Below are 57,033 nucleotides of genomic sequence, written 5' to 3' on the forward strand. Positions count from 1 at the left end.
ACCCGGCCCTACCAGCCCCAGACCAACGGCAAGGTCGAACGCCTCAACCGCACCCTGCTGGACGAGTGGGCCTACGCCCGCCCCTACCGGTCAGAACAGGAACGACGCGACGCGTTCCCCCAGTGGCTGCACTCCTACAATCACCACCGCGGACACACCGCGCTCGCAGGCAAACCACCCGCCAGCCGCGTCCCCAACCTCACTGGGCAATACAGCTAGAGCTGTGACTTGTCCCGCTTGGTGAGGCCGTACTTGGCCGCGATCGTGTTCCACATGGTCGCGGCCGACTCCTTCGCCCGCGTCGCCTCCGCGCTCGACTTGTTGCCGTCGTTGGCGTCGTCCGTGCTCCGGGCCCGCCCGTCCTTGCAGCCCTTCTTGTCCCCGGCGATGTCGTCCGCCCAGGCCGCGTAGCTGTTGTCGGCGTCCGCCGAAGCCTTCCAGGCCTTCGTGAGCGCCGCGGACAGCCTCTCGTTGTTCGGAAGCTGGTCCATCTTCACGTCCTGGAGCCGGGTGACGAGCTCCTCGCGCTGCCGGGCCGCGTCGCGCAGGTCACCCGCAGCCGTGCCGAGGTTGCGGCAGGCCTTGATGTCGTCGACGGCCTTGATCACGGTGGACCGGCTGTCGTTGCTGTCCGCGAGGAGCTTGTCCAGCTGGACGGCCTGGGACCGGGCCGGGTCCACCGGCGCCTCGACCGCCGCCGCGGCCGAGCTGCCCGCGGTCGGGGTGGGGGCGGCAGCCGCCGCGGCCGGGTCGTTGTTCTGCGCCTTGTCGTCGCTGAGCAGCGCGCCGACGCCGAGCCCGACCACGCCCAGGCCGACCACCACGGCCGCGATGACCGCCGGCGGAACGCGCCGCGCCGGCTCGGGCGGGGGCGGGGCGGCGAACTGCTGCTGCGGATGGGCGCCCGGGTGGAACTGCTGCTGCGGATGCTGTCCGCGGGGCGGATACGGGCGCGGCTGCCGCAGCACCGGCTCCTGGATCGGCGGGAGCTGCTGGGTGTGCCCGTCGCTTCCGGCGAGCCCGTCGCCGTCGCGGAACAGCCCGTCCATGCCGTCGGTGACCGGCGGGATGTACTGGGTCGCCGCCTCGTCGTGCGGGGGAGCCACCGGACCGGCCGGGACCGGCGGTATGTACTGCGTCGCCGCCTCGTCGTGGCCGGGGACGGCGGGGCCCGCCGGGACCGGCGGGATGTACTGCGTCGCCGCCTCGTCGTACCCGGGGGCGGCGGGGCCCGCCGGGACGGGCGGAACGTACTGGGTGGCCGCCTCGTGGTACGCGGGGGCTGCCTGCGGGCCCGGGGCGCCCGGGACCGGCGGGGCGTACGGCGTCCCTGGTGCACCGGGCGTCGGGCCGGCCGGGACCGGCGGGATGTACTGGGTCGCGGCCTCCGGCAGCGGCGGGTAGCCGTAGCCGTGCGGCTGGCCGGGGCCCTCCCAGCCGGGCCCGAGCACATGCCCGGGCTCCCCCGGCCCGGGCGGGGGCGGCACCTGGCCGGGGGCCTGCGGCGCCTGCGCGTACGCCGGATCGGGGCCCCACGGCGCACCGGGCTGCGGGACCGCCTGCGGGGCGTTCCCCTGTCCGTTCTCCGTCACCGGGACTCCTTCGCCGACTACTCCGACCACTGCGAACCTACGGAACGCCGACTCACGCTACCCGGACCCCACCCTCCCCGTCAGGCCCACCTGCCCGCACGATCCATCACACACCCGGGCCCGTCTTCCGCTAAGCGCCACTCCGCCCTGCCGTGGAACGGACCCCGGCCTCGCGGAACATCGGGCTCGGCGTACGGGTCTCCCACACCACATCGAGACGGGACCAGCTCGCCCAGGAACAGCTCGACGCGCCGGCCGAACCCGGCGTCGCGTGGGCATGGCGGGATCGCTTCTGCGGTCGGCGTCGATCGCCGCCGACCGCCGGCCGGCCTTCCCAGGGGGCCCCACCGGCCCCGGGCCTGAACCGCCCGGCCCGGCGTCGTACGAGCCACGTCGGCCGATCGGAAGGCCGGACCCGAGCAATGGGCGCTCAGGCCAGCGCGAGCGGCGCGGCGCCGGCCGGGGCGCCGGGCTTCTTTGCAGGGCCGGGGCGGTGGAGGCACACGCCGGACACAGGGGGCAGCCTCCGGGCCCGTCCGAGCGCGACGAGACATGCGCTGCGGAACGTTATGCGCCCTCGTTGTCACCGCGCAGGGAATGGATCATCCTCTGCAGGACCCGGAACGTGTCCGCCTGCTCGGTCTCGGTCAGGCCCGCCAGCATTCTGGCCTCGACGGACCGGACGGCTGCGCTCGCCTTCTCGAGGCTTCGCCGGCCGCGAGGCGTGAGCCGCGCGGGAAGCACCTTCCCGACGGGTGCCTCCGCAGGCCTGGTCACGTAGCCGTCTCGTTCCAGGGCCTGGAGCAGCACGTTCATCGTCTGCCGTGTCACGAACGCGCCCCGAGCAAGCTCGGAGTTCGACAAGCCCGGTCGTTGCGCCAGCAGCTCGAGGCAGGAGTAGTGCGTCACGCTCATCCCGAGCGGCCGTAGCACTTCTTCCATGGCCACGCGGAGGGCACTCGACGCTTCTTTGAGCAGGTAGCCCAGTGACGTCTCCAGGTCGACGCCGACACCTTCTTGACTCATGTCAGTATTCTGACATAGCCTGCCGCGTGTCAGAAACCTGACATGAGAAAAAGGAGCGCCATCATGCCCGCCACCGGCCCCGACTTCATCTCGCTCCAAGTGCGCGACCTCGACGCTTCACAGGCGTTCTACGAGCAGTACCTGGGCCTCGTCCGCTCGCCGGCCGGACCTCCGCACGCCGTCGTCTTCGAGACGAAGCCGATCGCGTTCGCACTCCGCAACGTCATTCCCGGCACCGACCTCGCATCCGTCACTCAGCCCGGCATCGGTGCCGCGATCTGGCTCCACGCCACCGACGTCCAGGCCATCCACGACGCGCTCGTCGCCGACGGTCACACCATCGCCTCCGCACCGATCGACGGCCCCTTCGGTCGGACCTTCACCTTCGCCGACCCCGACGGCTACCAGATCACGCTCCACGACCGCGCCTGATCGACCCGAACGCCAGCGACGATCACCAGCGGTTGCGCCTGGGCTCGTGCGTTTGACGGTGTCGGCCGGACAGGCCGCTGTTGATCCGGCGTGGAGACCGGTGAGCCCGTGACCGGCGACTACTCGGACGAACCCCGACTTCCCGTCCTGACTGCACCGAGGCACGGGAGGCGGTCGACCATCTGCGCCCCCTGGAGACGCTCGACGTCACACCGCGCGGCCGGGCGGCCGGGCGGCCGGCCAGCGCGCCGCGGATATGGCGCAGCGGATCCCCACGGGCTAGGCGACCGCCTCCAGCCGCGCCGCGAACTCGCGGACCGCCGCTTCCTCCCGGTACGGCTGGACCCTCGCCCGGAAGTCGTCCAGGTACTCCGCGCCCCGGCTGGAGCGGAGCCCCGACAGCAGTTCCGCCGCCTGCGCCGCGGTGTGGCAGGCCTGCTCCACCTCCCTCTGCTGCACCTGCGCCGCCGCCAGCAGCAGCAGCCCGATCGCCCGGCGCCGCTCCTTCCCGGCCGGCAGCCCGGACAGCGCCTCCCGTGCCTGCCGGCCCGCCTGCTCCGCCTGCCCGAGGTCCCGGTGGCAGTGGGCGAGTTCATCCGCCAGGTACGCCTGGTCAAAATGCCGGATCCATACCGGATCGTCCCCGGCTTCCGGTTCCGCCCGTTCCAGCGCCGTCACCGCCCGCGAGGACAGCACCGCCGCCGCCCTGGCATCGCCCAGCAGTGCGTGCCCGCGCGCCTCGGCCGCGTAGAACATGGACTCCACCCGCGGGGTCACCTGCCCGCGCGTCCCCTCCTGCGCGGCCCGCGCCAGCTGGGCGATCTCCCGCGGATTGCCGAGCTCCGCGGCGAGGTGGCTCATGGACGCCGCCAGCACGTACCCGCCGTACGCCCGGTCCCCGGCCGCCTGCGCCAGCCGCAGCGCCTGGATGTAGTACCGCTGCGCCAGCCCCGGCTGCCCGGTGTCCACCGCCATGTACCCGGCCAGCTCCGTCAGCCGGGCCACCGCCGCGAACAGGGCCCGCCCCACCGGCTCCCGGTACGAGCCCCCGATCAGCCCGGACACCACGGAGTTGAGGTAGTGGACGACGACGGGCCGCACGTGCCCGCTGCCGAAGCGGTGGTCGAGCTCCTTGAGGGCTTCGGTGGTCGCCCGTACCGCGTCCACGTCCGCCATGCCCACGCGCGAGCCGCCGTTGCGGGCCACCTGCGCGTCCGCCCCGGTGATCAGCCAGTCCCGACTCGGCTCGACCAGTGCCGACGCGGCCACGCTCGACCCGGACAGGAAGTCCCGGCGCCCGACGTCGCTCCGCCACAGCTCGCTGACCTGCTCGATGGCGCCGCCGACGGTCGGGGAGAACTGCAGGCCGATCCCGGAGGCGAGGTTCTTGCCGTTGGCCATGCCGATCTCGTCGATGGTGACGGTCCGGCCGAGTTTGCGACCGAGCGCCTCGGCAATGATCCCGGGAGCCCGACCTCGCGGCTGCTGGCCGCGCAGCCAGCGCGCCACGGACGTCTTGTCGTAGCGGAGGTCGAGGCCGTGCTCCGCCCCGCACATGTTGACGCGCCGGGCGAGCCCGGCGTTCGAGCACCCGGCTTCCTGAATCAGTGCCTGCAGCCGTTCGTTCGGCTGGCGGGCGACGAGAGGCCTGGCTGCCATGAAAACCCCCAGAGGCCGCGGGTGATCGTTGGAATGATCACTTCCCGCCTGATGTGCGGAGAATCATCCGCTCTGCGTCGTGTCGCTACCCAACTCCGGCGCCACGGCCTCCCACGCGCCCCCACCCGTGCACCAGTGCGCCCCGTATGCAGGATCGATGCAGCGTCCACCGGCCGGTTCACCCCCGTAACCCCACCTGACGCCGGGAGTTGTGATGGTCGTGGAAGAGACCATCGGAGTCACGGAGACCGCATCCATCCCCAAGCAGCGCTCCGAGCTGCTGCTGGACCATGCCGTGCGGTACACGGAAGAACGGCACTGGGACGTCTTCGCCGGCACCTGGCTGGAGCACGCGGAGGGACGGGAGTTGTGCTCCTGCGGCGAGGCGGACTGCCCGGCTCCCGGCGCGCACCCCGCGGTGAAGGAGTGGGCGACGCTCGCCACTGGCAGCGCCGTACGGGTCCGGCAGGTGTGGGGGAAGCGGCCCGAGGCGTCGATCCTCCTGCCGACGGGACGCACCTTCGACGCGCTGGACGTCCCCGACTCCGCCGGATTCCTGGCACTCGCCCGGCTGGAGCGCATGGAACGCACCCTCGGACCGGTCACTTTGACGCCCGACCACCGCATGCTGTTCTTCGTGCTGCCGGGCGCCTCGGCCAAGGTGCCGGACATGGTGCGCAGGTACGGCTGGTCGCCGGCCGCGATCGACCTGCGGGTGCGCGGCGAGGGCGAGTACGTGGCCGCCCCGCCGACCCGCTTCGGCGGCCGCGGCTCGGTCCAGTGGGCACGCCGCCCCACGCCCGCGAACCGCTGGCTGCCGGACGCCGAGGAACTGATCGACGCCCTGGCGTACGCCTGCGGACGCGAGGCGGCAGCGGAACGGGTCGCCCGCCGCACACCCTGACGAACACGCCCCGGACCAGGTGCATTTCGCGGCCGAAAGTCATGACATACGTAACTGCCCCGCCTCTTGGGGCCGCCCTATGGTGAAGGCGTAGGACCACGGGGACGAGAACGAGAGGCAGACCCATGCCGAACCAGGGTGATGCGACGGGCGGAACGTCCGGGACGGGTGGCGCGCGACCGGCGCCGTCCACCGGGCCGGCGGCAGTACGGGTGGAAGGCCTGTGGAAGCGCTTCGGAGACCAGGTCGCCGTCGCGGGCATCGACCTGGAGCTGCCGGCGGGGAAGTTCATCGGCCTGGTGGGCCCGAACGGCGCGGGCAAGACGACGACGCTGTCCATGGTGACCGGGTTGCTGCGCCCGGACATGGGACGGGTCGTCGTGGCCGGCCACGACGTGTGGACGGACCCGGTCGAGGTGAAGTCCCGGATCGGCGTGCTGCCCGAGGGCCTGCGGATGTTCGAGCGCCTCTCGGGCCGTGAACTGCTCGGCTACATGGGACGCCTGCGCGGTCTGCCGGGCGAGGAGACCGACAAGCGGGCGACGCAGCTGCTGGAGGTGCTCGACCTCGCGGGCTCGCAGCACAAGCTGGTCGTGGACTACTCGACGGGCATGCGCAAGAAGATCGGGCTGGCCGCGGCCCTGCTGCACAATCCGGAAGTGCTGTTCCTGGACGAGCCGTTCGAGGGCGTGGACCCGGTGTCGGCGCAGACCATCCGCGGGGTGCTGGAGCGGTACACCGCCTCCGGCGCGACCGTCATCTTCTCCTCCCACGTGATGGAGCTGGTCGAGTCGCTGTGTGACTGGGTCGCCGTCATGGCCGGCGGCCGGATCCGCGCCGCGGGTCCGCTGGCCGCCGTACGGGGCGACGCGCCCTCGCTGCAGGCCGCATTCCTGGAGCTGGTCGGCGCCGGCGGCCGCCCCGCGGGCGACTCGCTGGACTGGCTGGGCGGGCAGGCCGCCCGATGAGCACCACCGCATCCGCCTCCGCGTCCGCTGCCGCGCCCTCGCCGGCACCCGCTTCCGCGGCGGCCGGCCGCGCCGCCGCGGTGGACCCGACCGCCGTGTTCGTCCGGCTGAAGCTCGCCCTGATACGCAACGGCCTCAAGGGGTCGTCGAAGCGCAAGGCCGCCTACGTCACGTCGCTGGTGTTCTCGCTGGTGGTGGCCTTCTTCGTGACGTTCGGCCTGGCCATGCTGCACGGGCACGCCCGCGCCGACACGGTCGTCGTCCTGCTGGCCGCCATCCTGGCGCTCGGTTGGACGTTCATGCCGCTGCTCTTCCCCACGGGGGACGAGACGCTCGACCCGAGCCGGCTGGTCATGCTGCCGCTGCGGCCGCGCGCGCTGGTGCGGGCCCTGCTGGCCTCCTCCCTCATCGGCATCGGGCCGCTGTTCACTCTGTGCATCGCGATCGGATCGGTGGTGGCCGTCGCACGGGGGGCGGCGGGCATCGCCGCCGGTGTGGTGGCCGTACCGCTGCTGCTGCTCGGCTGCGTCGCGCTGGCCCGCACCGTCGCCACGGCCAACGTCGGCCTGCTGAGCAGCCGCAAGGGGCGCGACCTCGCGGTCCTCAGCGGCCTGGTCATCGCCGTGGGCGCGCAGTTCGCCAACTTCGCGAGCGCACGTCTGATGGAGAGCGGCGGCCTGGCCCGGCTGGAGCCGGCCGCGGCAGTGGTGCAGTGGCTGCCGCCCGCCACCGCCGTCGGCATGGTGGATTCCGCGAGCAGGGGCGCGTACGCGGCGGCCGCGGGCCAGCTGGCACTGACCCTCCTCACCGTGCTGCTGCTGATGTGGCTGTGGGAGCGCAGCCTGACCCGGCTGATGGTCACCCCGGACGGCTCGACGATCGCCGCGGCCGGTTCGAAGGAGAAGCGCGAGTCGGCGGGCGGCGGCATCTGGTCGTGGCTGCCGGAGGGGCGGACGGGCGCCTCCCTCCAGCGCACCCTGCGCTACGCGGTGCGGGACCCCAAGACCAAGATGTCCTGGGTGTCGGCGCTGGCGGTCGGCCTGATCCTCCCGGTGTTCAACGCGCTGCAGGGCACGGGTTCGGTGTACCTGGCCTGCTTCGGGGCGGGCATGCTCGGCGTGCAGATGTACAACCAGTTCGGGCAGGACACCTCGGCGTTCTGGATGGTCGCGCAGACCATCGGGGGCACCCGCGACGCTTTCCTGGAGCTGCGCGCCCGCGCCTACGCCCTGGCCCTGGTCACCGTGCCGTACACGGTGCTGGTCACGGCGGTCACGGCCGCGCTGCTGGGCGACTGGCAGGGCTTCCCGGCCGGCCTGGGCATGGCGCTGGCCCTGCTGGGCTCGATGCTCTGCACCGGCGCGCTGGCCTCGGCCCGCTACCCGTACTCCATCCCGACGGACGGCGCCTTCAAGAACGTCGCGCCGGGCCAGGGCGGCCTCGCGTGGACGGGCATCTTCGCCGGCCTGCTGGCGTCGGCGGTGATCTGCTCGCCGGTGATCGCGCTGACGATCTGGTTCAAGGTGGACGAGGGGATGCAGTCCCTGTCCTGGATCCTGTTGCCGCTGGGCGTGGCCTGGGGCGCGGTGGCGGCCTGGGCGGGCGTCCGGCTGGCGGCCCCGGTCGTGGCACGGAAGCTGCCGGAGATCCTCGACGCGGTCAGCAAGGGCTGAGCGCCGGAGGTGCGGGGAGGGGGTGATCGGCCGGGAGGCCGGTCACCCCCTCCTCTTCGTACGGGTGCCCCTGCCGTACGGGTTCCCTGTGTGCGGATCCGTGTGCGCGGGTCGCATTCTGCGCCGGGCCGGGTCAGTGGCGCACCTGCGGGCGGAGGCCGTCGAGGAAGGGTTCCAGGACGGACCGCCAGGCGGTCGGCTGGTCGTAGTGGAGGTAGTGGCCGGCGTCGGGGATCTCGGCGTACCGGCCTTCGGGCAGGACCCGGACCATCTCCTGGGCCTCCGCGCGGCCGAGCTCGCCGTCGAGGCCCCGGACGACGAGGGTCGGGCAGTGGACCTGGGCGAGCTCCTCCCAGTGCGCGTCGTGGACCCAGGTTTCGCGGGCCGTCAGCATGTCGCTGCGGGAGAACAGGGGGCGCCAGCCGTCGGGCGTGCGGTGCATGACCTCGGCGAAGAAGGCACCGCGGCCGGGATCGGGCCGCTGCACGCGGGGGTCGTCCTCGCCGAACCAGCGGCGGGCGGCGTCCTGCGTGGGGAAGGGCAGGGGCCAGAGGCGGAACCACTCCGCCCAATCGTGCTGGGAGGCCTCGCCGAGGGCGGAGGCGCGCATGTCGCAGATGACCAGGGCCTCGACGAGGTCCGGGCGGCGAGCGGCCAGCTGCCAGCCGGTGAGGGCGCCCATGGAGTGGCCGACGAGGGTGACGGGGGCGAGGCCGAGCTGCTCGACGGCCGCTTCGGCATCGGCTACGAAGGCCTCACGGCCCAGGGAGCTCTGGACGTCCGGGCCGGTGGACGGACGGTCGCTCTCGCCGTGGCCGCGCTGGTCGAGGGCCACGACGCGACGGCCGCGGGCGAGCCAGCGGGCGGTGCCGGCCCAGTGGAGGGCACGGCCCATCAGGCCGTGGAGTAAGAGCACCCGGGGCGCCGGGAGGTCCGGCGGTGGGGCGGGGTCCGGCTCCCCGAACTCCCAGGCGGCCAGGCGCACGCCGTCGGCCGCTGTCACATCGATGCGCCGTACCACCGAGGAGGCACCCCCTTCGCTTCGCCGCCACACTATCGAACCCGCATTCGAAAATCGGCTTCTCGCGGTCAACACCGCTCTTTCGAGTGACCTTGCTCAAGGATTGGCGGCCCCTGCCGAGGGAGATCCTTTGAACAGGGAGGCGGGCCGCTCGGGGAAGACGGTCCGAAGGGGATGACCTTGAGAGCTCGGGGCTCCGGGTCAGCACAGGGGAGGACGGTCCCGGCGCCGCAAGGCGCCGGGACCACTCGCTCCTCCGCCTCCGGTCAGGCCTTCGCGACGAACACGTGCGAGGCGATCTCCGCCTCCAACTCGGCGGCCTCGCCGCCGCTGCCGACCAGCACACCGCCGGGCGACTCGGTCACGCTCACCACCGAACCGGGCTGCACCCCCGCCCGCCGCAGCGTGTACATCAGCTGGGCGTCCGTCTGGATGGGCTCGCCGATCCGGCGCACGACCACCGTCTTGCCCTCGGTGCCCGGCGCCAGGTCCGACAGGGCGACCATGCCGTCCTCGATGAACGGGTCGGCCTCGGCCTTCTCGCCCAGCTCCTCCAGGCCCGGGATCGGGTTCCCGTACGGCGACTCGGTCGGGTGGCGCAGCAGCTCCAGCACGCGCCGCTCCACCGCCTCGCTCATCACGTGCTCCCAGCGGCAGGCCTCCGCGTGCACCTGCTCCCATTCCAGGCCGATGACGTCGACCAGCAGGCACTCCGCGAGCCGGTGCTTGCGCATCACACGCGTGGCCAGCCGGCGGCCCTCATCCGTCAACTCGAGGTGCCGGTCGCTCGCCACGGCCACCAGACCGTCGCGCTCCATCCGCGCCACCGTCTGGCTCACCGTCGGCCCGCTCTGGTCGAGCCGTTCGGCGATCCGGGCGCGCATGGGGACCACGCCTTCCTCTTCCAGCTCGAGGATGGTGCGGAGATACATCTCCGTGGTGTCGATCAGTCCGGACATTCGTGCCCCTCGGATATCGTGCGCTGGCCCTGTCCCCAATTCTGACGCATCGCAGGGACAACCGTCCCGCGCCTTCGCGAAGCCCCGGGCCCACAACGGGGCCGCAGGGCCCCGATCGACGCCCGTATTGACACACCCTTGGTCCGGACCGCACGGTGAGCGGCGGACCCGGACGACCCCCGTCCCACCGCCTCTCTGGAAGGGCCTCGGCAATGAGCGAGAGCAAGCTGGCCGGTCAGTTCTTCGATGCCGCGATCGGCCTGCTCCAGCGGGTGCGGGACGAGGAGGGCGAGCGCATCGCCGAGGCCGGAACGGCCGTCGCGGACGCCGTCGCCGCCGGTAACCGGCTCTTCGCCTTCGGCGCCGGCCACTCCTCGCTCGCCGCCCAGGACGTGGTCTACCGGGCCGGCGGCCTCGCCCTGATGAACTTCCTCGCCGTCCCCGGCACCGCCGGCGTCGACGTCATGCCCGCCACCCTCGGCAGCGCCCTGGAACGGGTCGACGGGCTCGCCGGGGCCGTCCTGGACAGCAGCCCCGCCACCGCCGGCGACGTCCTGGTCGTCATCTCCCTCTCCGGCCGGAACGCCCTGCCGGTGGAAATGGCCGTGAACGCCCGCGCGCTCGGCCTCACCGTCATCGGGGTGACCTCGGTGGCGTACGCGCGGGAGACCCGGTCGCGGCACGTCTCCGGCACCTTCCTCAAGGACCACTGCGACATCGTCCTCGACAGCAAGATCGCGGTCGGTGACGCCGAGCTGAGCCACGACGGCATCGCCGCCCCCTTCGCCCCCGCCTCCACGGTCGTGACCAGCGCGATCATGCAGGCCGTGATGGCGGCGGCGGCAGGGGAGCTCGCCGCTCGCGGCATCGAGCCGCCGCTGCTGCGGTCGGGCAACGTCGACGGCGGCCACGAGTGGAACGGTCGCGTCATGCAGGAGTACCGCGACCGGATCTTCTTCCGCCACTGAGCAGCACCCCGGTCTACGGTTTGCCCTGCGCGGACCGGGCCAGGTCGAGGTCGGCCGCGACCCGGGCCGCGACCTCCTCCGCGTACTCCGCGTCCGCCCGCTCGAACACGGCCCGCGAGGACGCCCGCACGAACGTCAGCACGCCCAGGGTCCGTCCCCGGCTCCGCAACACCGCACACAGCACGTGCGCCGCGTTCTCGGGCCACTGCCGGTCCCGCGCCCACGCCTCGGCCGCCTCCCCGCGCGGGGCGGTCGCACGCACCGAGCCGATCCGGTCCAGCGCCTGCAGCGCCGGATGCCCCGGCTCGTAGCGCACCGGGATCCCACCCTGCCCCGACAGCGGCGGCGGCGACACGGCGTGCCGGACGAGCCGCGGCGCACGGTCCGGGTCCACCGACGGCTCCAGCACGTCGAGCAGCGCGTGGTCGGCGAAGCCGGCGAGCGCGAAGTCCAGCCGGACGGCGGCCGCCTCCCCCGGGTCCTCGCACTCGGCGGCCGAGCGCCCGGCCCGGTACAGCTGGCCGGTGCGGAACCGCAGCTGCGCCGTGTCCAGGGCGGTCCGGCGGGCCTCGGTGATGTCCTGGAAGAGCCAGCCGACCCCCAGCGGTACCGGCTCCTCGGCGAGCGGGGAGCCCAGCCTCAGGAACCCGCACCGCCAGCAGCGCCGCCGCACCCCCTCCGGGGTGCGCACGGACACCCACAGCTCCAGGGGCGCCTGCGCGGAGCCCTCGGCCAGCACGTGTTGGAGGGCGCCCTCCAGCTCCTCGGCGCCCTGGGTCAGCAGGTCGCCCAGCGGACGGCCGAGGAGGGCCGTGCGGGCGGAGCCGAAGGCGCGGGCGGCGTGCGCGTTGACCACGGCGGGGCGCAGGTCCACGTCGACGAGGACCACGCCCCAGGAGGCGTCCTCCATCAGGGCTTCGCTCAGCGCGATGGACCGCTCCAGGTCGATCTGGGCGTGCACCTCGCTGAAGGCGCAGTACACCCCGGCCGGCCTGCCGTCCGCGCCCGGCACCCCGGCGGACTGGGTGCGCACCAGGACGCGGCCGCCGTCCTTGGTGAGCAGGGCGAACTCGTGCACCTGCCGGCCCGGCACCTCCTGGGCGCCCATGAGCCGGTCCTCCACGTCCTGGGCGTCCGCGGCCCGGGCGGCCCACCCGGCGAACCCCTTGCGGCCCACCGCCTCGGCGGCGGTCCAGCCCAGGATCCGCTCGGCTTCGCGGTTCCAGTGGGTGATCACTCCGTCGGAGTCGAACGCGCACAGGGCCGCGTCCATCCCGTCCAGCAGCGCTGCGAGCAGATCGTCGGTGGGCTGTCCACGTCCGGAAGCACTCACCTGGCACCCCCTGCAGGTGTTCGCGTGTGCGGCACGTCAGATCATTGAACTGGAACGTGACGCAGCCCACACCGCATTCCCCGAATCGTCCCCAAATAAATAACTTGAGACCGCCGCGGAAGGGTCCTAGTGTCTGCGGTACACGAGAAGGGAGGTGGTTCCGGAAATGTACGACTACCGGACGCGTGAGGTGACTGCGGGCTAGGGCCCGTCGTCGCAACGCACCCAGTGCGGTGCCCGGCGGAAGACGCCCGGCGCCAATCCCAAGCAGTCACCCGACCCGCGGGCTCGCCGGCACGTCCGGCCGGCTTCTCTTACCTGCAGGAGAGAACCCGAGCCCGCGGGTCGTCTGCTGTCCGCGCACGGACGGGAACGACGAACGGGGAGAGCCGGGGCGGGCCCGCGGGCCCACCCGCCGCCACGGCTACGGGCACAGGCGCTCGATGCGCCACTTCTCCCCGTCACGGACGTAGTGCAGCCGGTCGTGGAGCCGGTTCTCGTGCCCCTGCCAGAACTCCACCTCGTGCGGGACCACGCGGATGCCGCCCCACTCCGGCGGCACCGGGACCTGCTCGCCCTCCGGATGCCGCGCCGCGAGCTCCGCGTACCGCCGGTCGAGCTCGGCGCGCGAGGCGATCACCCGGGACTGCTCGCTGGCCCAGGCGCCCAGCTGGGAGCCGTGCGGGCGGGAGCGGAAGTACGCGGCCGTCTCGTCGCGGCCGGTCCGCTCGGCGGTACCGGTGACGATGACCTGGCGGGCGATCGGATGCCAGGGGAACAGCAGGGCGACCTGCGGGTTGGCGTCGAGCTCGCGGCCCTTGCGCGAGCCGTAGTTGGTGTAGAAGACGAAGCCCCGCTCGTCGAAGGCCTTCAGCAGTACCGTGCGGGAGCTGGGCCGGCCGTCGGGCGTCGCGGTGGAGACGACCATCGCGTTGGGCTCGAACAGGTGCGAGTCCGCGGCCTGCCCGAACCACACGGCGAACTGCCGCATGGGGTCCTCGTCGAGACCGTCCTCAAGGACGATCTCCGAGCGGTACTGCTTGCGCATGGTGGAGGGATCAAGATCCATGTCGGTCACGCGTGCCATCCTGCCGCAGGAGTGCTCCTGCGAGTGTGCCGTATGTCACGCTTCCGCCTGGCATCCCGAGCCGCCAAAATCTTGGGGCCGGTCAGGAGCCCCCGCACGGGTGGCCTCCGGCCGTACCGGGCATCAACGGGGATGACCGCGCCGGACCGCCGCGAGTCACGCCGGGAACCGCGCGTGTTCGCACTATCTGAGGGAGCCGCCTGATGTCCGACTTCGTACCCGGGCTCGAAGGAGTCGTCGCGTTCGAGACGGAGATCGCCGAACCGGACAAGGAAGGCGGAGCGCTCCGCTACCGCGGCGTCGACATCGAGGACCTGGTCGGCCACGTCTCCTTCGGCAACGTGTGGGGCCTGCTGGTCGACGGGGCGTTCAACCCCGGCCTGCCCGCCGCCGAGCCCTTCCCGATCCCCGTCCACTCCGGTGACATCCGGGTGGACGTGCAGTCCGCCCTCGCCATGCTCGCCCCCGTGTGGGGCCTGAAACCGCTGCTCGACATCGACGAGCAGACCGCCCGCGACGACCTGGCCCGCGCGGCCGTGATGGCGCTGTCGTACGTCGCCCAGTCCGCACGCGGGCAGGGCCTGCCGATGGTCCCGCAGCGGGAGATCGACAAGGCCGAGTCCGTCGTCGAGCGGTTCATGATCCGCTGGCGGGGCGAGCCGGACCCCAAGCACGTCAAGGCCGTCGACGCGTATTGGACCTCGGCCGCCGAGCACGGCATGAACGCCTCCACGTTCACCGCCCGCGTGATCGCCTCCACCGGCGCCGATGTCGCCGCCGCCCTCTCGGGCGCGGTGGGCGCCATGTCCGGGCCGCTGCACGGCGGGGCGCCGTCCCGCGTCCTCGGCATGATCGAGGAGATCGAGCGCACCGGCGACGCCGTGGCGTACGTGAAGAAGGCCTTGGACAAGGGCGAGCGGCTGATGGGCTTCGGACACCGGGTCTACCGGGCCGAGGACCCGCGCGCCCGCGTGCTGCGCCGCACCGCCAAGGAGCTGGACGCCCCGCGCTACGAGGTGGCCGCCGCGCTGGAGAAGGCCGCGCTGGAGGAGCTGCACGCCCGCCGCCCCGACCGGGTGCTGGCCACGAACGTGGAGTTCTGGGCCGCGATCATGCTGGACTTCGCGGAGGTCCCGGCCCACATGTTCACCTCCATGTTCACCTGCGCCCGCACCGCCGGCTGGTCCGCGCACATCCTGGAGCAGAAGCGCACGGGTCGCCTCGTGCGCCCGTCGGCCCGCTACATCGGGCCGGGCAAGCGCGACCCGCGGGAGATCGAGGGGTACGCGGACATCGCCACGACGGCCTGACGGCCTGACGGCCGCAGGGACCGCCCGCCGACCGCCGGGGGCGCCGCATCCGGGACGGGATGCGGCGCCCCCGGCGCGTCCACGACGGCCGCTGCGACCCGGGGTCACCCCAGGGTGGCGTCGAGGATGCGGGTCCACTGGGCGACCACGCGGGCCCGGCGGGCCGCGTCGTCGGTCAGGACGTTCGCCAGGCCCAGACCGCGGGCCATGTCGAGGAAGCCCTGCACGGTCTCCCGCACTCCCGGCACCGACTCGTCCGCACCCAGTAGCTGGACGGCCATCCGGTGCGTCTCGCGGCCCAGGCGGGCTTCCAGCTCGGCGACGCGGGGGCGCAGCTGCTCCTCGTGGGAGGCGGCGACCCAGAGCTGGAGGGCGGCCCGGAACATCGGCCCGGTGTACAGGTCGACCAAGGCCTCGACGACGGCGGCGCGGCCGCTGCCGAACGCGCCGCCGGAGCCGGGGCCGGTGCTGTCGCGGAGGAGTGCGGGCAGGGCCGCCGAGCGCTCCTCGGCCATGAACTCCACGGCCGCGGTGAACAGGTCCTCACGGGTGCGGAAGTGGTGCTGGGCGGCGCCCCGGGAGACTCCGGCGCGTTCGGCGACGACGGCGACGGTGGAGCCGGCCCAGCCGTGCTCGGCGAGGCAGGTGATGGCCGCGTCCAGCAGGTGGCGGCGGGTGACGCGGCTGCGGGCCTGCTTGGGGAGGTTCCCCGGCCGGTCCTCGGCCGCCGTGCCGTCCGTGTCCGGGGCCGCCGCCCCGGCCGCAGCCCCGACCGCAGCCGCAGCCGTGGCCTTGGCCGCGGCCGCCTCCGTGGCCGTCGCCGGGGCTGTCACAGCGCCCCCAGGGCCCATGCGGGAGGCCGGCGCTCGAAGCGGGCGGCAATGCCCTCGCGGGCCTCGGCGGAGCCGAAGTGGTGGGCCGAGAGCCGGGTCAGCGTCTCGCCGTCCCGCTCCAGGGCGGCCCGTACGGGGGCGGTGACCAGCCGCTTGGTGGCCGCGAGGGCCTCCGGGCCGGCCTTGCGCAGCCCGGCCAGGACGGGGGCCAGGGCCTGGTCCACGTCCTCGCCGTGCACGGTGAGCAGGCCGATCCGGGCGGCTTCGGCGGCGTCGAAGACCTCCGCGGTCAGCAGGTAGCGGGCCGCGGCGCGCGGATCCAGTCGGGGCAGCAGCGGGGCCGAGATCACGGCGGGGACGACGCCGAGGTGGGTCTCGGTGAAGGCGTACGAGGACTGCGGACCGCCGGCGGCGATGTCGCAGACGCCGAGCAGGCCCAGCCCACCCGCCCGGACGTGGCCCGTGACGCGGGCCACGACCGGCCGGGGCGATCCGGCGATCTCGCGCAGCAGTGCGAGGAAGTCGGCCGGGTCGAAGGGGTTCTTCAGGTCGGCCCCGGCGCAGAAGGTGCCGCCGGTGTGGGTGAGCAGCACGGCCCGGACCGCGGGGTCGGCGCCCGCCGCGGCGAGGGCCGCACGTAGCTCGCCGACGAGGGCCGCGGAGAGTGCGTTGCGGTTGGCCGGGGAGTCGAGTGTGAGGGTGGTGATGCCGTGCGCGTGCGCGGCTTTGACGAGGGGCTCCATGCCGCTCCTTCTCAGCGGTCCGGGCCGGTTCCGGGGCGGGGGCGGCGGCCGCACCCGGGCGGCCGCCGTACCGGCCCGGCCGGCTGGTGCGGCTAGTACGACCTGGGCAGGCCCAGTGTCTGGTGCGAGACGAAGTTGAGGATCATCTCGCGGCTGACGGGGGCGATGCGGGACACCCGGGAGGCGGTGACGAGGGAGGCCAGTCCGTACTCGCGGGTGAGGCCGTTGCCGCCCAGGGTGTGAACCGCCTGGTCCACCGCCTTCACGCAGGCCTCGGCAGCAGCGTACTTGGCCATGTTGGCGGCCTCTCCGGCGGCCGCGTCGTCGCCCAGGTCGTAGAGGCGGGCCGCCTTCTGCATCATCAGGCGGGCCAGTTCCAGCTCGATGTGGGCCGCCGCGAGCGGGTGGGCGATGGCCTGGTGGGCGCCGATCGGCTCCTTCCAGACCTGCCGGGTCCGGGCGTAGTCGACGGCTCGGGCCAGGGCGAAACGGCCCATGCCGATGGCGAAGGCGGCGGTCATGATGCGCTCGGGGTTGAGGCCGGCGAAGAGCTGGAGCAGGCCTGCGTCCTCGTCGCCCACGAGGGCGTCGGCGGGCAGCCGCACGTCCTCCAGGACGAGTTCGAACTGCTTCTCGGCCGCCTGGAGTTCCATGTCGATGGGCGAGCGGCTGAAGCCGGGGGCGTCGCGGGGGACGATGAACAGGCAGGGCTTGAGCCTGCCGGTGCGGGCGTCCTCCGTACGGCCGACGATCAGGGTCGCATCGGCGATGTCCACACCGGAGACGAACACCTTGCGGCCCGTCAACACCCAGCCGTCACCGTCGCGGCGGGCGGTGGTGGTGATGCGGTGGGAGTTGGAGCCGGCGTCGGGTTCGGTGATGCCGAAGGCCATGGTGCGGCTGCCGTCGGCGAGGCCGGGCAGCCAGGCCCGCTTCTGGGCGTCGGTGCCGAAGCGGGCGATGACGGTGCCGCAGATGGCGGGAGACACGACCATCATCAACAACGGGCATCCGGCGGCGCCGAGTTCCTCCAGGACGATGGACAGCTCGGCGATGCCGCCGCCTCCGCCGCCGTGCTCCTGGGGCAGGTTGACGCCGAGGTAGCCGAGTTTGGCGGCGTCCGCCCACAGTTCTTCGGGGTGGCCGCCCTCACGGGTGACGCGGGCGTAGTAGTCGCGGCCGTAGCGCTGCCCGAGGGCGGCGACGGCGGCACGCAGGGCCTGGTGCTCCTCGGTTTCGAGGGGGGCTGCGGTGGCGGGGCTCATGGCTGCGGTTCCTCCTGGACTACGGCGAGCAGGGCGCCGAACTCGACCTGGTGGCCGAGACCGGCGTGGAGCGCGGTGAGCGTGCCGGAGGCGGGCGAGACGATGCGGTGCTCCATCTTCATGGCCTCCAGCCAGAGCAGGGGCTGCCCGGCGGTGACGGCGTCGCCGGGGGCGAGGCCCTCGGCGATGCGGACGACGGTGCCGGGCATGGGGGCGAGCAGGGAGCCGGGCAGGGTCCGGTCCTGGGGGTCGGTGAACCGGGGGACCGGGACGAGGGTGTGGGCGTTCGGGGCGGAACGGGCGGGGTGGGGCGCGGTGTCGACGTAGACCTCCTCGGCTTCTGCCGCACCGCGGTTGTTCGATTTTTGTTTCACGTGGAACACGCGCCGGATGCCGTCGGCTTCGAGGACGACGCGGTCCGGCTCGGCGGCCATGACGCGGACGCCGGGGGGGTCCACGAGCTGCGGGGGGCCACTGCGGGAGGGCAGGTAGCGGACTTCGTACAGCGCGCCGCTGTCGGAGTCGGCGGGACCACCGCCGGTCACCCGGTAGCTGCGGGACTGCGGCGCGGAGCGGACGTTGCGCCAACCGCCGAGTCGGGCGGCGAGCGGGGCGTCCGCGGCGGGCGCGGCGGCGGCCAGTGCGGCGGCGACCGCGGCCAGCGAGGCCGCCCGGCCGGCATCCGGGGCGGGCTCGGTGAGGGCGCCGAGGTGGCGCTCGTAGAACCCGGTGTCGGGCAGGGCGGAACTGAACTCCGGGTGGGTGAGGGAACGTACGAGGAGCTCGCGGTTGGTGACGACCCCGTGGATACGGGCCGCGGACAGGGCGCGGACGAGCGCGCGGACCGCCTCGGCGCGGGTCGGGGCATGCGCGACGACCTTGGCGAGCATGGGGTCGTAGTGGACGCCGACGGCGTCTCCGTCGGCGTACCCGGTGTCGACGCGGATCGCGGCGGGCGCGGGCGGAACGGCCCGCGGCACCGGGATGTGGAAGGCCGCCAGGGTGCCGGTCTGCGGGCGCCAGTCCTGCGCCGGGTCCTCGGCGTACAGACGGGCCTCGACGGCGTGCCCGGTGGGCTCCGGCGGCACCGGGGGCAGGGCCGCACCCTCGGCGACACGGATCTGGAGGGCGACGAGGTCGAGTCCGAAGACGGCTTCGGTGACGGGGTGTTCCACCTGGAGGCGGGTGTTCATCTCCAGGAAGTACGGGCGGCCGTCCGCAGTGACGAGGAACTCGACGGTGCCCGCGCCCCGGTAGGAGACGGCCCGGGCGGCGGCGACCGCGGCCTCGTGGAGGGCCGCGCGCAGGGAGTCGGGCAGGCCGGGCGCCGGGGCCTCCTCGATGACCTTCTGGTGGCGGCGTTGCAGGGAGCAGTCGCGGGTGCCGAGCGCCCACACGGTGCCGTGCCCGTCGGCGAGGACCTGCACCTCGACGTGGCGGCCGCGTTCGACGTAGGGCTCGGCGAAGACCTCGCCGTCACCGAACGCCGACCGGGCCTCGGCGGCCGCGGCATCGAGTCCGGCCTTCAGCTCGTCCAGGTCGCGGACCACGCGCATGCCGCGGCCGCCGCCGCCCGCCGCGGCCTTCAGCAACAGCGGCAGGTCGGCGGGGGTGGCGGCGGCCGGGTCGACGGGGTCGAGGAGCGGCACCCCGGCGGCCCGCATCAGCTCCTTGGCGCGGGTCTTGGAGGCCATGGCCTCGATGGCCCCGGGCGGCGGCCCGATCCAGACCAGGCCGGCGGCGAGGACGGCCCGGGCGAAGCCGGCGTTCTCCGAGAGGAAGCCGTAGCCGGGGTGGACGGCGTCCGCGCCGGCGGCCAGAGCGGCCTCGATGACGAGGTCGCCGCGCAGGTAGGTGTCGGCGGGGGCCGCGCCGGGCAGGCGTACGGCCGCGTCGGCCTCGCGGACGTGCAGGGCGTCGGCGTCGGGATCGGAGTGGACGGCGACGGTGGCCAGTCCCAGGGCGCGGGCGGTGCGGAAGACGCGGACGGCGATCTCGCCGCGGTTGGCCACGAGGACCGAGGTGACGAGGGGCGCCGGGAGGCCGGCCGGGTCCCCGCCGCCGGGTCCCGCGGCGGCCGCGGACGTGGTGGAGGCGCCCGTGGTGGCGGCCCCCGTGGCGGTGGAGGTGGAGGTGGTGGAGGTCATGGGCGGGCTCACATCCGGAAGACGCCGAAGCCGCCGCGGGCGCCCTCGACGGGGGCGTTGTGGACGGCCGAGAGGCACAGGCCGAGGACGGTGCGGGTGTCGCGGGGGTCGATGACCCCGTCGTCGTACAGCCGCCCGGACAGGAACATCGGCAGGGATTCGGACTCGATCTGCGCCTCGACGAAGGCGCGCATCCCGGCGTCCGCCTCCTCGTCGTACGGCTTGCCCTTCGCGACGGCGGACTGGCGGGCCACGATCGACAGCACGCCGGCCAGTTGTTGGGGGCCCATGACCGCGGACTTGGCACTGGGCCAGGCGAAGAGGAACCGGGGCTCGTAGGCACGGCCGCACATGCCGTAGTGGCCGGCCCCGTAGCTGGCGCCGATGAGGACGGACAGGTGCGGGACGCGGGAGTTGGAGACCGCGTTGATCATCATCGAGCCGTGTTTGACGATGCCGCCCTGCTCGTACTCCTTGCCGACCATGTAGCCGGTGGTGTTGTGGAGGAACAGCAGCGGGATGTCCCGCTGGTTGGCGAGCTGGATGAACTGGGCGGCCTTCTGCGACTCGGCGCTGAACAGCACGCCCTGGGCGTTGGCGAGGACGCCGACCGGGTGGCCGTGGAGGGCGGCCCAGCCGGTGACCAAGCTGGGCCCGTAGAGGGGCTTGAACTCGTCGAAGTCGGAGCCGTCGACGATCCGGGCAATGACCTCGCGCGGGTCGAAGGGGGTCTTCAGGTCCTCGGGGACGATGCCGAGGAGCTCCTCCGGGTCGTACAGGGGCTCGGGTGCGCGGGGCGGGGCGGGGTGGGCGCGGCGGTGGCCGAGGCGGGCCACGATCCGGCGGGCCTGGCGGATGGCGTCGTGCTCGTCGACGGCGTGGTGGTCGGCGAGGCCGGAGGTGCGGGCGTGCATGTCGGCGCCGCCGAGGGACTCGTCGTCGCTCTCCTCCCCGGTGGCCATCTTGACCAGCGGCGGGCCGCCGAGGAACACCTTCGAACGGTCCTTGATCATGACGGTGTGGTCGGACATCCCGGGGATGTACGCGCCTCCGGCGGTGGAGTTGCCGAACACGACGGCGACGGTCGGGACGCCGGCGGCCGAGAGCCGGGTGAGGTCGCGGAAGACCGCCCCGCCCGGGATGAAGATCTCCTTCTGCGAGGGCAGGTCGGCGCCGCCGGACTCGACGAGGCTGATGACGGGCAACCGGTTCTGCCGGGCGATCTCGTTGGCCCGCAGGGCCTTCTTCAGGGTCCAGGGGTTGGAGGCGCCGCCCCGGACGGTCGGGTCGTTGGCGGTGATCACGCACTCGACGCCCTCGACGGTGCCGATGCCGGTGACGATCGACGCGCCGACGGGGTAGTCGCTGCCCCAGGCGGCGAGCGGGGACAGCTCCAGGAACGGGGTGTCGGGATCGAGGAGCAGCTCGACCCGTTCGCGGGCCAGGAGCTTGCCGCGGGCGCGGTGGCGGGCGGTGTACTTCTCGCCGCCGCCGAGGAGGGCCTTGTCGTGCTCCGCGTCGAGGGCGGTCAGGCGTTCCAGCGCGGCCGTGCGGGCGGCCGCGTACTCGGGGGAACGGGGATCGAGGGCTGTGCCGAGACGGGTCATGGGCCGGTCCCCTCCGGGGCGGGCAGGAGGTGGGCGGGGATGTCGAGGTGCCGGGCGCGCAGCCATTCGCCGAGGGCCTTGGCCTGGGGGTCGAAGCGGTGGGCGGAGGCGACGCCGGCGCCGAGGATGCCGGTGACGGTGAAGTTGAGGGCGCGGAGGTTCGCCAGCGCGTGCCGGGTGACGGGCAGGCCGCGGGTCTCGGGGAGCAGTTCCCGGAACCGCTCCACGGTGAGGGTGGCGTGCAGCCAGTCCCAGGCCTCGTCGGACCGGGCCCAGACGCCGACGTTGGCGTCGCCGCCCTTGTCGCCGCTGCGGGCTCCGGCCACCAGGCCGAGCGGGGCCCGGCGGGTGGGTCCGGCGGCACCGCCGGGCGCGCGGCCGCTTCCCGGGTCCGGGAGGCCCGGGTCCGGGAGGCCCGGGTCCGGGAGGCCCGGGTCCGGAGGGGCTAGGTCCGGTGGGCCCGGGTCCGGGGTCGCCGCCGCAGGGGCCCCTGCGGCGGGGGCCGGGGCACGGCCCGGGGGGCCGCCCGGGGGGACGGGGGTGCGGGTGCCGTCCGGGAGGACCGCGACCGGGGACACCTTGTCCGCGGGTACGGAGGCGGACTCGAACACCCCGTACGGCTGGGCGGGGCCCGGCGGGGCGGTGACGTGGAAACCCGGATAGCTGGCGAGGGCGAGTTCCACGGCCTGCCCGGTCAGGGCGCGGCCGACCCGGTCGGCGGACGGGTCGCGCACCACCAGTCGCAGCAGGGCGCTGGCCGTCTCCTCCGTGTCGGCGTCCGCATGGTCGGTGCGGGCCAGGGTCCAGTCCGCGGTGGCCACGCCGGCGAGGGCGTCGGCCATTTGCGCCCGGACCAGGGCGGCCTTCGCCTCGATGTCCAGACCGGTCAGGACGAACACCACCTCGTTGCGCCAGCCGCCGATCCGGGTGATGCCCGCCTTGAGGGTGCCCGGCGGCGGCTCGCCCACGACCCCGGTGACGGAGACCCGGTCGGGCCCGGCGTCGGCCAGGCGCAGGGTGTCCAGGCGGGCGGTCACGTCGGGGCCGAGGTAGCGGGCGCCCTGCGTCTCGTACAGCAGTTGGGCCGTGACCGTGCCCACGGTGACGGCCCCGCCCGTCTCCGGATGCTTGGTGATCACCGAGGAGCCGTCCTCCGCGACCTCCGCGAGGGGGAAGCCGGGTCGGTGGACGTCGTGCGCGGTGAAGAAGGCGTAGTTGCCGCCGGTGGCCTGGGTGCCGCACTCCAGGACGTGGCCCGCGACGACGGCTCCCGCGAGCCGGTCCCAGTCGTCGGGCGCCCAGTCGAACCACCAGGCGGCCGGCCCGCTGACCAGGGCCGCGTCCGTGACCCGGCCGGTGACCACCACGTCCGCGCCCGCCCGCAGGCAGGCGGTGATGCCGGCGCCGCCGAGATAGGCGTTGGCGGTGAGGGCCGCGCCCGCCGCCCCGTCGCCGTACGGCATCAGGTCGTCGCCCTCGACGTGGGCGACCGAGACCGGCAGGCCGGCCTTCACTGCCAGCTCGCGGATCGCTCCGGCCAGCCCGGCCGGGTTCAGGCCGCCGGCGTTCGCGACGATCCGCACCCCCCTGTCGAGGGCGAGGCCGAGGCAGTCCTCCAGCTGGCGCAGGAAGGTCCGGGCATATCCGGCGGACGGGTCCTTGAGACGGTCGCGGCCGAGGATCAGCATGGTCAGCTCGGCCAGGTAGTCGCCGGTCAGCACGTCCAGCGGGCCGCCGGTCAGCATTTCCCGCACGGCGTCGGAGCGGTCGCCGTAGAACCCGGACGCGTTGCCGATCCGCAGCGGCCGACGCGGCGGCGCCCCGCCCGGCCCGCCTGCCCCGCCCGCCCCGCCCGGCCCTTGCGCCCCGCCGGCGTTCACCGCGCGGTCCCGGGCGCGCGGCCGGGGCCCGCCGGGCCCGCGAAGGCCTGGGCGACGTCCAGCCAGCGGTCGGCGTCCGGGCCGGTCGCCGACAGGGCCAGGTCGGCGCGGTGGGCGCGCTGGGTGACCAGGAGACAGAAGTCGAGGGCCGGTCCGGTCACCCGCTGGGCCGCGTCCGCCGGCCCGTACGCCCAGGGCTCCCCGCCGCCCGGGGGCTCCAGTTCGACCCTGAACCCGGCGGCGGGCACGGGCAGTCCCCGTACCCCGAACGCGTAGTCGCGGGCCCGCACACCGATCCGGGCCACGTGCCGCAGCCGGGCCGTCGGGGTGCGGCGTACGCCCAGCGCGTCGGCGACGTCCTGGCCGTGGGCCCAGGTCTCCATCAGCCGGGCGCTCGCCATGGACGCGGCCTTCATCGGCGGCCCGTACCAGGGGAACTTCGTATCGGGCGGGGCCGCGGCGAGCGCGGCGTCGAGTGCGGCGCGGCCGGCCCGCCAGCGGGCCAGCAGTTCGGCGGGCGGCAGGGCCGCGCCCTGCTCGGCACCCTCGTCGACGAAGGAGTCGGGGGCGGCCACGGCCTCCTCCACCATCCCCGCGAACCCGGCGGCATCGGTGAGGGCGAGCAGGGCGGCCCGATCGGTCCAGTGCAGGTGGGCGATCTGGTGGGCGACGGTCCAGCGGGGCGCGGGCGTGGGCTCCGCCCAGGCGGGGGCGGGCAGTTCGGACACCAGGGATTCGAGGTCCTGCCCCTCCTCCCGCAGGTCGGGGAAGACGGCGGACACGGCGGACGGATCGAGCACGGCGGGGCTCCCCTCTCGGCGTGGGGGGAAGACTGGCACCCCCGCCCAAAACAATCAAGCGTGCTTGCATCATTTGACCGAGGAGCGCCGCCTTCCCGCCATGCGCGGCAACCAGCCTGTGCAGTACGGCACTTGGGGCGACGCGACCGACCCGGCAGGTACGGACCTGCGCGGCCCGCCCCCGACGAGGGGGCGGTTCAAGCCGTACGCGGCGAACCCGCGAACGGCGCCGCGGGCCGCGCCGATACTGAACGCTTCGGCCCCCCGCTCCGGGCCCCGGCCGGGTCCCGGCACCGCACTGCACCGACGTTCAGACCACTCGACGCAGAGGATGAACCGCCGTGGACCCAGCCGCCTTCTCGCTCTACCCGGAACTCGACGCGCCCGCCCTGACCGCCTTCGTCGCCGCCCTGGAGAGCGGCGACACCGGCCGCCTGGCCCCGGCCCGCGCCGCCCAGGTCGCCGAGGCCCGCTCCGTCACCGTCTTCTCCCGCACCAAGGTCGCCGGCGCCGAGGGGACCCTGATCGACGCCGCGCTGTGGCGGCACACCCGGCCCGATCCGCGGCCGGTGATCGTGATGCCCTCGCCGTGGACGGATTCCGGCTGGCTGCCGTACGCCGTCCAGGGCAGCGTCTTCGCGGCCCGCGGCTACGACGTCCTCGCCTACAGCGCCCGCGGGTTCGCCGACTCCGAGGGCGAGGTCGACGTCGCCGGCCCGCTCGACGTCGCCGACGGCAGCCGGGCCCTGGACCACCTCATCGAGCGGACGGCCGGCCCGGTGACCAGGATCGGCTTCCTCGGGGACAGCTACGGCTCCGGCATCAGCCAGCTCGTCGCCGCACACGACGCCCGCGTCGACGCGGTGGTGGCGCTCAGCACCTGGGGAGACCTCGGGGAGGCCTTCCTGGAGAACCGCACCCGGCACGTCGCCGCCGTGGAGGCGCTGCTCAGGGCGGCCGGCCGGGCACGGCTGAGCCCGCAGACGCAGAGCGTCTTCGAGGACGTGCTGGCGAACCGCGACCTCGACGCCGTCCTGCGGTGGGCCGGCCCGCGGTCGCCGATCACGCACGTCAAGGAGCTCAGCCGGCGGCAGGTGCCGGTGTACTTCTCGCACGCCTGGCACGAGACGCTGTTCCCGGCCAACCAGACGCTGAAGATGTTCAACGAGCTCGCCGGGCCCAAGCGGCTCGACCTGTCCGTCGGCGACCACTCCGGCCCCGAGACGGCGGGCATGATCGGTCTGCCCAACCGGATCTGGACCACCGCCCACCGCTGGTTCGACCACCACCTCAAGGGCATCGACAACGGCATCGCCGACGAGGGCCAGGTCCTGGGCGAGGTCATGTGGAGCCGGACCCTGGAGCCCCGCCCCACCTGGCAGTCGGTCACCGAACACGTCCGCCGGCTGTACCTGGTGGACGGCGGGGAGCTGGCCGACACGCCCGAGCCCGGCTGGAGCACGCGCGTGCTCTGCGGGGTGGACACGCCCGCGACCGTCGCCGACGCGATCGTGCGGTCCGGGTACGACGAGATGGCGGGCCGCCCGAAGGCCTACCGGACCGGCGACATCGACCGCACCGTGGCCGCGGTGTGGGTCGCGGACCCGGAGCCGGAGACGGCCCGGCTGCGGGGCGTTCCACGGCTGCGGGTCACCTACCGGGCGGCGAACGCGAAGTCCACGTTCGTCGCCTACCTGCTGGACGTGGCGCCCGACGGAACGGGCCGGATCATCACGCACGCCCCGTACTCCGACCTCGCCTCCCCGCCGGACAGCCTGGTCGGCGCGGACATCGAGCTCCAGGCCACCGCGTACGACGTGCCGCGCGGGCACCGGCTGATGCTGGTGGTCGACGGGCGTGACCCGTTCTACGGGGACGCCAACCTGCCCCGGGCCACGCTGGCCTTCACCTCTCCGGAAGCCACCCCGTCCTGCCTGGACCTCCCCCTGGGCTGACCCCGGCCCGCCCGCCCGGCCGACCACCCCCCGGCCGGGCGGGACCCCGGGCTGCGGGCGGCAGGTGTCAGGACGGCTTGGTCTGGGAGCGGACCGCGCCCATGCTGGCTGCGATGACCAGGGCGATGGCCAGGGCGTCCTGCACCGACAGGGCCTGGCCGAGGACGAGGAAGCCCGCCGTGGCCGCGATCGCCGGCTCCAGGCTCATCAGGATCGCGAAGGTCGGCGCCGGGAGCCTGCGCAGCGCCAGCAGTTCCAGGGTGTACGGCAGTACGGAGGACAGGACCGCCACGGCCGCGCCGAGCGCCAGCGTCCCGGGGACCAGCAGGGCGGAGCCGGCCCCGGCCACGCCGAGCGGCAGGGAGATGACCGCCGCGACCGCCATGGCCAGGGCGAGCCCGTCCGCCTGCGGGAAGCGGCGGCCGGTCCGCGCGCTGAACACGATGTACGCGGCCCACATCGCGCCCGCTCCGAGTGCGAAGGCCGCCCCCAGCGGGTCGAGGCCGCCGAAACCGCCCCCGCCGTGCCCGGCGAGCAGGGCGACCCCGCCCAGGGCGAGGGCCGCCCACAGGAGGTTCACCAGCCGCCGCGAGACGACGACCGACAGTACGAGCGGGCCGAGCACCTCCAGGGTCACGGCCGGGCCGAGCGGGATCCGGTCTACGGCCTGGTAGAAGAGCCCGTTCATGCCGGCCATGGCCACGCCGAAGGCCACGACGGTGCCCCAGTCGCTCCGCGAGTAGCCGCGGATCCGGGGGCGGCACAGGAGCAGCAGGACGAGCGCGGCGGCCGCCAGCCGCAGCGTGACCACGCCCGCCGCGCCCGCCCGCGGCATGATCGTGACGGCGAGGGCGGCGCCGAACTGCACCGAGATCCCCGCCGCGATCACCAGCGCGACCGGGCCGAGGCGTCCGCCACGACCGACGGCTCCGGTTGCTGTTCCGGTCCCTGCTCCGGCTTCGGCCGGTCCCGATCCGGAGGCGGTTCTGGTTCCGGCGGGCGGGGCCGCGGCCGCCGTCGCGACGGGCTCGGGGCTGGGGGTGGGCGTGCTGGCGGGTGGTGCGGGCATTTATCCAGACTAAGGCGTACGTAAGGACCGTCGCAGCGTGGACTGCCTTACAGCCGCATACGGCCCCTTACGCCCGCTACCGGCGCTCCCGCCGCTCCCGCAGGGCCTCCGCCAGCACCTCCGTCAGGTGCCGGGCCCCGACCCCGGCCAGCTCCGCGATCTGCGTCCGGCAGGAGAACCCGTCCCCCAGGACCACCGCCCCCTGCGGGGCCCGGCGCAGCGACGGGAGCAACTGCTCCTCGGCACAGGCCGCCGACACCTCGTAGTGGCCCGGCTCGAAACCGAAGTTACCGGCGAGGCCGCAGCATCCACCGCTGAGCCCGCCGGTCAGCCCGGCCCGCTCCCGCAGCCGCCGGTCGGCCGCGTCTCCCAGGACCGCGTGCTGGTGGCAGTGGGTCTGCCCGACCACCGGCCGGTCCAGGCGGGGCGGCTGCCAGTGCGGGGCGTACTCCTCCAGGGCCTCGGCGAAGGTGCGGACGGCGGCGGCGAGGCGGGCCGCGCGGGGGTCGTCGGGCAGCAGGGCGGGCAGGTCGGTGCGCAGGGCCGCGGCGCAGCTGGGTTCGAGGACGACGACGGGGCCCCCGGTGTCGCCGACCGCGTCGAGGGTGCGGCGCAGCACGGTGCGGGCCCGGTCGAGGCGGCCGGTCGACACGTACGTCAGCCCGCAGCAGACCCGCGCGGTCGGCCCGCGTCCCGGGCCTGCGGTGCCCGTCCCCGCACCGGCGAGGCCCACCCGCAGCCCCGCCGCCTCCAGCACTTCCACTGCCGCCCGCCCGGCCCCGGGCGCGAAGTACTCGGTGAACGTGTCGGGCCACAGCAGCACCCGCGCCCGCGCCGCGTCCCGCCCGGCCGGCGCCGTACGGCGCCCACGCCACCAGCGGGTGAACGGCTGCGCGGCCGGGGCCGGCAGGCGGCGGCGCGGCTCCAGTCCGGCCAGGCGGGCCGCGCCCGGGAGGTGGACCAGGGCGCCGGCCGCCCGGGTCAGGTGCAGTCGGGCGAGCAGCCGGAGCCAGTCCGGCAGGCCGCCCAGCGTGTAGTGGGCCAGGGGCCGGATGCGGCCCGCCCAGTGGTGGTGCAGGAACTCCGCCTTGTGCGCGGCCATGTCCACGCCGACGGGGCAGTCGCTGCGGCAGCCCTTGCAGGCCAGGCACAGGTCCAGCGCCTCGGCGACCTCCGCGGAGCGCCAGCCGTCGGTCAGGACCTCTCCGGCCAGCATCTCGTGCAGCAGCCGGGCCCGGCCGCGGGTGGAGTGCTGTTCCTCGCCCGTGACCCGGTACGAGGGGCACATCACCGCCTGGCCGACCGGCCGCGCCGTCCGGCACTTGGCGACGCCGACGCAGCGGGCGACCTCCGCGGCGAACTCCCCCGCGGGCCCGGTCCGCGGCAGCACCTCGAAGCGCAGGTTCTCGTCCAGCCGGGCCGGGCGGACCAGGATCCCGGGGTTCATCCCGCCCTGCGGGTCCCAGACGTCCTTGTAGGCGCCGAACAGGTCGATCACCCGCGGCCCGTACATCCTGGGCAGCAGCTCCGCCCGCGCCTGCCCGTCCCCGTGCTCCCCGGACAGTGAGCCGCCGTGCGCGACGACCAGGTCGGCGAGCTCCCGGGAGAAGGCCCGGAAGCGCGCCACGCCCGCCGGCGTCACCAGGTCGAAGTCGATCCGCACGTGCACGCAGCCCTCGCCGAAGTGCCCGTACGGGGTGCCGTGCAGCCCGTGCGCGGCGAGCAGGGCGCGGAACTCCCGCAGGTACGTGCCCAGCCGGGCCGGCGGCACCGCGCAGTCCTCCCAGCCGGGCCAGGCCATCGCGCCCCCGGGCAGCCGGGTCGCGGTGCCGGCCGCGTCCTCCCGGATCCGCCACAGGGCCCGCTGCGCCGCCGGGTCGGTGACGACCGCCGCGTCCAGCGCGTCGGCCGCCCGTGCGAGCGCCCGGGCCGCCCCCTCGTCCCGGGCCTCAGCGAACAGCCAGGCCCGGCCCCGGGGCAGGCCCGCCGCGGCCGCACCGGGCACCAGGTCCTCGGCCATGCCCTCGACCGTCAGCGGCCCGTGCGGCAGCAGGCCCGCCGCGGCGTCGGCGGCCGCGCCCTCGTCCGGGTAGCCGAGGACCGCGAGCGCGGGTGCGGGCGGCAGTTCCACCAGACGGACCACCGCTCCGGTGACCACCCCGAGGGTGCCCTCGCTCCCGCAGAACGCCCGGGCGAGCTGCACTCCGCGCTCGGGCAGCAGCGCGTCGAGGCCCCCGTAGCCGGAGATCCGCCGCGTGAAGCCGGGCCCGCCTGGGCCGGGGCCGGTGGGGCTGCCGGGCGCCCCGCCGGGCCCGCCGCCCGCCATCCCCGTCCGCAGCACCTCCAGGTTCGCTGCGACCAGCTCGCGCAGCCCCGCGGGAGCCCCCGCCCAGCCGGTCCCGATCCGGTGGACGGCTCCCCCGTACGCCACCACCTCCAGCTCGACCACGTTGTCCGCGGTGGTCCCCCAGGCCACCGAGTGGGCCCCGCACGCGTTGTTGCCGATCATGCCGCCGAGGGTGCAGCGGGAGTGGGTGGAGGGGTCCGGCCCGAAGGTCAGCCCGTACGGGCGCACCGCCTCCCGCAGCCGCCCGAGCACCAGCCCGGGCCCGACGACGGCCGTGCGGGCCCCCGGGTCCACCGACACGAGGGCGTCCATGTGCCGGGTCAGGTCCAGCACCACTCCCGTCCCCGTGGCCTGGCCCGCGATGGAGGTGCCCCCGCCGCGCGGCACCACCGGCACGCCGGCCGCGGCGCAGATCCGCAGGGCGGCCGCCACGTCGTCCGCGTCGCGCGGGGCGACCACGCCGATCGGGACGCGCCGGTAGTTGGACGCGTCCATCGTCACCAACGCCCGTGCGGCGGGCCCGAAGTCGACCTCCCCGCTCAGTCCGTCCCGCAATGTCCGTTCGAGTTCCGCGGAGTCACTCACCCGCACACCTTCCCACCAGCCCCGTCCGTCTCATCGGGTGGACGCGCGTCGGGCTCCCCGTCCCCGACCCGATACGCTCCGCTCGTGGCTGAGATCCAGATTCCCGCTGACATCAAGCCCGCCGACGGACGCTTCGGCGCGGGCCCCTCCAAGGTGCGGATCGAGGCGCTGGACGCCCTCGCCGCCACCGGCACCTCCCTGCTCGGCACGTCCCACCGCCAAGCCCCGGTCAAGAACCTGGTCGGCTCGGTCCGCCAGGGCATCCGCGACCTGTTCTCGCTGCCCGAGGGCTACGAGGTGATCCTGGGCAACGGCGGCTCCACCGCCTTCTGGGACATCGCGACCGCCGGGCTCATCGAGCGCAAGTCCCAGCACCTCACCTTCGGCGAGTTCTCGTCCAAGTTCGCCAAGGCCGCCAAGCTCGCCCCGTGGCTGGACGAGCCGTCCGTGATCTCCTCCGAGCCGGGCACGCACCCCGACCCGGTGGCCGAGGCGGGCGTGGACGTGTACGCGTACACCCACAACGAGACCTCGACGGGTGTCGCGGCGCCGATCCGCCGCGTCGCGGGCGCCGACGCCGGCTCGCTCGTGCTGGTGGACGCGACTTCGGGCGCCGGCGGCCTGCCCGTCGACATCACCGAGACCGACGTCTACTACTTCGCCCCGCAGAAGTCCTTCGCCTCCGAAGGCGGCCTGTGGCTCGCGGCGTTCTCCCCGGCGGCCCTGGAGCGGGCGGCGCGCGTCCACGCGTCCGGCCGGCACATCCCGGAGTTCTTCTCGCTGCCGACCGCGATCGACAACTCGCTGAAGAACCAGACGTACAACACCCCGTCCCTGTCGACGCTCTTCCTGCTGGACCAGCAGCTGAAGTGGATCAACGGCCAGGGCGGTCTGGAGTGGGCGACCGCCCGTACGGCGGCCAGCGCGCGCACCCTGTACGGCTGGGCGGAGGCGTCGAAGTACGCGACCCCGTTCGTCGTGGACGCCGACAAGCGGTCCGCGGTCATCGGCACGATCGACTTCTCGGACGACATCGACGCGGCCGCCGTCGCCAAGGTGCTGCGCGCCAACGGCATCGTGGACACCGAGCCGTACCGCAAGCTCGGCCGCAACCAGCTGCGGGTCGCGATGTTCCCGGCGGTCGACCCGGCGGACGTCCAGGCCCTGACCGCCTGCATCGACCACGTCATCGAGAACCTCTGATCCACGCGGCGCCCGCCGTCCCCCGCACCGGGAGAGGGCGGGCGCCGCACGCGATACCTTCAAGACCTCGGCAATTCTTGGAGGAAGCGGCGTGAGCGTGCGAGTGACGGCGGCCCAGGACGGCACGGATCCCTTCGGCACGGCCCGGCTGCGGCGCGGGGTCATCGATTCCTGGGCGGCGGGCCCGTCCCGCTTCCGCGAGGACGCCAACGCCGAGGAGGACCTGGCCCTCGGCGGCTACCGCGACCGGCTCGTCGTCGAACTGGCCCAGAACGCCGCCGACGCGGCCGCCCGCGCCGACGTGCCCGGCCGGCTGCGGCTCACCCTGCACGCCGGGCACGGCGAACCGCCGGTCCTCGCCGCCGCCAACACCGGCGCCCCGCTCGACGCCACCGGCGTCGAGTCGCTGAGTACCCTGCGCGCCTCCGCGAAGCGGGAGTCCACCACCTCCGGCGACACCGTCGGCCGCTTCGGCGTCGGTTTCGCCGCCGTCCTCGCCGTGTCCGACGAACCCGCCGTCCTCGGCCGGCACGGCGGCGTGCGCTGGTCCCTGGCCGAGGCCCGCGAGCTGGCCCGGGAGGCCGCCGCCTACAGCCCCGGCCTCGGCGACGAACTGCGCCGCCGCGACGGCCACGTCCCCCTGCTGCGCCTGCCGCTGCCCGCCGAGGGCACCGCCCCCGAGGGGTACGACACGGTCGTCGTCCTCCCGCTGCGCGACGCCGCCGCCGAGGACCTGGTGCAGCGGCTGCTGACCGGCATCGACGACGCGCTGCTGCTCACCTTGCCCGGCCTGTACGAGATCACCGTCGACACCCCGGCCGGGGGCACCCGTACGCTGCGCCGCACCACCGACGGCCCGTACACCGTCATCGAGGACGTCCGCGACACCGCCGCCCCGGGCACCGCCGGCACCGCCGGGCAGACCCGCCGCTGGCGCACCGTCCGCCACACCGGCCCCATCGAGCGGGCCCTGCTCGCCGACCGGCCCGTCGAAGAACGGCTGCGGCCCTCCTGGACCGTGTCCTGGGCCGTGCCCGTCGACCCCGCGGGCACGCCCGTACGCCCCGCCACCGCGCCCGTCGTCCACGCCCCGACCCCGACCGACGAACCCCTCGGCATCCCCGCCCTGCTCATCGCGACCCTGCCGCTGGACACCGCCCGCCGCCACCCCGCGCCCGGGCCGCTGACCGACTTCCTCGTGGAACGCGCGGCCGACGCGTACGCCGAACTGCTGGCCACCTGGGAGCCGGTGGCCCCCGAGCTCGTGGACCTCGTACCCGGACCGCTCGGCAAGGGCCTGCTCGACGGGGCCCTGCGCACCGCCGTCCTCCAGCGGCTCCCCCGCACCGCCTTCCTCGCCCCCGCCGCACCCGCCGGGGACACCGCCGAGCCCGGCGAACGGGCCGCGCTGCGCCCCTTCGAGGCCGAGGTCGTCGAGGGCGCGGGCGCCGACACCGTACGGGTCCTCGCCGAGGTGCTCCCGACGCTGCTGCCCGCCGGACTGGAGCGGCGGCCCGAGCTGCGCACCCTCGGGGTGGGCCGGCTGCCGCTGGGTGACGCCATCGAGCGGATCGCCGGCATCGAGCGCACCCCCGAGTGGTGGCACCGGCTGTACGACAGCCTGGCCGGCGTCGACCCGGACCGGCTGTCCGGGCTGCCCGTGCCGCTCGCCGACGGGCGCACGACCATCGGCCCCCGCCACGTGCTGCTGCCCGAGGCGGACACCCCGAAGGACCTGGCCCGGCTGGGCCTGAAGGTGGCCCACCCCGACGCGGCGCACCCGCTGCTGGAGAAGCTGGGCGCCCTCCCGGCCACCCCCCGCGCGATCTTGACCACCCCGCAGGTACGGGCCGCGGTGGCCGCTTCCCTCGACGCCGGCGAAGTGTGGGACGAGGACGGGGCCGCCCTGGACGCCGACGAGCTGGCCGACGTCGTCCTGGGTCTGGTCCGCGACGCCGACCTCGCCCCGGGCGACGAGCCGTGGCTGGGCGCGCTGGCCCTGCCCGACGAGGACGGGGAGCTGGCCCCGGCCGGCGAGCTGCTGCTGCCCGGCTCGCCGCTCGCCGCGGTCATCCGCGAGGACGAGGTGCCGTACGTCGACGGCGACCTGGCCGCCCGCTGGGGTGCCCAGCCACTGACCGCCTGCGGGGTGCTCGCCGGCTTCCAGCTGGTCCGCGCCACCGACGTCGTCCTCGACCCGGACGAGCTGGAACCCCGCGACACCGACTTCGCCGAACCGGACGACGTCGGCCTGCTGGACGCCGTCGACGTGTGGTGCGAGGACGTCCTGGACCAGCTCCCCGACACCCCGCTTCCGCCGGTCGCCACCGAGATCGTCGCCGTCCGCGACCTCGACCTCGTCGACGACGACTGCTGGCCGCAGGCCCTGGCCATGCTGGCGCAGCCGCCGCTGCGGGACGCCCTCACCCAGCCCGTGCGGATCCTGCTCCCCGACGGCACCACCCGGTCCGTGCGCCCGTACACCGCCTGGTGGCTGCGCGGCCACCCGGTGCTCGACGGCCGCCGCCCGGCCGGGCTCCGCGCTGCGGGCACGGACCCGCTGCTCGCCGGCCTGTACACCTCGGCCGACGCCACCGGCTTCCATGACGAGCAGGTCCTGCGGGCCCTCGGCGTCCGCACCTCCGTGGCCGCGCTGCTCGACGAGCCCGGCGGCGCGGCGGAGCTGCTGGGCCGGCTCGCCGACCCCGAGCGGCCCGTCACCGACCGCCAGCTGCACGCCCTGTACGGGGCCTTGGCCGACCTGGAGCCCGAGCAGGTCACGCTTCCGGACGAGCTGCGCGCCGTCGCGGACGGGGAGCCGGTCGTCGTGGACGCCGCCGACGCGGTGATCGCCGACGCCCCCGACCTGCTGCCGCTGACGGCGGGGCTGCCCCTGCTGCCGGTGGCCCCGACCCGCGCGGCCGACCTCGCGGACCTGCTCCAGGTGCGCCGGCTGTCGGACACGGTCCCGGCGGAGGTCACCACGCCCGGCGAGGAGCACGAGGTCCCGGAAGCGGTCCGGATCCTGCTGGGTCCGGCGACCCCGCAGACGTACTTGGAGCACGAGGAACTGGTCGCGGGCGGCGTCGAACTCGACTGGCGGCTCACCCGGGACGGGGTGCTGCACGCCTCCACCCTGGAGGGCGTGGCGGCGGGCCTGGCCTGGGCCGCGGGGCAGTGGCCGCGCCGCTTCGAGGTCGCGGCCCTCCTGGAGGACCCGTCCCGTACGGCGGAACTCGCGCGGGACCGCTGGTTCGACTAGCGTCCGGCGACCGGGCGGGCCGTGGCGGTCCGCCCGTACGCCGGCCGCCCACCGGCCGTTCGAGCAGGCCGGCCGCGGTCAGGCGGGGAAGCGGCGGTCCACCCAGCGGAAGGTGACCTCGATCAGGGCGGCCGCCGCCACGGCGATGCCGAAGGCCGTCCACGGCATCGGCGCGCCCACCAGTTTCAGCTGGAAGAACTCCTGCAGCCACGGCACCACCAGGACCAGCAGGAAGGCGCCGCCCATCGTCCCGACCAAGGCGAGCCGCCACCAGGTGTACGGGCGGGCGATGATCGCCAGGACCCACATGGAGGTCAGGAACAGCGTCAGCGTCGCCGCGCTCGTCTCGGCGTTCAGCGCGTCCGCGCCCGTGTAGTGGTGGCGGGCCACCAGGTACGTGGTGAAGGTGGCCACCGACGCGATCACCCCGCCCGGGATCGCGTACCGCATCACGCGTCTCACGAAGTGCGGCTTGGCGCGTTCCTTGTTCGGGGCCAGGGCCAGGAAGAACGCCGGGACGCCGATGGTGAGCGTCGACAGGAGCGTCAGGTGCCGCGGCAGGAAGGGGTACTCCACCTGCCAGCAGACCACCAGGATCGCCAGCAGCACCGAGTAGACGGTCTTGGTCAGGAAGAGGGTCGCGACGCGCGTGATGTTGCCGATGACCCGACGGCCCTCGGCGACCACCGACGGCAGGGTCGCGAAGCTGTTGTTGAGCAGGACGATCTGGGCGACGGCCCGGGTGGCCTCGGAGCCCGAGCCCATGCTGACGCCGATGTCGGCGTCCTTCAGGGCGAGCACGTCGTTGACGCCGTCGCCGGTCATGGCGACCGTGTGTCCCCGGGACTGGAGCGCGCCGACCATGTCCCGCTTCTGCTGCGGGGTGACCCGCCCGAAGACCGCGTTCCGGGCGAGCTCCTCGGCCATCTCGGCCCGCTCGGCCGACAGCGCCCGCGCGTCGACGGTGTTCTCCGCGCCGGGCAGGCCCAGCTTGCCGGCGACCGCGCTCACCGACACCGCGTTGTCACCGGAGATCACCTTCGCGTGGACGTCCTGCTCGTCGAAGTAGCGCAGGGTGTCCGCGGCGTCGGCGCGCAGCCGCTGGTCCAGGACGACCAACGCGGTCGGTCTGGCACCGGCGGCGACTGCGTCGTCGTCGAGCTCGCGGACCGCCCGGGCGAGCAGCAGGACGCGCAGGCCCTGCTCGTTCAGCTCGTTGATCTCGTCGAGGGCGGCGTCGCCGGACGGCAACAGCACGTCCGGGGCGCCGAGCAGCCAGGTGGAGCTCTCGCCGTCGCCCTCGCTGAAGCAGGCCCCGCTGTACTTGCGGGCGGAGGAGAACGGCAGCGATTCGGTACAGCGCCAGTCCGCGCTGTCCGGATAGGCGTCGATGATCGCCTGGAGGCTGGCGTTGGGGCGCGGGTCGGACTCGCCGAGCGCGCCGAGGACCTGCCGGACGTACGCGGTGTCCGCGCCGCCGAGCGGGCGGAGCTCGGTGACGTCCATGCCGCCCTCCGTGAGGGTGCCGGTCTTGTCGAGGCAGACGACGTCGACGCGGGCGAGGCCCTCGATGGCGGGCAGCTCCTGCACCAGGCACTGTTTGCGGCCGAGTCGGATCACGCCGATCGCGAAGGCCACGGAGGTCAGCAGGACCAGGCCCTCGGGGATCATCGGGACGATGCCGCCGACGGTCCGGGCGATGGAGTCCTTGAGGTTGGTGTCCTTGACGACCAACTGGCTGACGATGAGGCCGATGGAGGTCGGGATCATCATCCAGGTGACGTACTTGAGGATGGTGGAGATGCCGGAGCGCAGCTCCGAGTGGACCAGCGTGAAGCGGGTGGCCTCCTCGGCGAGCTGCGCTGCGTAGGCTTCGCGGCCGACCTTGGTGGCGGTGAACGCGCCGCCGCCGGCGACGACGAAGGACCCGGACATGACGGGGTCGCCGGGTTTCTTCAGGACCGGGTCGGCCTCACCGGTGAGCAGCGACTCGTCGATCTCCAGTCCGTCGGCCTCGCCGACGACCCCGTCGACGACGACCTTGTCGCCGGGGCCGAGCTCGATGACGTCGTCCAGGACGATCTCGGAGGTGGAGACCTCGGCGGTGCGCCCGTCGCGGCGGACGCTGGGTTTGACCTCGCCGATGAGGGCGAGGCTGTCGAGGGTCTTCTTGGCGCGGAGCTCCTGGATGATGCCGATGCCGGTGTTCGCGAGGATCACGTAGCCGAAGAGGCTGTCCTGGAGCGGCGCGACGATCAACATGACCACCCACAGGACGCCGATGATCGCGTTGAAGCGGGTGAAGACGTTCGCGCGGACGATGTCGACGGTGGAGCGCGAGGAGCGGACGGGGACGTCGTTGACGGCTCCGCGCGCGACTCGCTCGGCCACTTCGGCGGTGGTCAGGCCGCTGCGCTCGAACGGGGGCGGGGGCGGGGCCGCCGGGGATGCGGCGGCCGGTCCGGCACCCGTCCGGGCACCCGGCTCGGGAGCGTCCGCATCGATCTTCGCCCGCTGCGTCATGTTTTCGACGGTAAAGGCGGAGCCCGTCGTTCACCCGCCGAAAGGGGTGAAGATCCGACTTCGGGATGAGGGAAATCCTCCCCCGGTCGGGCTGCGCCGTCCGGTGGTGCGGAGCACTGTCCGGCGTGCGGATCCCCGTCCGGTGTGCGGGAGCCCTAGCCGGCGTGCGGAGCGGCCCCGGCCTGCCCGGCCGCCTCGGCGGCGTGCCGCTTGAGGGCGGCTTCGCGGCCGCGGACGTACCAGATGCCGATCAGGCCGAGGCCGCCGCCGGCGGCGCAGCACCAAACCCACCACAGCAGGTCCCGGTCGGCGAACCACCCGTAGAACGGGAGCTGGGCGAGGAACAGGACGAACCACACGATCGTGCCACCGGTGATGGTCGCGACGACCGGGCCCTCCAGGGGCTCGGGAGCCTCGTGCTTCGCAGTCCATTTCGCCATGGCCACAAGTCTAGGCGGCGGAATTCGAGGTCTACGCGCGGAGATGGACGGGCTTTCGTTCATGTGTTCATACTGAAACGGTTCTGGGCCCAGGCCCCTTTTGATCGTTTGATCACACGAACCCCAATGCCCCCGCATTTCGAGGACCGCATGAGCACGTCGGCCCCCGCCCCGGCCTCCGCGCCGGCCGCGCAGCCCCCGGCCCCCGGCCCCCAGTCGGGCCTGGACCACTTCTTCAAGATCACAGAGCGCGGCTCCACCGTCGCCCGCGAGGTCCGCGGCGGCTTCGCCACGTTCTTCGCGATGGCCTACATCATCGTGCTGAACCCGATCATCCTCGGCAGCGCGAAGGACATGTACGGGCACCAGCTCGACGGCGGCCAGCTGGTGACCGCCACCGTCCTGACGGCCGCCTTCACCACCCTCCTCATGGGCGTCATCGGCAACGTCCCGATCGCCCTCGCGGCCGGCCTCGGCGTCAACACCGTCGTCGCCCTCCAGCTGGCCCCGCGCATGAGCTGGCCCGACGCCATGGGCATGGTGGTCCTGGCCGGCTTCGTCGTGATGCTGCTGGTCGCGACCGGCCTGCGGGAGCGGGTCATGAACGCCGTCCCGCTCGGCCTGCGCAAGGGCATCGCGATCGGCATCGGTCTGTTCATCATGCTGATCGGCCTGGTCGACTCGGGCTTCGTCACCCGCATCCCGGACGCGGCGCACACCACCGTGCCGCTCCAGCTCGGCACCGGTGGGCAGCTGCACGGCTGGCCCGTGCTGGTCTTCGTCGTCGGCGTGCTGCTGACCCTCGCCCTGCTGATCCGCAAGACGCCCGGCGCGATCCTGATCTCCATCGTGGCGATGACCGTCGTCGCCGCCGTCGTCCATGCCGTGTTCCAGCTGCCCGCCGCCGGCTGGGGCCTGACCGTCCCGGAGTGGCCCGGCAACCCGGTCGCGGCCCCCGACTTCGGGCTCGTCGGTCAGGTCAGCCTGTTCGGCGGCTTCGAAGAGGTCGGCCTGCTGACCGGCTGCCTGTTCGTCTTCACCGTGCTGCTGTCCTGCTTCTTCGACGCGATGGGCACGATCCTCGGCGTCGGCGACGAGGCCGAGCTGGTCGAGAAGGACGGCACCTTCCCCGGCATCAACAAGGTGCTGCTCGTGGACGGCCTGGCCGTCGCCTCCGGCGGCGCGACCTCCTCCTCCGCCACCACCTGCTTCGTGGAGTCCACGGCCGGCGTCGGCGAGGGCGCCCGTACGGGCCTGGCCAACGTGGTCACGGGCGGCCTCTTCGCCCTCGCCCTGTTCCTCACCCCGCTCGCCACGATGGTCCCCTCCCAGGCGGCCACCCCCGCCCTGGTGGCAGTGGGCTTCCTGATCCTCGCGGGCTCGGTGAAGGACATCGACTGGAGCGACTTCACCATCGCCGTCCCGGCCTTCCTGGCCATGGTGACGATGCCGTTCACGTACTCGATCACCAACGGCATCGGCATCGGCTTCATCGCCTTCAGCGTGCTGCGACTGGCGACCGGCCGGGGCCGGGAGGTCCCCGCGGCCATGTACGTGGTCTCGGCGGTGTTCGTCTTCTTCTACGCGATGCCGGCCCTCGGCCTCACGTGACGCCCCCGGCTCACGTGACCCCGTAGAACTTCTCCGTCTCGTCGACGGCCGCCTTGAAGCGCTCGTCGAAGTCATCGCGAATGAGCGTCCGGACGACATAGTCCTGGACGCTCATTCCGCGTTTGGCGGCGTGGATGCGGAGGCGGTCGAGCAGCTCCCCGTCTATGCGCATGCTGAGCACCTGTGTCCCCATGCGGACAGCGTCCTGGCACAAGGCGCGGACGCGTGTCACTTTTCCCGCCACCCTCACCCGTACGAGTGATGCACGGGTGACGCGTACGAGTGACGGCGCGCGACGCGGGCGCGACGCGGGAGTGGAGCGCGCGTGACGCCGGCGCCCCGCCGGCGCGATGCCGGCACGACACGAAAACCCATTGTTCCTTAGCGAGAGTAATGAGTTACTCTAAAGACATGCTTGACCTCACCCATGGCGACGACGCTGCCGCCGTGAACGACCTGCGCTCCGCCGTCATGCGGCTGGGCCGACGCCTGAAGCACCAGCGCGTCGACGAATCGCTGAGCCCGACCGAGATGTCGGTCCTCGGCACCCTCGCCCGGTGCGGCCGGGCCACCCCGGGCGAACTCGCCCGTCGTGAACACGTCCAGCCGCCCTCGATGACACGCATCGTCGCACTGCTGGAGGCCAAGGGACTGGTCAAGCTGGAACCGCACCCCGAGGACCGCCGCCAGAAGGTGGTCAGCCAGACGGAAGAGGCCGAGGTGATGCTCGAAGAGAGCCGCCGCAAGCGCAACGCCTTCCTGGCCGGGCTCGCGGCAGAGCTGACCGAGGACGAATGGGCCAAGCTGCGCACGGCCGCGCCCGTCCTGGAGAAGCTCGCCCACCTGTAGGAACGACACCAGGAGGCGAACGCCCTTGAGTACGGGAAACGGAGCATCCTCCGCACCCGGCCATACATCCACCTCTACCACTCGCACCGCGAGCCGGGCGTCGAGAACCTCACGGAACTCGATGTTCAGCTCGCTGAGGATCCGGAACTACCGGCTCTTCGCCACGGGACAGGCCGTCTCGAACACCGGCACCTGGATGCAGCGCATCGCCCAGGACTGGCTGGTCCTGTCCCTGACCGGCTCGGCCTCCGCAGTCGGCATCACCATCGCGCTGCAGTTCCTGCCGGTGCTGGTCCTCGGCCTCTACGGGGGCGTCCTCGCGGACCGGCTGCCGAAGCGCCCGCTGCTCGTCGCCACCCAGGCCCTGATGGGCCTGACCGGCGTCGCACTGGCCGTGCTCACCCTCGCCGGACACGTCCAGGTCTGGCACGTGTACCTGGCCGCACTGCTGATCGGCCTGATCTCGGTCGTGGACAACCCCGCCCGGCAAACGTTCGTCTCCGAGATGGTCGGTCCCCGGCAGCTCGCCAACGCCGTCAGCCTGAACTCAGCCAACTTCCAGTCCGCGCGGCTGATCGGCCCGGCCGTCGCCGGTGTGCTGATCACCGCCGTCGGCTCCGGCTGGGCCTTCCTGCTGAACGGGCTGTCCTTCGCCGCCCCCGTCGCCGGCCTGCTGCTGATGCGGACGGGCGAACTGCACCCGGTCCGGCCCCAGCCGCGCGCCAAGGGCCAGCTGCGGGAGGGGCTGCGCTACGTCGCGGGACGCCCCGAGCTGGTCTGGCCGATCGTGCTGGTCGGGTTCATCGGGACCTTCGGCTTCAACTTCCCGATCTGGCTGTCGGCCTTCGTCGGGGACGTCTTCCACGAGGACGCGGGCACGTACGGGTTCCTCAACACCCTCCTCGCGGCCGGCTCCCTGGCCGGCGCCCTGCTGGCGGCGCGGCGCGGGGCCTCGCGGCTGCGGCTGCTGGTCACGGCAGCCGTCCTGTTCTCCGTCCTGGAGGTCGTGGCTGCGTTCGCGCCCGGCTTCTGGCTGTTCGCGGCGCTGCTCGTGCCGATCGGGATGTTCGGGCTGACGGTCAACGTCACCGCCAACGCGAGCGTCCAAACGGCCACCGATCCGGAGATGCGGGGCCGGGTGATGGCCCTGTACATGATGGTGTTCACCGGTGGCACCCCGATCGGTGCACCGCTGGTCGGCTGGATCACCGACACGTACGGCCCGCGGATCGGCATGGCCGCCGGCGGGGCCGTGTCGCTGGCCGCGGCGGCCGGCATCGCGGTGGTCCTGTCCCGGGTCGGCAACCTCCGGCTGAGCGTCAGCCGCCACGGGGTCGCCTTCGTCCCGTCCAAGACGGAACGCGTCCTGGTCAGAGCGGCCTGAGCCGACGCAGCCACGGCCGCCCGAACTCCCGGCCCCAGCGGCCCGACCCCAGCGACCCGGCCCTGCGGCCCGGGACCCGGCTGGCCGAGCCGCGGGCGGGCGGCCCCGCCCGGGCCGCCCCGCCGACGGGTGCGGGCCGCCTGCGGCTGAGCGCGCAGTTCCCCGCGCCCCTGAGCAGGTGCCCCCTGCCCAGCAGGACCAACACGGGCCCAGCAGGGTGTGCGGGCAGCCACGGGCGGCCCTGAGCCCCGGGGGCGCGGGGAACTGCGCGACCAGCCACCCACACGCCGCACGGGCTCGACGGGCGGTCGGCCCCTCAGCGGCCGGGACGGTCAGGAAGGGCGGGGGCGACGGCGGAAGAGGCGTTTGGCTGCCAGGACCACGACCGTGCCCACCAGCAGGACCGCCGCTCCCTTGGTGAGTCCGCCGCCGCCCTCCTCCTGCCCGGACGCGGCGCCCGGCGGGGTCCCCGGGGTGGCCGGGGCGGCCGGGCCCGGGGAGCCCGCCGGGCCTCCCGCGGCCGGCTTCACCGGCACCGCCACCACCCGGCTGCCCTGCCCCTCCGCCCCGAACAGCAACGTCGACCCGTCCGGCGAGTACGTCACCGACTCCGCCTGGCCCTGCCACGGCGCGTCCACCCTTTCGCCCTGCCCCTCCGGCCGCCCGTCCTTCCACGGGTACGTCCGCGCGAAGAAGTAGCCGCGCAGGGTGAGCCGGCTGCCGTCCGGCGAGAACGCCCCGTCCGTCACCCACGGCACGTCCGCCACCCGCCGGAACAGGTTCGTCCCCGACGTGGTCAGCCGCTCGGGACCCTCGTACAGCCCGCCCTCGTCCTCGCTCTTGCTCGCGATGTACACCCGTCCCGTCACCGGATGCACCATCAGCGCTTCGGCGTCGCGCGGCCCGTCGGCGTACTTCACCGTGAACTGCTCCGCCTCGACCGTCGCGTCGGCCAGTTGCTTCGGCTCGGGAAAGCGGTAGATCCACACGTGGTTCCAGGTGCCGTTGCGGTTGTCACCGACGTCGCCGACGTACACCTTCCCGTCGGGCCCCACCGACACCGCCTCGACGTCGCGCGGGGTGCCGATGCCGGTCAGCGTCAGGCGCGCCACGGTCTTCCCGGTCGCCGAGTCCACCGCGTACACGTACGGGCCGTCGTCGCTGTCGTTGTGCGTCCAGTACACCCCCGGATGGCTCCGGCTCGCGGCCAGCCCGCTCGACTCCTTGATCCGCGGATCGGCGAGGGTGAACCCGGTCGGTGCGGGGGCGGGCGCGGGCGCGGGCGCGGCGGCCGCCCGGGCCGGCGCCACCGCGAGGACGACGACGGCGGTGGCAGCAGCAAGGGTGAAGGACGACGGGAACGGCAGGCGCATGACCCCAGCCTGCCAAAGCGGCCCGCGTGTCCGGCATCACAGGGGCGCGCGCCGTGTGATCCGCGATGATGACCGGATGCGTTTCATGTTCGTCGGCGATTCCATGACCATCGGACGCGCCGGCGACTACACCTGGCGCTACCGCATGTGGCAGCACCTCAACGCCACCTTCGGCGGCCCGTACCGGATCGTCGGCCCGCGCTGCGAGCTGTACGACACCGCCGCCGACACGCCGACCAGCCACGCGTACGCCGACCCCGGCTTCCCCGAACGCGCCCGACGCCACCTGGCCGGCTGGGGCGAGGGCTGGCAGCACATGGCCCCGGTCATCGGCCCCGCCGTCGCCGCCGGCCGGGCCGACGTCCTGCTCGTCTCCCTCGGCCTCATCGACCTCGGCTTCTACACCGGCGCCGAGGAGACCGCGGCCAACATGCGCCGGTTCGTCGCCGAGGCGCGCGCCGCCCGCCCCGGCATACGCATGGTCCTCCTGCCGGTGATACCGAACAGCCGGGCCGAGGAGGACGAGCTGTTCGCCGCCGAGGTCGACCGGTTCAACGAGCTCCTCGCCAAGGCCGTCGCCGACCTGTCCACCGACGCCTCGCCGGTCCTGCTGGGGGCGCGCCCGGCCGCGTACGACATCCACCGCGACACCTACGACGGCACCCACCCCAACGCCTCCGGCGAACACCGGCTGGCCGGCGAGTTCGCGGCGGTCCTGCACCAGGCCTGGGGCATGGGCGGCCCCTACCGCCCCGCCGGCACGGCCTGACGGCCCGCAACACGCCCTGCGGCCCCGGCACTTGCTTGGAGTGCGCTCCACGCAGTTGGCTGGTGCCCATGAAGTACACACAGCTCGGACGCACCGGACTCAAGGTCAGCCGACTCGTACTCGGCACGATGAACTTCGGCCCCCAGACCGGGGAGCCCGAGAGCCACGCCATCATGGACGCCGCGCACGACGCCGGCATCAACTTCTTCGACACCGCCAAGCAGGCACTTTGACGCCAGCTTGAGTAGGAGGTGGTCGCCGCTCAGGGCGAAGGGACGACGACCACCGTACGTACGGCTACCTGATCACCAGGCGAAGGCCTCCGGAGACGGTCCCGGCCCGGGGAAGATCTCGTCCAGTCCGGCCAGCACCTCCTCGCTCAGCTCCAGCTCCAGCGCGCGCAGCGCACTGTCGAGCTGCTCCGCGGTGCGCGGGCCGACGATGGGGCCCGTCACGCCCGGCCGGGTGAGCAGCCAGGCCAGGGCGGCCTCGCCGGGCTCCAGGCCGTGCTTCTCCAGCAGGTCCTCGTACGCCTGGATCTGCGCCCGCGTCAAGCTGTTGGCCAGCGCGTCCGCTGCCCGTCCGGAGGCGCGGCGACCGCCCTCGACCTCCTTCTTGATGACCCCGCCGAGCACGCCGCCGTGCAGCGGCGACCACGGGATGACCCCGAGGCCGTACTCCTGGGCGGCCGGGATGACCTCCATCTCGGCCCGCCGCTCGGAGAGGTTGTACAGGCACTGCTCGCTGACCAGGCCGACCATGCCGCGCCGGGCGGCGGTCTCGTTGGCCTGGGCGATCTTGTAGCCGGGGAAGTTCGACGACCCCGCGTAGAGGATCTTGCCCTGCTGGATGAGCACGTCCACGGCCTGCCAGATCTCCTCGAAGGGGGTCCGGCGGTCGATGTGGTGGAACTGGTAGAGGTCGATGTAGTCGGTCTGGAGGCGCTTCAGGCTTGCCTCGACGGCCCGGCGGATGTTCAGCGCCGAGAGCCGGTCCTCGTTGGGCCAGGTCTCGCCCTCGCGGGACATGGAGCCGTAGACCTTGGTGGCCAGGACCGTCTTCTCGCGCCGGCCACCGCCTTGCGCGAACCAGGAGCCGATGATCTCCTCGGTACGGCCCTTGTTCTCACCCCACCCATACACATTGGCCGTGTCCACGAAATTCAGACCTGCGTCGAGGGCGGCGTCCAGGATGCCGTGGCTGGTCGGTTCGTCTGTCTGCGGACCGAAGTTCATCGTGCCGAGAACGAGTCGGCTGACCTTGAGTCCGGTGCGTCCGAGCTGCGTGTACTTCATGGGACCCAAGCCAACTGCTTCGAGTCCACTTCAGGCAAGAGCAGCCCGCGCAGCCCTCGATTTATGCGACAACGCGCATAGCAGCGTTGACGCATGTACGGCTGACCACCGCCCTCCGTACGGTTCTGGTGGTCGGCCCTCATGCGGCATCGACCAGCCGGTAGAAGCCCTCGATGGCGTCCGGGGAGACGGACAGGAGCCCGATGTCGTCGACGATGACCAGGTCGATGGAGATCAGCAGAAGCATCGCTGAGTAGTTCGGTGGCGACGAGCCGGCGGCGTCGTAGGAAGAGATCGCCGAGGGCATGCTCAAGAAGTCGGCGGAGTTCGCGGCCTCGGGCAACCGCGTCTACCTCCCGCTGGCCGACTGACCCAGCACAACGGACCGGCCCGCGACCTCATGGGGGGAGTCGTGGGCCGGTCCGTTTGTGGCCGTCCGGCAAGCCGGTCCGGCCATGCGCTACTTGAGGAATGAGCGGATGAGGTCCTGTGTAAACGGCTGCCGCTTAAGGCGGTCTGGAGTTGGGAGTTGACCTCCACCAGCCGCAGCCACCATCTCTGCCACGGTGCGGAAAACGAGTACCTGATCGGGCTTCTTGAGTGCGGCGATAATTTCCAAGCTCTGCTCTTCGCATTTCTTGTCATCAAGAAGGGCAGAGTTCTTGCCGAGTACGTGGTACTTGTACGCCATAAGGATGTGATAACGCGCGGGCTTGAAAACGGAGTCCAAGCCTGTTCGGAATGCGTTCTCAAGCTTGTATGCCGCAAAAGCACTCGCCACGTAGGGGAGGAGCCTGTGGTCATCCCGGAAGATGGAATCCCCTACGTCGCCGTAGAGTCGGTGTGCATATCGTGCCGCTGCGTGAGGCGAGTCAAGGAACATTGCGGTGATCGCTCGCATCTGATCCGCAATGGTGACGACCCTTGTTTTGGTTACTTCTTTCTTGTAGAACTGCCCTGAGCGTCGTTCGTAGGTGAGCTTCACGTCGGCCGTGTCTAGAAGATAGAAGTCTTCGAGCTTCTTCTGGATCTTCGTCAGAGCCACTAGGTCGTTTTCTTGGACTGCGGTCTGAGAATTGGTTGCGCGGATGATCTGTGTTGCTACTTCCTCGTCGCCCGTTACAACCAAACGGATGGGGACGTACACAGTGGAAATTGCCTCGCCGAGAGACTCTTTCGAGAGATGAAGGCAATGGCTGGTTTGGCAGCCGTTCACGATCTGGTAGCCAGATACGGCAACGGCGTCACCAGGCTTGGGTGAGTACTCCGAGGCCACGACCGTGACGCCGTTGTTGAGGACGGGAAGCAGGTTCCGCTCTGCTGACGTCAATGTGGTCATGATCTGCTTGTTGACGGGGTTGTCTTCTCCCTTGAATCCGCGGACGTTGTCGTAGAAGACTCGCTCATCAAGGGATCCATCGTCGCTGTTCTCGATCAACTTCAAGAGTTCTGATACCGAGACGACTCCGAGAATTGCCTGGTCTACGCCGGGCATCTTGGGGAGGTTAACCTGCTTCTCGAGTTGAATCTCCACCTCGTTGGCGTGATTCCTCTTGACCCATGCGTCGTGGATGTCGTCTGCGCCGAGGACGGACACTGTTACCTTGCCGACAAATCCGAGGTCGGAGATGTGCCCGGTTACAGTGGCGATCTTATCCTTAGTGCTCTCGGCCGCTGTCGATGGCTTGGGGGCGGTCGTCACAAAGGACAGTGTGACTGCTGGGGAGGCCTTGAGCCGGCTCGCGTAGTTCTCGAACACGGAACTGAGTGATTCGGCCAGTGATTCAATTCGAGGGTATCCGGGGAATCCTTCATTCTTGAGGAATTTCCGAACAGTGTCCCCGAAGTTCAGGATCTCAGACCCTGAAACCGAGCCGGACTGCTTCGCCTGAATGAAGTGGAGTGAAACCTCCACTTTAGCTGAAGCGTCACAGATCTCCTTGACATCGTCGGGGTCCCACGCGAGTTGGCCGTTGATTTCGAGTGCGATGACGTCGACTCCGGCTGTGCCCTTGTCGAGCAGTAGATCGCTCTTCTGTGTTTGTGAAATCAGATCGTTTGGGAGGATCAAGCTTGCGGCGAACAGCTCGAAGGCGTCCGAGTCCTTAAGTTTCAGGAGTTCTTCTTCCTCGCGAAACTTCTTGAAAAGCCCCTGGATGAGAGGGTTCATGAACTGTCCACCTCAAACTCGTCGCTCGCATGCCACTCGTGCAGTTGCGTCACATTATGGTCGCAAGATCGGATTGCGGGGAGTGGTTCGCGGATGTAGCACTCGGCGAGGGTGGGGCCAGTGTTACGGTCCGCTGGCGGCCCGCAGGGTGGACTGGGTTTCCCGTTGCGGAAACCAGGAGCCCTTGTCTTCCCCTTGCGGGAGCCGGAACGATGAGCCCTGACCAGACGGCAACCGCAGCAAGGGGGCACGGCGTGGAGGTCAGGAAGCTCGTAACGACCTGTGAGAACGGAGACTGTCCCACGCTGTATGCGACGGACAGGGACACCCTTCTCGTGCAGGGTGAGACCCCAGCCGACCATGGTGTGGAGATCCCCGAGCACGAGGCTCTGGTCGAGATCCCCATGGAACTCATCCGGAAGGCCATCCGTGATCAGCTCATCTAGCAACCTGGCGGAGCGGTTCAAGACGTTCGAACGGCAGGCGTTCCGGCTGGAGATCCTGGACGACTACAACGTCCCGTCGAGTGCCGAGAACCTGCGTGCGTTCCTCGCGGGTGACCCGCAGCCGGAGGACTACAACGCCAGGTGGGTCGAGACCGTCCGCGCCGCCACGCAGGCCGGCAAGCGGATGTACCGGGTGCACATCGTCTCCCGACCGTTGACGGACTACCTCCGCTACGAGCTCGGCTGGGGGTACATGAAGAACATGACGGGCGGTGAGGAGTTCTTCATCTTGGACATCACCGAGAAGCCGAACCCCCTGGAAGGGGTGCCCGACTTCTGGCTGTTCGACGAGACTTCCCCAGTCGTCATGAACTACGACGACACGGGTGCGTTCCTCGGGCCGGATTTCCTTGAGGCCAGGCGTGCGGCGGACTTCGTCCGCTACCGGGACACGGCTCTCGCTCACGCCGAGCCGTTCCCCGAATGGTGGGCGAAGTACGGCGGGTGAACAGAACCGAACTGGGATCGGCGCTGCGGGCGCTCCGGCAAGCATCCGGCAAGCATCCGGCAAGGAAGCCAAGGCCGTCGCACGCAGCGCCGTCATGTCCACCGCCAAGCTGTCGAAAATCGAGAACGGCCACGTGGCGCCCAGTGTGGTGGACGTGGAGCGCATCCTTACGGCCGTGGATGTGTCAGAGCAGGTCAAGGCCGAGTACATGGCTGCGGCGCGTGCTCAGGCCACGGAGGCGACGGCCTGGCGGCTGTTCCGGCGTATGGGCTTCCATCGGAAGCAGGAGGAGATCCGGGCTCTGGAAGCCTCGATGAAGCTCCTGCGGCTGTTTCAGCCATCCCTGGTCCCTGGGCTGTTGCAGACACCCGAATATGTACGCGCCGTGTTGCAGGGCAAGGGACTGAGCGAGGACCAGCTTGCCCGCACCATCGGAGCTCGGATCGAGCGTCAACGGGTGCTGTACGACACCGGCAAACAGCTCAGCTTCGTCATCACGGAACCCGTGCTGCGCTGGCGTCTTCTCCCGCCCGCGATGATGGCCGGACAGCTGGACCGCATCGCCTCCGTCTCCCGCCTGCCGAACGTGGACGTCCGAGTCGTCCCCCTGGACCGTCCGCAGACCGACGTGCCGGGGCACTCCTTCGTCATTCGGGACGACCGCATGGTGACGGTCGAGACCACGCACGCCGAGGTGATCGTGACCGATCCTAGGGATGTCGCCTTGTACGTCGACAAGTACGAGCGCTTCGCCTCAGTGGCCACCGTCGGCGACGCAATGCGAGCGATGCTCGCTGACATCCGGGACGGATTCTTGCGTGAACGGGAAACGGGCTAGATCCCGCTGATCAGCGGCTGGACCATCGTCTCTACCGATTGAGCGAGCGGGGAGGCGCACGGCGTGAGCAGAGCGAAGACGACGATGTCGGGGCCGATGTACCTGTCGTTGCCGAACGTGCCGCCGAAACCGGTGGACGGGTGTGGGGTGTGTAGGGCCCTGGTCGCGCAGCGGCTGGAGGCTCGGGATCTGGGCGATCTGTCGGCGGCGACGGACGCAGATGTGGAGATCCGCAACCATCCGCACCGGACTGGGAGGTTGCGATGACGCGTTCGGTCCTGCGGTACGTGGAACACCGCATCAGTCGGCACCCGGGGACGGACGTGACCTTCGAGGCCGAGTGCCTGCGCTGCGACTGGCAGGCGCCGGCCTCGGACGACGGAGCAGCGGTGGACATCGAGTGCATGAGCCACACAGGCCGAACGGGGCACCAAGGCTTCCGCCGCTGGTGCACGTCCTTCGCGTGGGTTGAGCGCGCGGGATAGCCCACGGCCTCATCGTGGGAGGCAGCCCTTCAGACGTCCTCGGTCAGGTGGCGGTACAAGGTGGCGCGGGAGATACCGAGGGCCTTGGCGATGGCGCTGACAGACCACGTTCCGTGGTCACGCTTCGTAGCGACGCTAGGCTCCCGCGCATGACCAACGATCTCGGTTACACCTGCTCATGCTGCGGCGAGTACCACGCGGAGCTTCCGATGGGCTACAGCAGCACAGCTCCCAACGTCTGGGACGAGAGCTTCGAGGGTCGGCCCGACAGCCTGCTCTCCTCGGACCAGTGCGTCATCAACGCCGAGCACTACTTCGTCAGGGGTCTGATCGAGATACCGGTCATCGGCAGCGATGAGGTGTTCTCGTGGGGGGTCTGGGTTTCGCTCAGTCGGGACAACTTCTCCCGGGCCGCCGACATGTGGAACACGCCGGGACGCGAAGCGGAGAAGCCGTACTTCGGCTGGCTCACCACCGAGCTTCCGATCTACTCACCCAGCACCATCAACCTGAAGACGAACGCTCACACCCGCCCGATCGGCCAGCGCCCCTACATCGAGCTCGAACCCACCGACCACCCTCTCGCAGTCGAGCAGCGCACCGGCATCACTCTCGACCGCGTACGTCAGATTGCCGAAGCCGTCCTCCATGGCAACGGCGAGAACGGCTGACCGGCAAAGCTGTTCGGGTCGGCGGCGAAGGGGTGGGTATGACCCCCTGAGCCTGGCAAAGCAAACCGCCACGTCTTGGCAGCTGAGATCCTGCCACGGTTTCCAAAGGCCGTCAGATAACGGCGAAGGAAGGCGACTGCGGAGAACACACAGGTCAAGCCGCCTCATCCCATCCGACCGTTGGCCAGGGGGCGGCACAAGAGTGCAGCCCTTTGGAGCTTGTCCTTCGCGGCTTCGCTCTTTTGGGGGCGCGCAGCGCCCCACCTGGTTAGCTTCCTGGCCTTCTTTTTTGGGCCCCTGCGGGGGCCGCTCTGTCGAAGCAGGCTGGGGCGGGGGCGGCCTGACGGCCGCCCCCTTGCCTCTGCCGCTGAGGGCGCTGCCGCGCCTCGCTTCCCTCGCCGTTTCTCACACTGCCGCTTTGTGTTGTCGGCCCCGGGAGGGGCCGCACTGTGAGGTCAAAAAGATAGGAGAGGCGGCGTGCGTTTCCGCAGTTCAGAGGCGTTGCAGGTACACGTGAGGCGTGTGTGGACTACACGCGGGAGCGGTACCTATCGGTCTTGGTGGATGCGGCACGGCACCGGGGCGCCCTTCCTCTTCTGGAAGAGGTGAGGAGGGATAACGAGGCAAGCGGCCCCGGATCGCGGTGACACGAGGTCCAGCCGCTTCGCTCGGATGACGGCATTGGTCGAGCTCTGGTCCGACAGGGGCTGGTCCTCTTTGCCCAGCAGAGCGGCCAACTTCCCCGGACCGAAGCTCGCGTGGCCTTGGCAGTCGGCCCACCCGAGGGCGGCGAAGTGGACGCGGTAGGCGAGCTGGTGCCGGGAGTCCTGGGCCATGCGCCGGTACTCGTGCTGGGAGATCCCGCCCCAAGGGCGGCTGGTACCGAAGTGGATAGCCACTGAGCGCGGCTCCTTCCTGTGCGGCGCACGGGTGCGCCAGTTACCCCCGCCTGGCGGCGGGACATGTGCCTCCCTTTCTTCGCGGGGGTGGACCAGCCACGGTCGGCATGGTCCTCACAGGGTGCCAGGCTTCGGGCCTGGACTCGGTCTGGTGCAGTCGGGAGCGACGGCGGCGACCTGGCAGGAATCCTACAGAGCAGGGGAGGGCCCGCAGCGGGGCCCTCCTGTCATCCAAGGACGAGACGGTCAGCTCTCGCTGTGCACCGCCGCCAAGTCCCGGACCCGACGCTTGAAGTCCATCGGGATCAAGACCTGTACGCGGCCCTTCCCTTCCTGCCACATGCCGTCATGTCCCTCCGGGGACATAGCTTGCACGGCGGTCATGGGCGGCAGCTTCTCGGCGTGGATGACCGCCCTGACTCCGGCTGCCCGGAGTTCCTTGCCCTTCTCGTGCTGGGTCGACAGTTTCGCCCAGCGCTCGCGGTAGGTCTCATTCGTCGGGATCTCGTCCCAGCCGTCCGGCCGGGTGGGCTGGGCCATGAGCTGCTCCCGTCGCGCGTCCAGCCGCTTGTACGTCTCCCGGTACTCCTGCTTGCCCAGCTCGCTGGAGTAGAGACCGGCTTCGCGGTCCTCCCGCAGCTCGGCCAGCGCACGGTTCACCTCCTCGATGTCCCGCGTGAAGTCGACGCCCGGGCGGAAGACCTTCCGCACGATCTCGACATCGCCGGCCGCACGCAGGAAGACCTCCTCGACGGCTCCCTCCAGCACATGAGCCGCAATGCCCTTGCTGCCCGTAGGGCAGGGCTTGTGCGTGGTCCGGGACGCACAGCGGTAGTAGGGCCAGTTCCGTCCCGGGCCGAGGTACGCCGGTTCACCGCAGGTGCAGAAGGCGACCCTGAGCATCGGGGAGCCGCCCTTCCGGTTGCCGTTGCGCTTGCTGGTGTTCTCGTCCAGTTTCTTGTTCGCCAGCTCCCACTCCTCTTGAGTGATCAGCGGCTCCGCCCGCTGGAGAGGGCGCCCTTCCGTGTCACGGACGACGCGGGTTCGCTTCGTCTTCCGGCCGTCGACGACAACTTCCTCCGTCACCTCCATCTGACCGAGAACGTTCAGGGAGCGCACCACCTTGGCTGTGTTCGCGGCGGTCCACCGGCCGCCCTTCGGGGGCTTGCCGTTCCTGATGAGCTGAGCGTCAAGCGATACCGGAGTCTTGGTCGGGTCCTCGTTGAGCCACTGGGCGATGCTGTTAGCCGACTCGCCCTCGATGAGTCGGCGGACGATCTCGCGCAGCGTCCCTGCGGTGTCCGTTCCATAGTCGTCCGGGACCAGCCGCCAGCCGTCACCGGTGTCCTGCTTCTCCGCCCGGTAGCCGTACGGGATCCGGCCACCCCGCCAGCGCCCCTCCTTCACCAGGTGGTTGTACGAGGACTTCGCCCGGGCCTTGATGGCTTCGAGCTCCCCTTCCGCGAAGGAAGCGATCAGGCTGAACAGCAGCTTGCCCATCTGCGTGTTCAGGTTGATCCCGTCCTCGACGGTGGCTACCTCCTTGCCGTGCTTCTCGCACCATTCCACGAGCGTGTGCACGTGGAGCACGCGCCGTGAGAGGCGGTCCAGCTTCAGCGCGCAGATGATGTCGTACTCGTCGGCCCGGGACTCCTCCAGCGCGATCCGGTGCTCGATCGAGCTGACCTCCTTGCCGATAGTGGACGGCAGCCACTTCCCGAACTCCGGGCGCTTCCACGGCTCGACACCGCCGGAAACGTCGATGTCCTCGACCCATCCGACGACGACGTGCCCTTCCTGGTCGGCCCATCGTTGAATCGATCGGCGCTGGCGCTCCGGCGATGTGGTCTCGTCCGACACCTTCGACAGGCGCACTACTCCCAGGACTCTTGCCACTTGCTCTCCCCATCCCCTGTGGTGCTTGGAGATCGACGCTAGGGCCCCGGCGGGCACGGCGTCAAAATGGATTGTTCGGTACCGCCAACGTGTATGGGTGGGGCGAGGACAAGGGCCGCACCGAGGAGATCATCGGCACCTGGTTCGCGCAGGGCGGCCGCCGCCGCGAGAAGACCGTCCTCGCCACCAAGGTCTACGCGAGCATGGCGCCGGAGGGCCAGCCGTGGCCCAACTACGACCGGCTGTCCGCGCTGAACATCCGGCGGGCCGTCGACGCCAGCCTCAAGCGGCTGAACACCGACTACATCGACCTCTATCAGTTCCACCACGTCGACCGGCAGACCCCCTTCGAGGAGATCTGGCAGGCCGTCGACGTCCTCGTCCGGCAGGGCAAGATCCTCTACGCCGGCTCCTCCAACTTCCCCGGCTGGAAGATCGCCCAGGCCAACGAGACCGCGGCCCGGCACGGCCGGCTCGGCCTCGTCAGCGAGCAGTGCCTGTACAACCTGGCGGAGCGGCGTGCCGAGATGGAGGTCGTCCCGGCCGCGCAGGAGTACGGCCTCGGGGTCATCCCGTGGTCGCCGCTGCACGGCGGGCTGCTCGGCGGAGCCATCCGCAAGGCGGCGTCGTCCGGGCGCACCGCGTCCGGACGGTCGGCGGACGCCCTGGCCAACACGGCGGTGCGGGCGCAGGTGCAGGCGTACGAGGACCTGCTGGAGAAGCGCGGGCTGGAGCCGGGCGAGACGGCCCTGGCCTGGCTGCTGACCCGGCCGGGGGTGACGGGGCCGATCGTGGGGCCGCGTACGCCGGAGCAGCTCGCGTCCGCTGTGCGGGCGGTGGAGCTGGAGCTTTCGCAGGAGGTCCTGGACGGGCTCGACGAGGTGTTCCCGGGACCGGGGGCGTCGCCGGAGGCGTTCGCCTGGTAGCGGGCGGGGCCGCTGCCGGGGCCGGCTACTGCCCGACGGCGGCCGCCACGGCCACGACGACGAACATCAGCACGAGCACACCGGCCATCACACGGTTACGGGTCTTGGGATCCACCCGTCGAGCCTAACGCGACCGCCGCCGCTCCCCGCACCGAGGGGGCGGCGGCGGGGTCATTCGGGGGCGCCGCCCAGCGGCCAGGCGCCGACCACCTCGTAGCGGGGGTGCTCCCCGGGCACGCCGCCCGCCGGCAGGTTGCTGCGGATCAGGCTGAGCTCGGTGACCTGCCAGGGGGTGCCCTCGAAGCCGGCGAGGGCGTCCAGGTACGGGCGCATCGGAGTGCCGCCGTGACTGCGGGCCAGGGTGAGGTGCGCGGTGTACCGGCGGTGCTGCTCCATCGGGACGCCCGCCCGGCGGGCCGCCGCGTCCGCCCGCTCGGCCAGCAGCCGCATCGTGTCGATCCCGCCGGCGGCGCCGGTCCACAGGGCGCGGTTGCCGAAGTGGCCGACGCCGTGGAGGCGGAGGGGGAACGGCTCCGTGCGGTGGGCTGCGCGGGCCAGGCGGGCGTGGAGGTCCGGGAGGAGCTCGTCGGGTACCTCGCCCATGAAGGCGAGGGTGAAGTGCCAGCCCGGCTCCGCGGTCCAGCGGAGGCTGCGGTCACGGAGGGGGTCCACGGCCCGGCGGAGTTCCTGCAGGGCCGCAGGGGGCGGGACGACGGCGGCGAAGAGCCTCATGCCCTGAGCGTAGACACACCCCCGCCGCCCCGGCACGCCCCCGCGCCCCCGCGCCCCCGCGCCCCCGCGCCCCCGCGCCCCCGGGGAGACCGTCCGCCGTCGGACGGGTGCGGTCGTGCGGGGCTGAGCGCGCAGTTCCCCGCGCCCCTGGGGTGGCCCTGCCCGGTCGGCGGGTAGCGGCCGGGCGGGGCCAGCAGCCCTGGCCGGCCGCGTTCTGCCGAGTGAGGGTGCCCCGCTCAGGGGCGCGGGGAACTGCGCGAACGGCCACCGACAGCCCGCAGGCGGTCAGGCGTCGGCGATGGGGACGGAGGTCGGCGGGGTCGGGTCCGCCGGCGGGGGCGGGGTCATCGTGGACAGGAGCTGGCGGGCCAGGCCGAGGCCGGCGCCGCCCATGGTCAGGGCCTTCGTGAACATCTCCGACATGCCCTCGGCACCGTTCAACAGGACCATGTGGTCCACCTTCTCGAACGCTCCGGCGCCCGCCTGCACGATCGCCGGCCAGTTCTCGGCGAGCTGCTGGGCGACGACCGCCTCCTGGTTCTCCGCCAGCGCGGCGGCCCGCGCCTTGATGCCCTCGGCCTGCGCGAGGCCCTTCGCCCGGGCCGACGCCGCCTCCGCGAGGCCCTTCGCCTCCGTCGCGGCCGCCTCCGCCTCACCGGTGACCCGGGTCGCCTTCGCCGCCGCCAGGCCCCGCGCCTCGGTCGCGGCCGCGTCCGCCTTGGCCGCGGTCGTCACCCGCGTGGCCTCCGCGGCCGCCGCCAGCTCGGTCTCCTGCGCCTGCGCCTGGGCCGCGGAGATGCGGGCGTCGCGTTCCGCCTCGGCGCGGGTCCGCATCTCGTACGCCGCCGCATCCGCCGGCTTGCGGACGTCGGCCTGGAGCTGCTGCTCGCGCCGGTACGCCTCCAGCTCCGCGACCCGCGTCTCCTGGACGACGACCTCCTGCCGGGCGGCCGCCTCCGACAGCGGGCCCGCCTGCCGGGCGGTGGCCGCGGCCTTGTCCCGTTCGGCCTGGTAGCCGGCCTGCAGGATCTCGCTGTCCCGGGTGGCCTCCGCCATCCGCGCGGACGCGGTCTGCTCGGCTTCCGTCGCCAGCCGGTTCGCCTCGGCCTGGGCGATGCGCGCGTCCCGCTGTACGGCGGCGGCGTGCGGCATGGCCAGGTTCTTGATGTAGCCGGTCGGGTCCTCGATCTCGTGGATCTGGAGCGAGTCGACGATCAGGCCGAGCTTCTCCATCTCCGTTCCGCAGGCGGCCCGGGTCTGCCCGGTCAGCTTCTCCCGGTCGCGGATCATGTCCTCGACCGTCAACCCGCCGACGATGGCCCGCAGATGGCCGGCGAAGACGATGTGCACCCGCTCCGGCATGATCTTCTGCTGGTCCAGGAAGCGGCGCGCGGCGTTGGCGATCGACACCAGGTCGTCGCCGATCTTGAAGATCACCACGCCCTTCACCCGCAGCGGGATGCCCTGGTGGGTGACGCAGTCCACGGACAGCTGGGTCTCGTTCAGGTCCAGCGACAGCTTCCGCACCGCCTGCACGCCCGGAACGACCAGCGTTCCGCGGCCGGTGACGATCCGGAACCCCATGCCGTCGCCCAGGCCTTCGGTCTTGTGCGCCGAACCGGAGATGACCAGTGCCTCGTTGGGTTCGGCCACCCGCCACATGAGCTTGAACAGGCCGACCAGGGCAAGGACTCCAGCGAGGACCATTCCCGCGATGACGCCGACGTCCATCGGCAACTCCCCCCTTGGCGCAGTGCCGTTCGGCACTGACGAGGGTGCGAGTGTGCGCCCGCGCCGGCGGAACGCAGAAGACGCGTGCGCGGTGTTGTCGCCGTCTTGGTACGGAGTCACAAAGGGCGTCGCCCTGTTGCCGTTTCAGTTTCCGTATGCCGCCATCACGTACACCGTGCGCGGCGGCTGGTACTCGACGACGGTGACCATCGTCCCGACCGGCAGCCGGCGCGTCCCGGGTGCCGGGTAGGCGAGGAAGTGCTCGGCGCCGCCGCGGATCCGCACGATGACCTCGCCCACGAGGCCGGGCCCGACCGTGCCGGTGACCCTGCCTTCGCGCCCGACCATGCCGCGTTCCTCGTCCCCCGCCACGTTCCCCACGATGTCCCCCATGCGCCGAGGGTACGCCGTGCGGGCCGGTCCGCCAGAGGGGCTGTTACGGCCGCCCCGGGCGGGGTGTCACGAGTGCCCGAGGTCCGCGGCCGGCAGGTCCGCCGACGGCACCGACCCGGTGTCGGGGGCGGGGCGCAGCGGGAACTCGTCCGCGGCCATCGAGTCGAGGACGGGCGGTGCGGGCCGCAGCGGCTTCGGCATGACCGCGGCCTCGGAGTGGCCGCCGCAGCCGTACGAGAGGGACACGAGGTGGCCGTCGGCGGGGCCGAACTCGTTGGCGCAGATGCCGAAGGCCTGGCCGAGGGAGCCGCCGATCGCGATGAGGAAGCCGCAGGAGACGCAGGAGGCGGGCGCGGACTGCGCCATCGGTGTCTTGGCGCCGTACGCCTCGTCCCAGCGGTCGGCGGCCGTGTGCAGGCCGTAGCGGGACAGGACGCGGGCGCGCCGCATGCCGAGTTCCTCCGCG

48 protein-coding genes and 2 pseudogenes (1 of these 50 only partly in view) are annotated in these 57,033 nt (G+C 72.4%); 21 read left to right on the top strand and 29 right to left on the bottom strand.

The window, feature by feature from the left end; translation table 11 throughout:
- Window positions 1–219, top strand: a 219-nt coding sequence (locus tag ACFV7Q_RS06460) for an integrase core domain-containing protein (RefSeq protein ID WP_385424299.1), incomplete at its 5' end; no start/stop codon positions are given.
- Here ACFV7Q_RS06460 and ACFV7Q_RS06465 read toward each other — a convergent pair.
- A complete protein-coding gene (locus ACFV7Q_RS06465) occupies window positions 216–1,592 on the bottom strand; it encodes a hypothetical protein (RefSeq protein ID WP_385424301.1) in 1,377 nt (458 codons plus the stop codon). The genes ACFV7Q_RS06460 and ACFV7Q_RS06465 overlap by 4 nt on opposite strands.
- Window positions 1,593–2,159: 567 nt before the next feature.
- Window positions 2,160–2,618 carry a MarR family winged helix-turn-helix transcriptional regulator gene (locus ACFV7Q_RS06470; protein WP_385424303.1) on the bottom strand — a complete coding sequence of 153 codons (459 nt, stop codon included), beginning with the start codon at window positions 2,616–2,618 and terminating at the stop codon, window positions 2,160–2,162.
- Window positions 2,619–2,681: 63 nt separating this feature from the next.
- On the opposite strand from ACFV7Q_RS06470, the gene ACFV7Q_RS06475 reads away from it, so the two are divergent.
- Window positions 2,682–3,050 carry a VOC family protein gene (locus tag ACFV7Q_RS06475; protein WP_385424305.1) on the top strand — a complete coding sequence of 123 codons (369 nt, stop codon included), beginning with the start codon at window positions 2,682–2,684 and terminating at the stop codon, window positions 3,048–3,050.
- A gap of 279 nt (window positions 3,051–3,329) precedes the next feature.
- Here the strand turns inward: ACFV7Q_RS06475 and ACFV7Q_RS06480 are convergent, their stop codons facing one another.
- Window positions 3,330–4,709, bottom strand: coding sequence for a transcriptional regulator (locus tag ACFV7Q_RS06480; protein WP_385424306.1), 1,380 nt, complete (start codon window positions 4,707–4,709; stop codon window positions 3,330–3,332).
- Between the two features lie 220 nt (window positions 4,710–4,929).
- Between ACFV7Q_RS06480 and ACFV7Q_RS06485 the strand changes: the two genes are divergently transcribed.
- From ACFV7Q_RS06485 to ACFV7Q_RS06495, 3 genes are all read left to right on the top strand, one after another.
- A complete protein-coding gene (locus ACFV7Q_RS06485; protein WP_385424309.1) occupies window positions 4,930–5,613 on the top strand; it encodes a bifunctional DNA primase/polymerase in 684 nt (227 codons plus the stop codon).
- A gap of 125 nt (window positions 5,614–5,738) precedes the next feature.
- Window positions 5,739–6,581, top strand: coding sequence for an ABC transporter ATP-binding protein (locus ACFV7Q_RS06490; protein WP_385424311.1), 843 nt, complete (start codon window positions 5,739–5,741; stop codon window positions 6,579–6,581).
- Window positions 6,578–8,254, top strand: a complete 1,677-nt coding sequence (locus ACFV7Q_RS06495; protein ID WP_385424314.1) for a transporter — start codon at window positions 6,578–6,580, stop codon at window positions 8,252–8,254. The genes ACFV7Q_RS06490 and ACFV7Q_RS06495 overlap by 4 nt, the downstream gene beginning before the upstream one ends.
- A gap of 133 nt (window positions 8,255–8,387) precedes the next feature.
- Here the strand turns inward: ACFV7Q_RS06495 and ACFV7Q_RS06500 are convergent, their stop codons facing one another.
- The gene (locus ACFV7Q_RS06500; protein ID WP_385424317.1) at window positions 8,388–9,275 is read right to left on the bottom strand and encodes an alpha/beta fold hydrolase; all 888 of its coding nucleotides are present in this window, start codon (window positions 9,273–9,275) and stop codon (window positions 8,388–8,390) included.
- A 266-nt stretch (window positions 9,276–9,541) separates the two neighbouring features.
- The gene (locus tag ACFV7Q_RS06505) at window positions 9,542–10,234 is read right to left on the bottom strand and encodes a metal-dependent transcriptional regulator (RefSeq protein ID WP_385424319.1); all 693 of its coding nucleotides are present in this window, start codon (window positions 10,232–10,234) and stop codon (window positions 9,542–9,544) included.
- A 212-nt stretch (window positions 10,235–10,446) separates the two neighbouring features.
- Here ACFV7Q_RS06505 and ACFV7Q_RS06510 point away from each other — a divergent pair, with 212 nt between their 5' ends.
- Window positions 10,447–11,202, top strand: coding sequence for an SIS domain-containing protein (locus tag ACFV7Q_RS06510; RefSeq protein ID WP_385424322.1), 756 nt, complete (start codon window positions 10,447–10,449; stop codon window positions 11,200–11,202).
- A 13-nt stretch (window positions 11,203–11,215) separates the two neighbouring features.
- On the opposite strand, the gene ACFV7Q_RS06515 is transcribed toward ACFV7Q_RS06510, so the two are convergent.
- Complete coding sequence (locus ACFV7Q_RS06515) at window positions 11,216–12,535, bottom strand: PAS domain-containing protein (RefSeq protein WP_385424324.1); 1,320 nt, start codon at window positions 12,533–12,535, stop codon at window positions 11,216–11,218.
- 424 nt (window positions 12,536–12,959) lie between these two features.
- Window positions 12,960–13,622 (bottom strand): pyridoxamine 5'-phosphate oxidase, encoded by a 663-nt coding sequence (gene pdxH / locus ACFV7Q_RS06520; RefSeq protein ID WP_385424327.1) that lies wholly within the window; start codon window positions 13,620–13,622, stop codon window positions 12,960–12,962.
- A 203-nt stretch (window positions 13,623–13,825) separates the two neighbouring features.
- Here pdxH and ACFV7Q_RS06525 point away from each other — a divergent pair, with 203 nt between their 5' ends.
- A complete protein-coding gene (locus tag ACFV7Q_RS06525) occupies window positions 13,826–14,932 on the top strand; it encodes a citrate synthase 2 (protein ID WP_385424330.1) in 1,107 nt (368 codons plus the stop codon).
- A 104-nt stretch (window positions 14,933–15,036) separates the two neighbouring features.
- Here ACFV7Q_RS06525 and ACFV7Q_RS06530 read toward each other — a convergent pair whose 3' ends face one another.
- From ACFV7Q_RS06530 to ACFV7Q_RS06560, 7 genes are all read right to left on the bottom strand, one after another.
- Entirely contained in the window at window positions 15,037–15,765 is a 729-nt protein-coding gene (locus ACFV7Q_RS06530) for a TetR/AcrR family transcriptional regulator (RefSeq protein WP_385424333.1), read from the bottom strand.
- Complete coding sequence (locus ACFV7Q_RS06535; protein WP_385424336.1) at window positions 15,762–16,508, bottom strand: enoyl-CoA hydratase family protein; 747 nt, start codon at window positions 16,506–16,508, stop codon at window positions 15,762–15,764. Before ACFV7Q_RS06535 ends, ACFV7Q_RS06530 begins: the two co-directional genes overlap by 4 nt.
- Before the next feature lie 92 nt (window positions 16,509–16,600).
- Window positions 16,601–17,773 carry an acyl-CoA dehydrogenase family protein gene (locus ACFV7Q_RS06540; RefSeq protein ID WP_385424339.1) on the bottom strand — a complete coding sequence of 391 codons (1,173 nt, stop codon included), beginning with the start codon at window positions 17,771–17,773 and terminating at the stop codon, window positions 16,601–16,603.
- Window positions 17,770–19,920, bottom strand: coding sequence for a biotin carboxylase N-terminal domain-containing protein (locus tag ACFV7Q_RS06545; protein WP_385424341.1), 2,151 nt, complete (start codon window positions 19,918–19,920; stop codon window positions 17,770–17,772). The genes ACFV7Q_RS06540 and ACFV7Q_RS06545 overlap by 4 nt, the downstream gene beginning before the upstream one ends.
- Window positions 19,921–19,928: 8 nt before the next feature.
- On the bottom strand, window positions 19,929–21,527 hold the full coding sequence (locus tag ACFV7Q_RS06550; RefSeq protein ID WP_385424344.1) for an acyl-CoA carboxylase subunit beta: 1,599 nt from the start codon (window positions 21,525–21,527) through the stop codon (window positions 19,929–19,931).
- Entirely contained in the window at window positions 21,524–23,329 is a 1,806-nt protein-coding gene (locus tag ACFV7Q_RS06555) for an acyclic terpene utilization AtuA family protein (RefSeq protein ID WP_385424516.1), read from the bottom strand. The genes ACFV7Q_RS06550 and ACFV7Q_RS06555 overlap by 4 nt, the downstream gene beginning before the upstream one ends.
- A 74-nt stretch (window positions 23,330–23,403) precedes the next feature.
- A complete protein-coding gene (locus tag ACFV7Q_RS06560; protein WP_385424346.1) occupies window positions 23,404–24,207 on the bottom strand; it encodes a TIGR03084 family metal-binding protein in 804 nt (267 codons plus the stop codon).
- A 341-nt stretch (window positions 24,208–24,548) separates the two neighbouring features.
- On the opposite strand from ACFV7Q_RS06560, the gene ACFV7Q_RS06565 reads away from it, so the two are divergent.
- The gene (locus ACFV7Q_RS06565; protein ID WP_385424349.1) at window positions 24,549–26,162 is read left to right on the top strand and encodes an alpha/beta fold hydrolase; all 1,614 of its coding nucleotides are present in this window, start codon (window positions 24,549–24,551) and stop codon (window positions 26,160–26,162) included.
- A 67-nt stretch (window positions 26,163–26,229) separates the two neighbouring features.
- Here ACFV7Q_RS06565 and ACFV7Q_RS06570 read toward each other — a convergent pair whose 3' ends face one another.
- The gene (locus ACFV7Q_RS06570) at window positions 26,230–27,231 is read right to left on the bottom strand and encodes a DMT family transporter (RefSeq protein ID WP_385424352.1); all 1,002 of its coding nucleotides are present in this window, start codon (window positions 27,229–27,231) and stop codon (window positions 26,230–26,232) included.
- A gap of 76 nt (window positions 27,232–27,307) precedes the next feature.
- Window positions 27,308–30,163, bottom strand: a complete 2,856-nt coding sequence (locus ACFV7Q_RS06575) for an FAD-binding and (Fe-S)-binding domain-containing protein (protein ID WP_385424354.1) — start codon at window positions 30,161–30,163, stop codon at window positions 27,308–27,310.
- 84 nt (window positions 30,164–30,247) lie between these two features.
- On the opposite strand from ACFV7Q_RS06575, the gene serC reads away from it, so the two are divergent.
- A complete protein-coding gene (gene serC / locus ACFV7Q_RS06580; RefSeq protein WP_385424356.1) occupies window positions 30,248–31,366 on the top strand; it encodes a phosphoserine transaminase in 1,119 nt (372 codons plus the stop codon).
- A 91-nt stretch (window positions 31,367–31,457) separates the two neighbouring features.
- Window positions 31,458–34,628, top strand: coding sequence for a sacsin N-terminal ATP-binding-like domain-containing protein (locus tag ACFV7Q_RS06585; RefSeq protein ID WP_385424359.1), 3,171 nt, complete (start codon window positions 31,458–31,460; stop codon window positions 34,626–34,628).
- A 78-nt stretch (window positions 34,629–34,706) separates the two neighbouring features.
- On the opposite strand, the gene ACFV7Q_RS06590 is transcribed toward ACFV7Q_RS06585, so the two are convergent.
- Complete coding sequence (locus tag ACFV7Q_RS06590) at window positions 34,707–37,151, bottom strand: HAD-IC family P-type ATPase (protein ID WP_385424362.1); 2,445 nt, start codon at window positions 37,149–37,151, stop codon at window positions 34,707–34,709.
- Window positions 37,152–37,306: 155 nt separating this feature from the next.
- On the bottom strand, window positions 37,307–37,591 hold the full coding sequence (locus tag ACFV7Q_RS06595; protein ID WP_385424364.1) for a DUF2530 domain-containing protein: 285 nt from the start codon (window positions 37,589–37,591) through the stop codon (window positions 37,307–37,309).
- A gap of 150 nt (window positions 37,592–37,741) precedes the next feature.
- Here ACFV7Q_RS06595 and ACFV7Q_RS06600 point away from each other — a divergent pair, with 150 nt between their 5' ends.
- A complete protein-coding gene (locus ACFV7Q_RS06600; RefSeq protein WP_385424367.1) occupies window positions 37,742–39,202 on the top strand; it encodes an NCS2 family permease in 1,461 nt (486 codons plus the stop codon).
- A 10-nt stretch (window positions 39,203–39,212) separates the two neighbouring features.
- On the opposite strand, the gene ACFV7Q_RS06605 is transcribed toward ACFV7Q_RS06600, so the two are convergent.
- Entirely contained in the window at window positions 39,213–39,395 is a 183-nt protein-coding gene (locus tag ACFV7Q_RS06605) for a ribbon-helix-helix protein, CopG family (protein WP_360634584.1), read from the bottom strand.
- Between the two features lie 218 nt (window positions 39,396–39,613).
- On the opposite strand from ACFV7Q_RS06605, the gene ACFV7Q_RS06610 reads away from it, so the two are divergent.
- Together ACFV7Q_RS06610 and ACFV7Q_RS06615 are read left to right on the top strand one after the other, a co-directional pair.
- The gene (locus ACFV7Q_RS06610) at window positions 39,614–40,051 is read left to right on the top strand and encodes a MarR family winged helix-turn-helix transcriptional regulator (RefSeq protein ID WP_385424370.1); all 438 of its coding nucleotides are present in this window, start codon (window positions 39,614–39,616) and stop codon (window positions 40,049–40,051) included.
- 25 nt (window positions 40,052–40,076) lie between these two features.
- Entirely contained in the window at window positions 40,077–41,435 is a 1,359-nt protein-coding gene (locus tag ACFV7Q_RS06615) for an MFS transporter (protein ID WP_385424372.1), read from the top strand.
- Window positions 41,436–41,767: 332 nt separating this feature from the next.
- Here ACFV7Q_RS06615 and ACFV7Q_RS06620 read toward each other — a convergent pair whose 3' ends face one another.
- On the bottom strand, window positions 41,768–42,808 hold the full coding sequence (locus ACFV7Q_RS06620; RefSeq protein WP_385424375.1) for a WD40 repeat domain-containing protein: 1,041 nt from the start codon (window positions 42,806–42,808) through the stop codon (window positions 41,768–41,770).
- 76 nt (window positions 42,809–42,884) lie between these two features.
- Here ACFV7Q_RS06620 and ACFV7Q_RS06625 point away from each other — a divergent pair, with 76 nt between their 5' ends.
- A complete protein-coding gene (locus ACFV7Q_RS06625) occupies window positions 42,885–43,577 on the top strand; it encodes a GDSL-type esterase/lipase family protein (RefSeq protein ID WP_385424376.1) in 693 nt (230 codons plus the stop codon).
- A gap of 68 nt (window positions 43,578–43,645) precedes the next feature.
- Window positions 43,646–43,795, top strand: a pseudogene (locus ACFV7Q_RS06630) (aldo/keto reductase); the annotation flags it as partial.
- Between the two features lie 87 nt (window positions 43,796–43,882).
- Here the strand turns inward: ACFV7Q_RS06630 and ACFV7Q_RS06635 are convergent.
- The 3 genes and pseudogenes from ACFV7Q_RS06635 to ACFV7Q_RS06645 all read right to left on the bottom strand — a co-directional run bounded on the left by ACFV7Q_RS06635 (window position 43,883) and on the right by ACFV7Q_RS06645 (window position 47,042).
- On the bottom strand, window positions 43,883–44,872 hold the full coding sequence (locus ACFV7Q_RS06635) for an aldo/keto reductase (RefSeq protein ID WP_385424379.1): 990 nt from the start codon (window positions 44,870–44,872) through the stop codon (window positions 43,883–43,885).
- A gap of 142 nt (window positions 44,873–45,014) precedes the next feature.
- Window positions 45,015–45,107, bottom strand: a pseudogene (locus tag ACFV7Q_RS06640) (ATP-binding protein); the annotation flags it as partial.
- Between the two features lie 225 nt (window positions 45,108–45,332).
- A complete protein-coding gene (locus ACFV7Q_RS06645) occupies window positions 45,333–47,042 on the bottom strand; it encodes an AIPR family protein (RefSeq protein WP_385424381.1) in 1,710 nt (569 codons plus the stop codon).
- A 254-nt stretch (window positions 47,043–47,296) separates the two neighbouring features.
- Between ACFV7Q_RS06645 and ACFV7Q_RS06650 the strand changes: the two genes are divergently transcribed.
- From ACFV7Q_RS06650 to ACFV7Q_RS06665, 4 genes are all read left to right on the top strand, one after another.
- Window positions 47,297–47,488 carry a hypothetical protein gene (locus tag ACFV7Q_RS06650; RefSeq protein WP_385424518.1) on the top strand — a complete coding sequence of 64 codons (192 nt, stop codon included), beginning with the start codon at window positions 47,297–47,299 and terminating at the stop codon, window positions 47,486–47,488.
- On the top strand, window positions 47,472–47,996 hold the full coding sequence (locus tag ACFV7Q_RS06655; protein WP_385424383.1) for a DUF6879 family protein: 525 nt from the start codon (window positions 47,472–47,474) through the stop codon (window positions 47,994–47,996). The genes ACFV7Q_RS06650 and ACFV7Q_RS06655 overlap by 17 nt, the downstream gene beginning before the upstream one ends.
- A gap of 94 nt (window positions 47,997–48,090) precedes the next feature.
- A complete protein-coding gene (locus ACFV7Q_RS06660) occupies window positions 48,091–48,834 on the top strand; it encodes a DUF5753 domain-containing protein (protein WP_385424385.1) in 744 nt (247 codons plus the stop codon).
- Window positions 48,835–49,097: 263 nt separating this feature from the next.
- The gene (locus ACFV7Q_RS06665; RefSeq protein ID WP_385424388.1) at window positions 49,098–49,319 is read left to right on the top strand and encodes a hypothetical protein; all 222 of its coding nucleotides are present in this window, start codon (window positions 49,098–49,100) and stop codon (window positions 49,317–49,319) included.
- A 29-nt stretch (window positions 49,320–49,348) separates the two neighbouring features.
- On the opposite strand, the gene ACFV7Q_RS06670 is transcribed toward ACFV7Q_RS06665, so the two are convergent.
- On the bottom strand, window positions 49,349–49,480 hold the full coding sequence (locus ACFV7Q_RS06670) for a helix-turn-helix domain-containing protein (protein ID WP_385424521.1): 132 nt from the start codon (window positions 49,478–49,480) through the stop codon (window positions 49,349–49,351).
- 48 nt (window positions 49,481–49,528) lie between these two features.
- Here ACFV7Q_RS06670 and ACFV7Q_RS06675 point away from each other — a divergent pair, with 48 nt between their 5' ends.
- Window positions 49,529–49,990: a DUF2199 domain-containing protein gene (locus ACFV7Q_RS06675; RefSeq protein ID WP_385424524.1), complete on the top strand. Its 462-nt coding sequence runs from the start codon at window positions 49,529–49,531 to the stop codon at window positions 49,988–49,990.
- A gap of 1,145 nt (window positions 49,991–51,135) precedes the next feature.
- On the opposite strand, the gene ACFV7Q_RS06680 is transcribed toward ACFV7Q_RS06675, so the two are convergent.
- Window positions 51,136–52,785, bottom strand: coding sequence for a recombinase family protein (locus ACFV7Q_RS06680; RefSeq protein WP_385424391.1), 1,650 nt, complete (start codon window positions 52,783–52,785; stop codon window positions 51,136–51,138).
- 71 nt (window positions 52,786–52,856) lie between these two features.
- Between ACFV7Q_RS06680 and ACFV7Q_RS06685 the strand changes: the two genes are divergently transcribed.
- Window positions 52,857–53,711: an aldo/keto reductase gene (locus ACFV7Q_RS06685; RefSeq protein ID WP_385424394.1), complete on the top strand. Its 855-nt coding sequence runs from the start codon at window positions 52,857–52,859 to the stop codon at window positions 53,709–53,711.
- A 171-nt stretch (window positions 53,712–53,882) separates the two neighbouring features.
- Here ACFV7Q_RS06685 and thpR read toward each other — a convergent pair whose 3' ends face one another.
- The 4 genes from thpR to ACFV7Q_RS06705 form a co-directional block, all read right to left on the bottom strand.
- Window positions 53,883–54,443, bottom strand: a complete 561-nt coding sequence (gene thpR / locus ACFV7Q_RS06690; RefSeq protein ID WP_385424396.1) for an RNA 2',3'-cyclic phosphodiesterase — start codon at window positions 54,441–54,443, stop codon at window positions 53,883–53,885.
- Between the two features lie 285 nt (window positions 54,444–54,728).
- Window positions 54,729–56,174 carry a flotillin family protein gene (locus ACFV7Q_RS06695; RefSeq protein ID WP_385424399.1) on the bottom strand — a complete coding sequence of 482 codons (1,446 nt, stop codon included), beginning with the start codon at window positions 56,172–56,174 and terminating at the stop codon, window positions 54,729–54,731.
- 144 nt (window positions 56,175–56,318) lie between these two features.
- Window positions 56,319–56,567 carry a hypothetical protein gene (locus ACFV7Q_RS06700; protein WP_385424402.1) on the bottom strand — a complete coding sequence of 83 codons (249 nt, stop codon included), beginning with the start codon at window positions 56,565–56,567 and terminating at the stop codon, window positions 56,319–56,321.
- A 66-nt stretch (window positions 56,568–56,633) separates the two neighbouring features.
- Window positions 56,634–57,033, bottom strand: the 3' end of a protein-coding gene (locus tag ACFV7Q_RS06705; RefSeq protein ID WP_385424405.1) for a DUF3027 domain-containing protein. The gene runs 512 nt beyond the window's last position; only the last 400 of its 912 coding nucleotides appear in the window; its start codon lies beyond the right edge, outside the window — the gene reads right to left on this strand; its stop codon occupies window positions 56,634–56,636.

The sequence above is a fragment of the Streptomyces sp. NPDC059851 genome, from assembly GCF_042732005.1.
Taxonomy (GTDB): domain Bacteria; phylum Actinomycetota; class Actinomycetes; order Streptomycetales; family Streptomycetaceae; genus Streptomyces.

Bases quoted from the DNA above. Each gene is read 5' to 3' on its own strand.
- ACFV7Q_RS06470 (WP_385424303.1), bottom strand. From the start codon at position 2,618: ATGAGTCAAGAAGGTGTCGGCGTCGACCTGGAGACGTCACTGGGCTAC.
- ACFV7Q_RS06475 (WP_385424305.1), top strand. From the start codon at position 2,682: ATGCCCGCCACCGGCCCCGACTTCATCTCGCTCCAAGTGCGCGACCTC.
- ACFV7Q_RS06480 (WP_385424306.1), bottom strand. From the start codon at position 4,709: ATGGCAGCCAGGCCTCTCGTCGCCCGCCAGCCGAACGAACGGCTGCAG.
- ACFV7Q_RS06490 (WP_385424311.1), top strand. From the start codon at position 5,739: ATGCCGAACCAGGGTGATGCGACGGGCGGAACGTCCGGGACGGGTGGC.
- ACFV7Q_RS06495 (WP_385424314.1), top strand. From the start codon at position 6,578: ATGAGCACCACCGCATCCGCCTCCGCGTCCGCTGCCGCGCCCTCGCCG.
- ACFV7Q_RS06505 (WP_385424319.1), bottom strand. From the start codon at position 10,234: ATGTCCGGACTGATCGACACCACGGAGATGTATCTCCGCACCATCCTC.
- ACFV7Q_RS06510 (WP_385424322.1), top strand. From the start codon at position 10,447: ATGAGCGAGAGCAAGCTGGCCGGTCAGTTCTTCGATGCCGCGATCGGC.
- pdxH (WP_385424327.1), bottom strand. From the start codon at position 13,622: ATGGCACGCGTGACCGACATGGATCTTGATCCCTCCACCATGCGCAAG.
- ACFV7Q_RS06525 (WP_385424330.1), top strand. From the start codon at position 13,826: ATGTCCGACTTCGTACCCGGGCTCGAAGGAGTCGTCGCGTTCGAGACG.
- ACFV7Q_RS06535 (WP_385424336.1), bottom strand. From the start codon at position 16,508: ATGGAGCCCCTCGTCAAAGCCGCGCACGCGCACGGCATCACCACCCTC.
- ACFV7Q_RS06540 (WP_385424339.1), bottom strand. From the start codon at position 17,773: ATGAGCCCCGCCACCGCAGCCCCCCTCGAAACCGAGGAGCACCAGGCC.
- ACFV7Q_RS06545 (WP_385424341.1), bottom strand. From the start codon at position 19,920: ATGACCTCCACCACCTCCACCTCCACCGCCACGGGGGCCGCCACCACG.
- ACFV7Q_RS06550 (WP_385424344.1), bottom strand. From the start codon at position 21,527: ATGACCCGTCTCGGCACAGCCCTCGATCCCCGTTCCCCCGAGTACGCG.
- ACFV7Q_RS06570 (WP_385424352.1), bottom strand. From the start codon at position 27,231: ATGCCCGCACCACCCGCCAGCACGCCCACCCCCAGCCCCGAGCCCGTC.
- ACFV7Q_RS06590 (WP_385424362.1), bottom strand. From the start codon at position 37,151: ATGACGCAGCGGGCGAAGATCGATGCGGACGCTCCCGAGCCGGGTGCC.
- ACFV7Q_RS06595 (WP_385424364.1), bottom strand. From the start codon at position 37,591: ATGGCGAAATGGACTGCGAAGCACGAGGCTCCCGAGCCCCTGGAGGGC.
- ACFV7Q_RS06600 (WP_385424367.1), top strand. From the start codon at position 37,742: ATGAGCACGTCGGCCCCCGCCCCGGCCTCCGCGCCGGCCGCGCAGCCC.
- ACFV7Q_RS06605 (WP_360634584.1), bottom strand. From the start codon at position 39,395: ATGGGGACACAGGTGCTCAGCATGCGCATAGACGGGGAGCTGCTCGAC.
- ACFV7Q_RS06610 (WP_385424370.1), top strand. From the start codon at position 39,614: ATGCTTGACCTCACCCATGGCGACGACGCTGCCGCCGTGAACGACCTG.
- ACFV7Q_RS06620 (WP_385424375.1), bottom strand. From the start codon at position 42,808: ATGCGCCTGCCGTTCCCGTCGTCCTTCACCCTTGCTGCTGCCACCGCC.
- ACFV7Q_RS06625 (WP_385424376.1), top strand. From the start codon at position 42,885: ATGCGTTTCATGTTCGTCGGCGATTCCATGACCATCGGACGCGCCGGC.
- ACFV7Q_RS06635 (WP_385424379.1), bottom strand. From the start codon at position 44,872: ATGAAGTACACGCAGCTCGGACGCACCGGACTCAAGGTCAGCCGACTC.
- ACFV7Q_RS06645 (WP_385424381.1), bottom strand. From the start codon at position 47,042: ATGAACCCTCTCATCCAGGGGCTTTTCAAGAAGTTTCGCGAGGAAGAA.
- ACFV7Q_RS06660 (WP_385424385.1), top strand. From the start codon at position 48,091: ATGTCCACCGCCAAGCTGTCGAAAATCGAGAACGGCCACGTGGCGCCC.
- ACFV7Q_RS06665 (WP_385424388.1), top strand. From the start codon at position 49,098: ATGACGCGTTCGGTCCTGCGGTACGTGGAACACCGCATCAGTCGGCAC.
- ACFV7Q_RS06675 (WP_385424524.1), top strand. From the start codon at position 49,529: ATGGGCTACAGCAGCACAGCTCCCAACGTCTGGGACGAGAGCTTCGAG.
- thpR (WP_385424396.1), bottom strand. From the start codon at position 54,443: ATGAGGCTCTTCGCCGCCGTCGTCCCGCCCCCTGCGGCCCTGCAGGAA.
- ACFV7Q_RS06695 (WP_385424399.1), bottom strand. From the start codon at position 56,174: ATGGACGTCGGCGTCATCGCGGGAATGGTCCTCGCTGGAGTCCTTGCC.
- ACFV7Q_RS06700 (WP_385424402.1), bottom strand. From the start codon at position 56,567: ATGGGGGACATCGTGGGGAACGTGGCGGGGGACGAGGAACGCGGCATG.